The 54,636-nt window shown below is 49.9% G+C and carries 32 protein-coding genes, 1 tRNA gene and 1 pseudogene; 8 read left to right on the forward strand and 26 right to left on the reverse strand.

Features of this window, described 5'->3' with window-relative positions; genetic code table 11:
* Positions 1 to 203 precede the first annotated feature (203 nt).
* The 12 genes from ACQ9LF_RS12180 to ACQ9LF_RS12235 all read right to left on the reverse strand — a co-directional run bounded on the left by ACQ9LF_RS12180 (position 204) and on the right by ACQ9LF_RS12235 (position 13,344).
* Positions 204 to 1,397, reverse strand: coding sequence for a tyrosine-type recombinase/integrase (locus ACQ9LF_RS12180; RefSeq protein WP_462489686.1), 1,194 nt, complete (start codon positions 1,395 to 1,397; stop codon positions 204 to 206).
* A gap of 105 nt (positions 1,398 to 1,502) precedes the next feature.
* Positions 1,503 to 1,575: transfer RNA gene (locus tag ACQ9LF_RS12185), tRNA-Ala, on the reverse strand.
* Positions 1,576 to 1,685: 110 nt separating this feature from the next.
* A complete protein-coding gene (locus tag ACQ9LF_RS12190) occupies positions 1,686 to 2,906 on the reverse strand; it encodes a CCA tRNA nucleotidyltransferase (protein WP_462489687.1) in 1,221 nt (406 codons plus the stop codon).
* 24 nt (positions 2,907 to 2,930) lie between these two features.
* Positions 2,931 to 5,231, reverse strand: a complete 2,301-nt coding sequence (locus tag ACQ9LF_RS12195; RefSeq protein ID WP_462489688.1) for a GH92 family glycosyl hydrolase — start codon at positions 5,229 to 5,231, stop codon at positions 2,931 to 2,933.
* 269 nt (positions 5,232 to 5,500) lie between these two features.
* Positions 5,501 to 6,913, reverse strand: coding sequence for a DUF6055 domain-containing protein (locus tag ACQ9LF_RS12200; RefSeq protein WP_462489689.1), 1,413 nt, complete (start codon positions 6,911 to 6,913; stop codon positions 5,501 to 5,503).
* Positions 6,914 to 6,969: 56 nt separating this feature from the next.
* Positions 6,970 to 7,950, reverse strand: coding sequence for a glycoside hydrolase family 43 protein (locus ACQ9LF_RS12205; RefSeq protein ID WP_462489690.1), 981 nt, complete (start codon positions 7,948 to 7,950; stop codon positions 6,970 to 6,972).
* Positions 7,951 to 8,169: 219 nt separating this feature from the next.
* On the reverse strand, positions 8,170 to 8,772 hold the full coding sequence (locus ACQ9LF_RS12210; RefSeq protein WP_462489691.1) for a Maf family protein: 603 nt from the start codon (positions 8,770 to 8,772) through the stop codon (positions 8,170 to 8,172).
* Between the two features lie 4 nt (positions 8,773 to 8,776).
* Positions 8,777 to 9,895 (reverse strand): hypothetical protein, encoded by a 1,119-nt coding sequence (locus ACQ9LF_RS12215; protein WP_462489692.1) that lies wholly within the window; start codon positions 9,893 to 9,895, stop codon positions 8,777 to 8,779.
* A 282-nt stretch (positions 9,896 to 10,177) separates the two neighbouring features.
* A complete protein-coding gene (locus tag ACQ9LF_RS12220) occupies positions 10,178 to 11,218 on the reverse strand; it encodes a glycoside hydrolase family 43 protein (protein WP_462489693.1) in 1,041 nt (346 codons plus the stop codon).
* Between the two features lie 142 nt (positions 11,219 to 11,360).
* Positions 11,361 to 12,026 carry a class I SAM-dependent methyltransferase gene (locus ACQ9LF_RS12225; protein ID WP_462489694.1) on the reverse strand — a complete coding sequence of 222 codons (666 nt, stop codon included), beginning with the start codon at positions 12,024 to 12,026 and terminating at the stop codon, positions 11,361 to 11,363.
* Between the two features lie 60 nt (positions 12,027 to 12,086).
* Positions 12,087 to 12,656 (reverse strand): AmmeMemoRadiSam system protein A, encoded by a 570-nt coding sequence (amrA, locus tag ACQ9LF_RS12230; protein WP_462489695.1) that lies wholly within the window; start codon positions 12,654 to 12,656, stop codon positions 12,087 to 12,089.
* A 52-nt stretch (positions 12,657 to 12,708) separates the two neighbouring features.
* On the reverse strand, positions 12,709 to 13,344 hold the full coding sequence (locus ACQ9LF_RS12235) for a YqaA family protein (RefSeq protein ID WP_462489696.1): 636 nt from the start codon (positions 13,342 to 13,344) through the stop codon (positions 12,709 to 12,711).
* Between the two features lie 93 nt (positions 13,345 to 13,437).
* On the opposite strand from ACQ9LF_RS12235, the gene ispE reads away from it, so the two are divergent.
* Both ispE and ACQ9LF_RS12245 read left to right on the forward strand, forming a co-directional pair.
* Positions 13,438 to 14,331, forward strand: coding sequence for a 4-(cytidine 5'-diphospho)-2-C-methyl-D-erythritol kinase (gene ispE, locus ACQ9LF_RS12240; protein WP_462489697.1), 894 nt, complete (start codon positions 13,438 to 13,440; stop codon positions 14,329 to 14,331).
* A gap of 19 nt (positions 14,332 to 14,350) precedes the next feature.
* Entirely contained in the window at positions 14,351 to 14,770 is a 420-nt protein-coding gene (locus ACQ9LF_RS12245; protein ID WP_462489698.1) for a septation protein SpoVG family protein, read from the forward strand.
* Between the two features lie 189 nt (positions 14,771 to 14,959).
* Here ACQ9LF_RS12245 and ACQ9LF_RS12250 read toward each other — a convergent pair whose 3' ends face one another.
* Positions 14,960 to 15,256: a hypothetical protein gene (locus ACQ9LF_RS12250; protein WP_462489699.1), complete on the reverse strand. Its 297-nt coding sequence runs from the start codon at positions 15,254 to 15,256 to the stop codon at positions 14,960 to 14,962.
* A 647-nt stretch (positions 15,257 to 15,903) separates the two neighbouring features.
* On the opposite strand from ACQ9LF_RS12250, the gene ACQ9LF_RS12255 reads away from it, so the two are divergent.
* Positions 15,904 to 17,535, forward strand: a complete 1,632-nt coding sequence (locus ACQ9LF_RS12255) for a sigma-70 family RNA polymerase sigma factor (protein ID WP_462489700.1) — start codon at positions 15,904 to 15,906, stop codon at positions 17,533 to 17,535.
* Here the strand turns inward: ACQ9LF_RS12255 and ACQ9LF_RS12260 are convergent.
* The 13 genes from ACQ9LF_RS12260 to ACQ9LF_RS12320 form a co-directional block, all read right to left on the reverse strand.
* Positions 17,525 to 19,876: a glycoside hydrolase family 95 protein gene (locus tag ACQ9LF_RS12260; protein WP_462489701.1), complete on the reverse strand. Its 2,352-nt coding sequence runs from the start codon at positions 19,874 to 19,876 to the stop codon at positions 17,525 to 17,527. The genes ACQ9LF_RS12255 and ACQ9LF_RS12260 overlap by 11 nt on opposite strands.
* A 194-nt stretch (positions 19,877 to 20,070) precedes the next feature.
* A complete protein-coding gene (bioB, locus tag ACQ9LF_RS12265) occupies positions 20,071 to 21,051 on the reverse strand; it encodes a biotin synthase BioB (protein WP_462489702.1) in 981 nt (326 codons plus the stop codon).
* Positions 21,052 to 21,225: 174 nt separating this feature from the next.
* The gene (locus tag ACQ9LF_RS12270) at positions 21,226 to 21,783 is read right to left on the reverse strand and encodes an HYExAFE family protein (protein WP_462489703.1); all 558 of its coding nucleotides are present in this window, start codon (positions 21,781 to 21,783) and stop codon (positions 21,226 to 21,228) included.
* Positions 21,784 to 22,005: 222 nt separating this feature from the next.
* Complete coding sequence (locus ACQ9LF_RS12275; RefSeq protein WP_462489704.1) at positions 22,006 to 22,482, reverse strand: GreA/GreB family elongation factor; 477 nt, start codon at positions 22,480 to 22,482, stop codon at positions 22,006 to 22,008.
* A 21-nt stretch (positions 22,483 to 22,503) separates the two neighbouring features.
* Complete coding sequence (gene rnk, locus ACQ9LF_RS12280) at positions 22,504 to 22,920, reverse strand: nucleoside diphosphate kinase regulator (RefSeq protein ID WP_462489705.1); 417 nt, start codon at positions 22,918 to 22,920, stop codon at positions 22,504 to 22,506.
* A 633-nt stretch (positions 22,921 to 23,553) separates the two neighbouring features.
* A complete protein-coding gene (gene hisS / locus ACQ9LF_RS12285; RefSeq protein WP_462489706.1) occupies positions 23,554 to 24,855 on the reverse strand; it encodes a histidine--tRNA ligase in 1,302 nt (433 codons plus the stop codon).
* Positions 24,856 to 24,859: 4 nt separating this feature from the next.
* Positions 24,860 to 25,312: a YkgJ family cysteine cluster protein gene (locus ACQ9LF_RS12290; RefSeq protein ID WP_462489707.1), complete on the reverse strand. Its 453-nt coding sequence runs from the start codon at positions 25,310 to 25,312 to the stop codon at positions 24,860 to 24,862.
* A 214-nt stretch (positions 25,313 to 25,526) separates the two neighbouring features.
* Entirely contained in the window at positions 25,527 to 27,959 is a 2,433-nt protein-coding gene (locus ACQ9LF_RS12295) for a hypothetical protein (RefSeq protein WP_462489708.1), read from the reverse strand.
* 170 nt (positions 27,960 to 28,129) lie between these two features.
* Positions 28,130 to 28,699: a D-sedoheptulose-7-phosphate isomerase gene (locus ACQ9LF_RS12300; protein WP_462489709.1), complete on the reverse strand. Its 570-nt coding sequence runs from the start codon at positions 28,697 to 28,699 to the stop codon at positions 28,130 to 28,132.
* A gap of 147 nt (positions 28,700 to 28,846) precedes the next feature.
* On the reverse strand, positions 28,847 to 29,668 hold the full coding sequence (locus tag ACQ9LF_RS12305) for a DUF3800 domain-containing protein (protein WP_462489710.1): 822 nt from the start codon (positions 29,666 to 29,668) through the stop codon (positions 28,847 to 28,849).
* A 12-nt stretch (positions 29,669 to 29,680) separates the two neighbouring features.
* Positions 29,681 to 30,952, reverse strand: a complete 1,272-nt coding sequence (locus ACQ9LF_RS12310; protein ID WP_462489711.1) for a DEAD/DEAH box helicase — start codon at positions 30,950 to 30,952, stop codon at positions 29,681 to 29,683.
* 150 nt (positions 30,953 to 31,102) lie between these two features.
* Positions 31,103 to 31,867 (reverse strand): 3-keto-disaccharide hydrolase, encoded by a 765-nt coding sequence (locus ACQ9LF_RS12315; RefSeq protein ID WP_462489712.1) that lies wholly within the window; start codon positions 31,865 to 31,867, stop codon positions 31,103 to 31,105.
* Between the two features lie 91 nt (positions 31,868 to 31,958).
* Positions 31,959 to 32,174: a zinc ribbon domain-containing protein gene (locus ACQ9LF_RS12320; protein ID WP_462489713.1), complete on the reverse strand. Its 216-nt coding sequence runs from the start codon at positions 32,172 to 32,174 to the stop codon at positions 31,959 to 31,961.
* Between the two features lie 809 nt (positions 32,175 to 32,983).
* Here ACQ9LF_RS12320 and ACQ9LF_RS12325 point away from each other — a divergent pair.
* The 5 genes and pseudogenes from ACQ9LF_RS12325 to ACQ9LF_RS12345 all read left to right on the forward strand — a co-directional run.
* Positions 32,984 to 50,215 carry a LamG-like jellyroll fold domain-containing protein gene (locus ACQ9LF_RS12325; protein ID WP_462489714.1) on the forward strand — a complete coding sequence of 5,744 codons (17,232 nt, stop codon included), beginning with the start codon at positions 32,984 to 32,986 and terminating at the stop codon, positions 50,213 to 50,215.
* Positions 50,215 to 51,060 carry a toxin-antitoxin system YwqK family antitoxin gene (locus ACQ9LF_RS12330; RefSeq protein WP_462489715.1) on the forward strand — a complete coding sequence of 282 codons (846 nt, stop codon included), beginning with the start codon at positions 50,215 to 50,217 and terminating at the stop codon, positions 51,058 to 51,060. Before ACQ9LF_RS12325 ends, ACQ9LF_RS12330 begins: the two co-directional genes overlap by 1 nt.
* Before the next feature lie 190 nt (positions 51,061 to 51,250).
* Positions 51,251 to 52,588 (forward strand): RHS repeat domain-containing protein, encoded by a 1,338-nt coding sequence (locus ACQ9LF_RS12335; protein ID WP_462489716.1) that lies wholly within the window; start codon positions 51,251 to 51,253, stop codon positions 52,586 to 52,588.
* Positions 52,589 to 52,629: 41 nt separating this feature from the next.
* Positions 52,630 to 53,181, forward strand: a complete 552-nt coding sequence (locus tag ACQ9LF_RS12340) for a hypothetical protein (RefSeq protein ID WP_462489717.1) — start codon at positions 52,630 to 52,632, stop codon at positions 53,179 to 53,181.
* A gap of 174 nt (positions 53,182 to 53,355) precedes the next feature.
* Positions 53,356 to 54,636: pseudogene (locus ACQ9LF_RS12345) on the forward strand (hypothetical protein); the annotation flags it as partial.

The following is a 54,636-nucleotide window of genomic DNA, read 5'->3' on the forward strand; positions in this document are numbered from 1 at the left end:
GGCCTGCCTTATCATCACCCTCAGGAGGTTATGAAATGGCTTCTAATATTCTGTGAAAATGATTTGCATAAATGACAGAAAAAAAGACCGCCCGTACTTCGCAGAAGGAGGAGGAAGTCGGTGTACTTCCCAGGGCTACTGAAGTTACGGGCGGCAGAAGGAGCTTTTTGTGAATTATATTTGGCTTTGATTTCGTGTCAACTTTATCCATATTTTCTGGCCGCATCAATCGCCCGCCGCAGGTCTTTTTCGGCGTAGATTTCGGTGGTCTGAAGTCGTTTATGGCCTAAAGCAGCTTTGGCGGTTTCGACACCATCCAACGAGGCAATGACTGTTGCGTGAGTATGTCTGATCTGGTGGGGATGCCAGAGGGGGATTTGCCGGGATTCGTATAGCTTTTCCCATTGATCCGGCGATTCCTCCTTACATTTTTGTTTGATGTCCCTGTTTGCCGCATTCAATGCCCGTCTGATGGCTCTGCCGTAGGTGTCCTTGTCATAGCGGGGGCGGTAATTCATCGGCTGTCGACCGCGGTCCAATTGGGCCTTGGCTGGAGTAAAGCAGAAGGCCTGAGGATCTCCGATCAGATATTTGCAGAGCACGGCCTGGGCCTGGGGGCCTAAAGCCACTTTTCTTTCGTAATTGTCAAGGTGTTCCCCTTTGAAAATCAAAGGGGTGTAGACCCAGATATCATTGGTCCTGTCGACGTCCACGGGCCGGATAACACAAAGCTCCGTGGATCGCATTCCGGTCAATCGCTGTAGGCGTACCATATCCGCAACCGTTTGGCTCAGGTAGGGCAGTACAGCTTCGATGTGTGCATCGGCAACGGGTCTGATCTTTTTAGTTTCTCGGGCTTCTGAGCGGCCCCGGTGAAGGCTTTCGACGGTAGCCAGGGACTGATAGAGATGGATCGGAATGAGTTGCTCGCTGGCCCCCCATTTAAACATCCGGACGATCATTCTGATCCGCTGGTTGATCACCCCCCGGGTCCAGTCCTTTTCTTTGATCATCAATGACCGTAAGGCTTTTAATTTCATAGGGCCAAAGTCTTCAATGGGCATGGTTTGATAGTTGGATCGCAGAAACTCTATTGCATACTTGATATTACCGGGTTCTTTGGAATTGTAATATTTTTTGATGTACGAATTATATGCCCGGATCAGATCCGCAATTGTTTTCACCTGAGTCTGTTTGACTTCTGTATTATTGTAAATGTGCTGAGACAATAACTCTTCCGCCAAGGCCTTGGCTATCCCCAAATCTTTTGTCGCATGATTGGAGCCGATGGGCTTTAAAGGGATTGCTTTTCGCTCGGTTTCCCCAGGCAATATTCCCCGCCAGTAATACCGGCCATTATTCAAAAACACCGAACCGATAGACTTTTTTCTAACCATAAATTCCTCCATTTGTCATAAAAGTGTCATAAAATGGATTTAAGGCTATTTAGGTATAAATTGGCTTGTTTTCGTAAATCCTTCTTTTTCAGGGGGTTATATCAATGGAGCCAATGAGATTCGAACTCACGACCTCTTGCATGCCATGCAAGCGCTCTCCCAACTGAGCTATGGCCCCGACAGATTCTGGTTTGTACCATAAAATTTCAGCGATGACAAGAGCTTGTTGACGAAAATTTACAAATTTTTGAGCGTTTCAACGGGCCGGCTGTATTTTTGCTATGTTCTTTATTTGTATGTACTTAGGTTTTTATCGAGCCATTTTTGGACCCATTTTCGGGCCTGTTCTTCGGTGGTAATCTGCTCGGAAAGCTGGGCAATATACATCTCCCGGCTGAGTCGGCCAACCATCGGGCCGGGCAAGGCGCCGAGAGCTATCAGGGCATGCCCATCCAGCAATGGTCTGGGAGCGATGTCTTTTCCCTGGAGGTCCCTGAGCCGCTGTTTGATTCGGGTCAGGCCGGCGCGAGGGGCTTTTTGGGCCTTTTGGATGGCTTTTTCCAGGTCGAATAAATCCTGAAACAACGGTTGGGCTGCCAGCATCTTGAGTTGAGCCAGAGGGATATTGCCGTCGGCCAAGTGCCCCCGATGCTTCAACAGGAAAGCCACCTGTTTGACCAAAGCGCGGCTGGGCTTTAATCGTTCCACCATCTTGAGTGCCTGCTGCACATCAAGGCCGGCGAACAGTGCGGCCAGGGCCAGGGGGGTGTCTGCATTTTTAGGCAGGTAACCCATCACCGATAATCCATATTCAACCTGCTGCGGGGTGAATCCGGGAAACATGTGAGCCATCAGGCCGCTGGTCTGAAGATAAGCCGCTCCCTGTTTTCGGTTGGGATGAGTCAGGATGCCTTCCAGTTCATTGGCGACGCGTTCGGCGCTGATACGGGTAATGCGGTCGGCCAGCTGACCTATTGCATCCCAAGTGGCTGATTCAATGGCAAAATCGAATCGGACAGCAAACCGAATTGCCCGCAGCATCCGCAGGTAATCCTCAGCAAACCGCTCACGGGCCGGGCCGATGGTGCGGAGGATTCGCCGCTGGATGTCCTGCTGGCCGCCGACAAAGTCGTGTATCTGCCGGCTGAGGGGGTCAAAAAACATTCCGTTGATGGTAAAGTCCCGTCGATAGGCATCTTCTTTGGCTGTGGCAAATTCAACCTGATCGGGATGGCGGCCGTCGGCATAGCCGTGTTCGGTGCGAAAGGTGGCAACCTCGACCTGTTTGCCGTCGGTCAGAACCATGATGACTCCGAACTGGGCACCGATGGCCAGGGTTCGTCGGAACAGCCTGATAATCTGCTGCGGCAAGGCATCGGTAACGACGTCATAGTCTTTGGGACGGCGGCCCAGCAGCATATCGCGCACACAGCCTCCGGCGTAAAAGGCCTGAAAGCCTGTTTGTCTGAGCCGTTTGACAATGTGTAATGCAGCAAGACGATTGGACACGGTGGCGATCCTGTAATCCTGTTGCTATTGACTACTCGACAGGCCCGCAGTGCCCCATTGCGTGTTGGGTTGCGGCCCCATGACAAAATGCAGGGTGCCGCCGTTTTTGAGTTCGCTGTAGGGCAGGAAGGGGCTGTTCCAGTCTTTTCCGTTGAGGCGGACGGACTGGATATAGATATTCTGGTCGGACAGATTATCGGCGGTTATGACCAAGGATTTGCCGTTGGAAAGGTGCATCGTGATGTGCTTGATCTGGGGGGCGCCGATGACATAGTAGTCGCTGGCCGGGGCGACCGGATAGAAGCCCATGCAGGTGAACAGATACCAGGCCGACATCTGGCCGCAGTCATCGTTGCCGGTCAGAGAATGAGGTTTGTTGCCATACTGGGTTTTGATGACCGTGTTGAGCAGCTTCTGAGCCTTCCAGGGCTGCCCGGCATACGCATAGAGGTAGATGATATGATGGCTTGGTTCGTTGCCATGCCAGTATTCACCGATGCGGCCAAAGATGTCATCGACTTCTTTGTCCCCGTTTTTGGGAGAATTGAGCACGAAAAGCTGGTCCAGCCGATCGAGGAAGGCTTCTTTGCCGCCCATCAACTGAATCAGTCCCGGCACATCATGCGGTACATACCAGCTATACTGCCAGCTGGTTCCTTCGGTGAAGTCGCCGCCCTGCACAAAGCCCTGGGGATCAAAGGGCGTTCGCCAGTTGCCCTGTGAATCGCGGCCTCGCATAAAGCCGGTTTGGCGGTCATAGATATTTTTATAGTAACCGGCCCGCTTCATAAAATAATGGTAATCGTCCATCTTGCCGAGGGCTTTGGCCATTTGGGCGACGGCATAGTCGTCATAGGCGTATTCGAGGGTTTTGGAGACGGCTTCGTTTTCCTTGTCAAAGGGGACCCAGCCCAGGCGGGCGAAGTCGGCTACGGCATCATAATCGGGATTCATTGCGGTGGTTTTGACGGCATTGTAGGCACGGAGGGGATCAAAGCCCTTGTTGCCTTTCAAAAACGCGTCGGCGATGACGGGGACGGCATGGTAGCCAATCATACACCAGGTCTCATTACTCTGCAGCTCCCAGACCGGCAGCAGGTGATCGACGCTCTGATCATAGTGGGCCAGCATGGAATTGATCATATCTGCATTCCGCCGGGCCTGAATCAGCGCAAACAGCGGATGCGTGGCGCGATAGGTATCCCACAGAGAGAATACGGTATATTTGTCAAAACCGTCGGCGGTATGGATATTATGGTCGAAGCCGCGATATTGGCCATTGACATCCTGCTGGATATTGGGTGTCAGGAAGGCGTGGTACATGGCGGTATAGAAGGTTTCCTTTTCCTGCTGAGTGCCATCGATGCGAATTCGGGCCAGTTCGTTATCCCATTTTTTACAGGTGTCGCTGACGACCTTTTCGAAATCCCAGCCGGGGATTTCCGTATCGAGGTTCTGGAGGGCGTTGGCGGCACTGACGGAAGAGACGGCGACCTTGACCTGAATGACTTCGCCGGCTTTGGTTTTGTATTTGGCCAGAAAACGCAGGTCTGTGCCGGCGGCTTCCCGACGGCTGCGGAACCGGTAATTGGCGTGGCTGTCATAAATGACCGGCTTGCCGCTGCTGTAAATCAGGGCTTCGTCAAATGGTCTGGAATAGCGGGCGGCATAATAGAGGTGTCGTTCCTTGGCCCAGCCGTTGACTATGTGGAAACCGGTAACAGTGGCATTGTCTTCAATCCGCACGTGCGATTGGGCAATCTTCCAGCGTCCGCCGCTGAGGACATGGGCCAGGTCCGTCATTATGGAGGCTTCCTCGCTGGCGGGGAATGTAAAGCGGAGGATACCTGCTCGCACCCCTGCGGTCAGTTCCGTGGTTACGCCGGATTTCTGGAGCTTGACCCGATAGTAGCCGGCTGAGGCATATTCTTCTTCGTGAGAAAAAGGAGATTGATAACCCTGTTCGGGGTGTTCCTTGTCGCCGGAGACCAGCTCCGGTTTGCCCACCTGCGGGATAAACAGGAAATCACCCAGGTCGGGGATGCCGGTGCCAGACAGATGCGTCAGGCTGAACCCCAGGATTGTCGGGTCAGAATATTCATAACCTGATGCCGTCGCCCACAGGACTTTGTCGGTATCCGGGCTGAGCTGGACCATGCCAAAGGGAGCCGATGGCCCAGGGTACACATTTCCTTCGCCCTGGGTTCCAATCAGCGGACGGATATAGCTGGACAAGGGCGCCTGGTCGCCTTTGGACGCCAGGGCATTCCGATGGCAGGATGCTGCCAGTGAAACGAGAATGCATAATGATGTTTGCCATACCATTTGAGATAACACGTTGGTTCTTACTATCATCGGCGTACACTTTCTCCAGGACATTATGATTTATTGCGTATCACAGCAGGTCAATCCAGACCTTTACTACCGGGATACCGAGTTTGTTGATCTGTTCGTTAGTATAATCGGCTTGACCATAAATAAAAGCATAAATTCTGCCAGCCAGGCTGTTGCTGACATCACGGGGTATGACAGAGTCCAATTAGCCTGTTGCGGTATTGTCTATTTAGCTCCCTTTGGACTGCACGATGCTGCTGTTATGGGGCCGAATTCCCCTGGGGCGGAATGGATTGAATGACCGAATCATCCGGTTTCGTTCCGGCTAAGCGAATCTGGTAGGGCCATTGTTCTTCCGCGGAATTTTCGGTTCTGGCTCCCCGGCGGCCCGCGATTGGCCAGTGTTCCGTCGGTGCCCCCATCACCACCAGCCACAAAAAGTCCGTATCTTGCGGCACTTTAAATTCCAAGGTGCCTTCTGAATCCTTGTGCATCTGCCCATAAACCCGGCTGCCGTCCTTCAACGAAGCGACAAAACCATACCGCCAGCCGGCCTTGTCCGTTTTGACCGCATGGTAGCCTTCGGCTCCGGCGATTCCCTTGAATGTCAGGCTCACTGTCGTTCCAGCTGCCGGCACAGTGAGCTTGATGCCGTTGTATCCGTAATTTTGTGGGCATTTTGCAGGTGCAATGCGGTACCAGCCGTCTCCGATATCCTGCAGCGTACAGGTGTGCTGATTGGCATAGGGTTTGGCCACAGCCTCAATCCGTTTCATATCCCAGGTGATAAACCGCCGGCAGGCATCAAACATCTCGTCGTTGAACTGGTCCTGGGTCAGGCCGTTCAGACGCTTATAGGTCATCACCGGATCCTCGCCAGGCTCGGTGGAGCGGCTTAGAATGCCGAAAAATTCCCGGCCGTGTTTATTGGACCAGTATTCCAGCACATACGGCGAATGATACATGTTAATCGGATGCAAAAACGCATAATGGGTTTGTTTGAGGAAATCAACCAGATGATAGTGTTCAAAGGTCATCCATTCCGGATACACCTGCCAGAGCATATACTGAGCCGACATTTCCATGATGGGGCCGCTCGGGCCGCGTCCGCTGTCAATCCGGGAGAGATACTGAAAACAATGCGCCATTTCATGGGCCAGTGCACCATACGGCTTCGTATGGATTCGAACCGCCGGCGTCCACAGCACCCCGATTTTATTATCGATTCCGCCGCCGTAGGCCGTCCCGTCATCGCCGCCGAATACAATCACCAGCATCTTATAGCGATCCGTCAGCGACTGGCCCTTCTGAACCATCTTCAGCTCGTTGACATAATACTCATAAAAGCGTTCGCATTCGGCCAGCGACTCGGTCGGATTAAACCGCTTTTTGAGGTCCGGATTGCTCATGGGGTCATCGCCATATTCCCTGCTCCAGAAAATTGCGATGTTGTCGCTCTGGACCATCCTTTTAAAACTGTATTCACTGTCATTGCTGGCATAGTCGTTATTGTCAGGCACACGGTCTATTTTTTTGGGCAGGTACAGCTCCTTGGCGGCAGCAGGGGCCTGTTGTGATGACTTGTCGTCGGCGATGACCTGTTGTGCAAAAAAGGGCAAAATAATCGATAGTACAGCGACGGTGGATAAGGTTGAAAGACGGGAAAGAATCATTGCAATTCTCCTCTACCCTGGGGCCTAAAGTTCTGTTGTATCACGTGTCTGCCAGCTTATTGATTATAATCATGTTCCAGTAATTGCCTTGCCTGCTGCTGGCTGATGCGAATCACTGTGCCATGGCGATACCCGCCCGGCGGCACGATATCCTTGCGGATCGAGGTCCACGTTTTCATGTCCTGACTTTCGTAGGCACTCGAATAGTTTTGGCAGGCATAGTATAGCCGGATTTTGTCGCCGATCGGCACCGCACAGGGGCCCTCCGCCCAGCCTTCCTGGGGCGCTGTAATCATGTTTGGATCCACCGTATAAGGCCCGTCCCGGTCCGGAGCCTTTGCCATCAAAATCCCCCGTTTGGGTTCTGCCTGCCGGTCGGCCTTGAAAAATACATAGTATTGCTTGTCCTTGCCGCGATACAGATACGAGTCGATCGCCAGACAGTTGGCATTAAATAACAGTGTTGACGGGGAGAACTGTCGGAAATCCCTGGTCACGGTGTAATAAATCCGGGGATTGGCCCGCCCATCAAACAGGCCCAGTGTCTCCGGGAATTTCCCTGTCACCGACGAGGACCAGTGAATCAGCCATTCTTTATGCTCGCTGTCCCAAAACAGCTCCGGCGCCCAGACAAAATCAGTCTTAGGCTCGTTTTCCATGACGGGGATAATACGTTGTGGGCTCCAATGAATCAGGTCTTTGGAGCTGGCATAGCCGATGCCCTTATGGGTTGCACATCCCCAGGCAATCGTCCACACCAGATGATAGGTCCCGGTTTCATCCCGGGCAATGGAAGGATCACGAAAGACCTCGCCGACTGTCGGTTTGAGTACACTGCGGTCCTGATTGACGACCTGCCATTTGAGCCCATCCTGACTGACCGCCAGATGCAGGCCCTCGGTCTGGTCGTGTTCAGAATGGGACGTCATCAAAAACCAGTCCCCGTCAATCGCTGTCGCCTCGCGGGCGGACTGCTGGGCCTGACCCCATTGCCAAAACCCAACCAGAACAACAATACATATCATCCACTGTCTCATTGTACCATTCCTTAAAAAGATTTCCGCTATCATAACTCCGGAGGACTTTGTTTTTCAACAGATTTCTTGCTGCCCCCATCCAGTATGGTGTCCGAGCCGATTTCTGGTGTTTTGTTTTGGACCGCAATGATATCGGAAACTCGACTGGCAACGGCGAATGCAGCGTCTGGCAAGGCTCAAAAGAGGTCGTTGAGGCGGGGAATCCTTTTTTTCAGGGACTTATGCGGTTTGTATGGGGGCTATGCCGTACTGATCCAGCAGGCGGCTGACCCGCTCCATCGGCAGGCCCATTACGTTGGTAAACGACCCCTCGATGCGGTCCACGAATTCGTCTCCCGTCTCCTGGATGCCGTAGGCACCGGCCTTGCCTTCCCACAGCCCACCGGCAATATGCTCCTGAATCTGCTGTTCGGTCAGCTTTCGCGGATAGACAATCGTCGTATCCGCCTGCACGATTTCAATCGCTCTATTCTTCCAGACCAGCGCCAGCCCCGTAATAACCTTGTGCGGCTTGCTGAACAGCATCCGCGTGATCCGTTCCGCATCGGCGGCATCGGCGGGTTTGCCGATAATCTGCCCGTCAAAATCCACCACCGTATCTGACCCCAGCACGGGCATATCCGGAAATCGCCCGGCTACCTGGCGGGCCTTGGCCAACGCCAGCAGTTGACAATGATCTTCAGACGTTACGCCTGTTTTATCATAGGAGTCCTCATCGACATGGGAAGGCTCTACATGAAATACAAACCCTGCCTTTGCCAGCAGTTCCCTCCGCCGTGGTGAAGCCGATGCCAGGATGAATTGAAATGGTTGTTGTGTCATTCCCTTATTTGTTAATCCGTATATTGTACACGATTTCATTGCAGAATTGGCGATACTGGGTCTCAAAGGGAGCCGTATCGCCGGTGATGTAAGTCTGGAAAAGTTGTGTTGAAATCTGTCGATTCCAGGCCGCCGTCAGCGGAACCTCGCGGTTGGCCGCCGCCTCGGCCAGGCCGGCATCGATCTGCCAGCTGCCCCGCAGGCCGCCCAGCAGCAAGGCATGGTACTGGCTGAGTCGCTGGCCATAATTGTATTCCCGCAGAAACCGCACCAGGGCGTAATTTTGTGCATAAAACGTCATAATAGCTGACTCATTCGAACCATATCCGGCCATCGCCTGTCCGGGATTCATCGTAATTAAATCCGCCAGGGCAATGATGTGTTTCTGCTCCAGAGCCTGTTTGAGTGTCCCGAGGCGAAGCAGGTTATCCTGCGGCCGGAATTCAAATACGCCCTGGTCAAACTGGCAGGTTTCAAACAGTGTCGCGACCCCTTCATCCAGCCAACTGGGCAGCCGATAGCGGAAATGCCGCTGGACAAACTGATGCCATCCTTCGTGTCCCAGAATCGAAAAAGTCTGCTTACGCCCGATATTATATGCCACGCATACGCTATTGAGGGCGTAGGCCCCGCGGCGTATCTGCAAATACACTTCTGCATCCCGGCCGGTAAAGGTCTGGGTGAATGCTTCCCATTCAGCTCGCTGGCCGAACAGGTACGTCTCAAATTTTTCCTTGTCGTTGACCGGCTCGGGTAATTGGCTCTGATAGGCCTTATAGGCCGATTCCACAAAGGCCGGCACCTGCCGCAGCATCAGCGGGTCAGCCAGCGTAGTCTTGATGCGATAGTGGTCGGTCTCGATATAAAGCCCATCCTTGTACTCTTGCCATCGTTCCAGCTTGCGTATCCCCGGCACATCCGCCAGATACTCCGACAGCCGCTGGTGATCCCATTGAATCGAAGCAGAGGATTCGGCCGTTGTGGATTGCAGCGACGGCCCGCACCCGGCCAGGCTTATCGCGACGACAATGATCAATACCCTGCCAAGCAGGGCACACATCTGCCGGACAAAGGTGTGGTGGAAACATACAAAACCAAGTGAATTATCTCCTGACGACCCCATGGTGCACAAACACGAGTTCTGCCCGTTTAACCTCTCCAAAGCAGAACTGTGCCTGGTTTTGCAATTTAAAAGGGAAGTTGCCTGTGTCGTCATATATTAAGCCCGTATATCGCTTACGGTAATTGACCAATAGCCACCTTAGGATACCGAGGAAACATCTTATCCAAATTGACACAAAATTACAAGAAAAATAGTAAAAATGGAGATGTTTTGATATTGGATAATATATGTACGAATTCAAGCCTGCCAAAACGCTTCTGTCGGGCTGCGTAAGACAGCGGATTAGGGAATCGGTTGGGCTTGTACCCCTTCATGTGTAATAATCACAGGCTTGATAAGCCCATTTTTGTCAAATTCCATCTTGTCGATACAGGTTACTCGGTGGTTAGGATGGGTTTCGCTCAGCGGACGGCGATGATACACAATATACCAGTTCTCCGTGCCCGGGACGTGAATCACCGAATGATGGCCAGCGCCTTTGCCGACCTGCGGATTTTGCTGGAGGATTTTGCCGATTCGTTTGAACGGCCCCAGGGGTCCATCGGCGATGGCATAGGCCACACAATAATCCGGCCCGCCCCAGCCGCCTTCGGACCACATAAAGTAATATTTCCCATCCTTTTTAAACATGAAGGGACCCTCGACATACCGCTCTGGCGTTATTTCTTTATACAGCGTTCCATCTTCAAACGGGATCAGGGCGGTAAAATCGTCTTTGAGCTTGGCTACATTGCAATGCTGCCAGCCGCCATAATACATATAATAGGTGCCGTCATCATCTTTAAAGATAAACTGGTCAATCGGCTGTGCTCCATTGACAATATCCTGAATCAGCGGTTTGCCCAGCAGGTCGTGATAGGGGCCTTGCGGCTGGTCGGCCACGGAAACGCCAATGCCGCCGACCTCGCCGGGATGGACGTCATTCGCACTGAAAAACAGGTAATATTTGCCGTCTTTTTCGATTACCCCCGGAGCCCACATTGCCCGTTTGGCCCATGTGACCCGTGTATTATCCAGAATCCGCTCGTGTTTGGTCCAGGTTACCAGGTCATTCGACGAGAAGCAGTCAAAAAATATCTGCTTTTCATAGGCATCCGAATAGGTTGGGAATATCCAATATGTCTTGCCATAGATAATTGCCTCCGGGTCCGCATACCAACCCGGGAAAATCGGATTGCCCGACATGGCCGGCTTTTTGGGTGCCGAAGTCGCCGTCTGAGCTGCCAAAACCCGGTACTGGCTGGAGCCGATTGCAAACACTGCGGTTGCAGAGATTACTGCCAGAATACATAACAACGTCGATAAGTCCATTCGAGTTTTCATATCCAGTTCCTCTGATCAAAGGTTTATCTTTTACAACAGTAGCCCGAATCGCACGTTCTGAGCAATGATGTATACAAAAACCTTCTGATCTTCCTTTGATTGTTGATTATCCATTGTATTAAGCTACGGTTCCAACTGAATTTTATTTCCTGAACAATGCGGACAGCACGCCATACCGCCATGTTGGATTGGACTTGTCGTAAGGGACCGCACGGCGGATACTTTCATACATACCGGGGGCGGATTTTTCAAAATGTCGTTCCATCAGCAGAGTAAGGCCGTTCTTGAAGCGGTCCACGATATCCCAGGAAAAAGTGATAGGTTCCGTTGGCGTTGGGTTATGATTGAGATCCGTTAAGAGTAAAAACACCCCCGACGGCCTGACCACGCGAATGATTTCTGTGATAGCCTTGTCAAGGTTGTCAACATGGTCCAGAGAGTTGAAAGAGCAGACCACATCGAAGTAATCCGATGGAAATGGAATGGCCTCCGCAGGCGCGGCCACATAGAGCATCTGGTGGTTGTTGATGCCCAGCTCGCTATAGTATCCTGCCAACGGATCCAGACCGACGCGGGATTGTGCGATGGTTGCCCATTCGAGACTGCCTCGCGGGCCGCAGCCGATATCCAGGATGCGTTTGCCCGCATAGAAATCCAGCGGAAACCCAAAATGCTCGGTATAAAAATACTGATAATGGTTATTGGACAGCGTGCCTTCCTTGGCCTTGCAATTGCGCCAGTAAGTCAACTCAAAACTCCCCTTATTTTGGGGTAAAGCGGCCGATGATACATTATTTACAGTTGCCATTTGAACTGTCTCCTGATCAACAGACGGTCATTATTTCGTGCAAAGCCAAGGTATATTGCCTTATATCTTAATCTGTTCCCATCCGGCCCCGAAAACCTCTGCTGTAAACAGATACACCTCCACCCCCGGCTGTTTCCATGCGTCCCAGTCCAGCCCCGCCTTGTGTGCACAGCAGTAGCCCAGAAACTCCTCTTTCGTCCAGCCTGTTTCGGTTGCCACCTGCGGCAGAAAACATCCGCTGTTGTATCCATTGGTAATAAAGATGCCGTGTTTACCCAGTTCCAGGCTCAGCGGGTCACTGGTTTTGACCATCGGCGACAGGACCGAAATTTCAATATTCAATCGCGGCAGTTCCGCCGGCCGGATGGGATTGTGACGGAATCGCGGGTCGCGTCGTGCCGATGACTCGGCCATCTCCCGCACCATTTCAATCAGCGGCTTATCGCCTTCAAAATTGCCGATGCATCCCCTCAGGTCGTCGCCATTTTTCAGCGTCACAAAACAACCCTGATGAGCCAGCAGGGCCGGATCGCTGGTCTTTTCCGGCAGGGGGGCAGGCCGGTGGTTGACCACGGCCTGGACCGTTTGTTTCGCCGTCCTCAGCAAAACCTGTTTTTGTTCTTGGTTCATAAAAACCTCTTTGTTATTCTACGATATCGATGCACGATACACTCCACACTGTCTAATGCTTCATCCACTTGATCGCCATAAATCCGCCAATCAGCAGAATCATAAACGCCAGGCTCAGCCAATTGAAATACTTTTCGATAAACGGCCGCATCGTTTCGCCTTTCCAGCCAAACAGGCCGGCCACAAGAAAAAATCGTGCCGACCGACTCATTGCCGAGGCAATCACAAAGCCCATAAAATGAATTTTGGCAATCCCGGCCGTAATCGTACACACCTTATAGGGCAGGGGAGTAAAGCCGCAGGTAAACACAATCCAGAAATCATACTCGTCGTACCATTTTTGAAACAGATCAAAATTGGCCTGAGTCATGCCGATTCCGCCCAGATGAGCGAACACCCAGGTTCCAATCTGCTGCCAGAGAAACACGCCGATGCAGTAGCCCAGAATCCCCCCGAATACCGAGGCCATCGAACAGGTCAGTGCAAAGCGGAGCCATTTTTTGGGTGCCCCCAGCGCCAGCGGCATCAGCAGTACATCCGGCGGTACCGGAAAAAAGCTGGACTCGGCAAAGCTGAGTAAAAACAAAGCCCTTTCGCCGTGCGGGGTATTGGCAAAATGAACCACCCAGTTATACAGCCGTCGGTGCCAGTGCCACCAGGCCACCGGCTGGGTTTGTGTTGATTCCATGGAGTCTCCTGAAAATGCTTTTCTTTTGTCCTGAATCATATATAGTATGACTCCATAAGTCAATTGACAGAATACAGATACAGGAAAGAATCTATGGAACAATTTCACTCCACCGCTGCGGGGCTGACCGTGCTGGCCCCCGCCAAAATCAACCTGACGCTGCTGATTGCCGGAAAACGGCCCGATGGCTACCACGAACTCGAATCGGTGATGGCTAAAATTGACTATTACGATCAGGTTGACTTCCAGTGGGGTACATCCCCCGGCATCGAACTGGTCTGCCAGGGGCCATTCTGGGCACCCGATGGCCCGGATAACCTGGTCTGGCGTGCGGCCCGACTCCTGCTGGATAAGGCCCAAAAAGACCTGTCCGTCAAGATTACCCTCACTAAAAATATCCCCGCCGGCACAGGCCTGGGCAGCGGCAGCTCGGATGCGGCGGCAACCCTGCTGGGCCTGAATCGTTTTGCCCAACTGGGGGTGTGTCATTCGGATATTCATGCGATTGCGGCCTCGCTGGGCAGCGATGTGAATTTTTTCCTCGAAGGCCCATTGGCTTTTTGTACCGGCCGGGGCGAAAAAATCTCGCCTATCTCTGTCGATTATCCGTTTGAAGCCCTTTTGATAGTCCCAAATGTAAATACATCTACTAAAAAGGTTTACGGTAATTATGTGCACGATTCCCAGAGGTATTCCCTTTGGGCATCGCAAATAAATGCATATCTTGACCAAAATAGAGTTGATTTTGCAGCAAAAATGTGCGCAAATATGCTTCAGGAAAGCTGTTTCCGATTACACCCGGACCTTGCGGCCATCCATGAACACGCCGAAAGGCTCACCGGCAAAAAAGTTTGTCTCAGCGGCAGCGGAAGTGCGATGTATTGCTTGCTTGACTCTCAGGACAGCACCCTCATCCAACGTTGCTGCGATACTCTGAAAGCCAAATTCAACTGCATAAGCAGGATCGTACACAACAATAGATGGTAAGTTTTACGAGAGGCAGACAATGGAAATCAGCGAAGTCAGAGTCAAGCTCGTAGCCAATCAGGATGACCGGCTAAAGGCCTTCTGCTCGATGACGCTGGACAATGAATTTGTTGTCCGCGACATTAAGATTATTGAAGGTGCCGGGGGACTTTTTGTGGCCATGCCGTCCCGCAAAATGAGCGATCATTGCAGTAAATGCGGCGGTAAAAATCATCTCCGAGCCAAGTTTTGCAACCATTGCGGCGGTAAACTGCCCGAAAATCGTGCCAGGCAGGATATGGATGGGCGTATGAAACTTCATGCCGATATTGCCCATCCCATCAACGCCGGATGCCGCAAGAAAATCCAGGAGACGATTGTCAAGGCCTTCCATGAAGAAGTCGAAAAGTCCAAACTTCCGGGTTATAAGCCTGTGGAAATGGACACGCCCGACGATTAGGCTGCATTGAATTACACATATCCTGGGGGCATAAGAATGGGGAGAATCAGAGTCCGCCCCCAGTTGACATTGTTTGAGTGGGAAAATCTCTTACTAAAAAATAGGTATTTTTCCTTATGGGCATAAAAAAAAAGCTCCAAAAGGGGAGCTTTTTCGAAGTTTCGTTCAGCAAGAGGCTGAAACGACAGATTAGCCTTCGTGCAGCAGTTCTTCCAGAACCCGATCCATCGCCGCATCCAACTGGTCGTCCAGTTCGGCATCTTTCCGAGAGCAGATTCGTCTGCCCTGTTCCACCTTTTCCTGGCGGATTTCAGGGAGAGCAGCAATAATCCCAAGCAGTCTTCCAAGCGGGGTATTATGGATATTGTCCATAATTTTATCCGCGAAGAAATCCTGCGTCGGATTCGGTAGCTCGAATCGTGCCGGGTCGTGCGGGTCGTTCGTGAAACGGTTCTGCATTTGGTTGTCGTTAAACTTTTGGTCCATACCTTCAATAACCTTGTCTGTTTCGGATCCCAGAACAGGCATCCTTCCTTGTTCCGAATCCGGCAATGCCAGAACAACCGGCGATTGCTTCTGGTGGATGTATCCTCTCTATTCCATAAGAGGTCTTGCTATACCAATTTCGGCGTTTTTATTGAGCTTTGATAAGTTCTTTTTATTGTGGGCCATTTTATCGGAGCAGCTAAAAATTAGGACCCACTATATATTGTAGTACTGGTTTTGACTCACTTATTCCCGCAACAGCGTTCACAGTACTGGTATCGACCTTTGGAGGAAAGAAACTTTAATTCTGTGTCGAATTTCTGGTATTTTCATAAGTGATTGTGTGGTAATTCATTAAGGTGTCTCTGAAAAGATATTGGGGGATTTATTGCTATAAATTCTATTTTTATTGCCCTATATTTACGTTAGCGAGAAATTAAACGGGGAAATGGGGGAAATAGAAAAACATACTATATATTGTTTTGTGCCTAAAAAAACTATTCTTGCTGAAAAAGCCAGTTCGTTTTAAACAAAAATATCCGGTGCAGGGTGAAACGCTGTTGGGGGCGTGCATTCCGGAGAAGAAAGACCTTTTTTTGAGGTGGAGGATTGAAATTACCGCCGGTTTTGCCGATAATGAAAGAGTGATGAAAATTCAGTTATCCAATCCGCTTTTACGGGAATTCTTTGAACAGCTTCGCTTTGTGTCCAAAGAGCAGGAACAGAAGGTGCTCGATGCCGCAGAGTCCTTGCTGATGGTCATTGACCCGGACAGGGAATACCCGTATGATTTTGTCGTCTTTCGTCTGTCGGGTGTCCGTCCTCGCAGCGATGATCTGGGTCAGACTATTCCGGGCAGGCAGATTCTTGCTGATCTGCGTGTGTGGCTGACGATGAAGACGGCTTCGATTGCTATCCCGGCCCCGCCTCAGGCGGAGGGTATTTACACCATTGAGCAGCTTGCCGCAGCGTGCTCGGTTTCGACCAAAACAATCCGCCGGTGGCGGCGGCGTGGTCTGGTGGGGCGGATGTATGTTTTTGCTGATGGTAAGAAACGTCTGGGTTTTTCGGCCTCGATGGTGGAGCAGTTTAAGGCGACTCATGGGGCATTGATCCAGCAGGCCCAGCACTTTCGGCAGCTGTCATCGGCCGAGAAAAAAGGGATTGTTGAGGCCTTTCGTGTCCTGGCTGAACAGCATCCCGACAAGACGCGAAACCAGCTGATCGCCCAGCTTGTTTATCAGACAGGGCGTGCCCGAGAAACCATTCGTTATGTTCTTGCCGGGTACGAAAAACGTCATCCCCACCAACCGCTTCCGATCGCCTCTCGCGGCCGATTCGACCGCAAGGAGATGGCTCAGGTTTATAAATTGTATCGGCAGGGTCAGAAAATCAGCGAATTGGCGGCCCGGTTTCAACGGACGCGGGTGGCCATTTATCGGGGGATCACCCGATGCTGGGCCCATGACCTGCTGTCCCGCAAGATCAGTTATATTCCCAGTCTTGAATTTGAATCTGCCCAGGCGGAACAGACGATTCTGGGGCCGCCCCTTGCATTAGCGGCCGATCCGCACAAGGGGGGGCTGGCACGCCCTCAGGAACAGCAGCTTTTCTGCCGGTATAATTATCTGAAATATCTGGCCGAAACTCTGCGCGGCGGGATTAGGCCGGATCATGCCTCTCTGCAAACCCTCAAAAAAATAGACAAGCTTCTGGATGAGGCAGAACAGATTCGCCGCTTTCTGGTGGAGGTGAATATGCCGCTGGTGGCCGGCATTGCCGGCAAGCATCTGGCGACGGGTGCGGCGATGTCGGAACTGCTCAGCGAGGGGGCTGTTTCGATGATGCGGGCGGTGGATAAGTTTGACTATACCCGCGGGTATCGATTCAGTACCTATGCCAGTTGGGTGATTGCCAAGGACTTTGCCCGCAAAATCCCCGCAGAATCCGCCCGGCTGGACCGTATCACCGGCTCGGACTTGTCCGAATTCAGCGATGATGCCCGTTCCGAGCTGCTGGCCCATGCCGGTGTGCTGGAAAAGGCCAGTCAGGACCTGCGTCAGGTTATCGACAATACTCTGGATGAACGTGAACGCTATGTGGTTATGAATCATTTCGCTATCGACAGCGGTGTGATTCGCAAAAAGCCCAAGACGCTCAAACAGATTGGCGACGAACTGGGACTGACCAAAGAACGCGTTCGGCAAATCGAATTACAGGCCCTTCAGAAACTCCGCCACAGCCTCAGTCCCGAGCAGTTTGATCTGCTTACGGGTTAGACCATACGAATCGTTTTCCCCTGGCCGGTGCGATGGACAGGGTTTGATTGCCGTATCGCAGGGTACAGGGATTGCCGAGTTTGGACTCAATCACAGCTTCGGTCAGCTTGCCCTCTTTCCAGGTCAAATCCACGACAAAGCCGCCGCGAGCACAGAGGCCTTTGACTGAACCGGTGGCCCAGGCCTTCGGCAGGGCAGGCAGCAGATCAATCTGTCCGGCATGGCTTTGCAGGAGCATTTCGGCGATACCGGCAGTGCCGCCGAAGTTGCCGTCAATCTGGAACGGCGGATGGTTGTCGAAGAGGTTGGGAAGCGTGGACTTGGCCAGCAGGGCCTTGAGGTTATCGTAAGCCAGGTTGCCCTCTTTGAGACGTGCCCAGAAATTGATAATCCAGGCCCGGCTCCAGCCGGTATGTCCGCCGCCGTTGGCCAGACGGAAATCGATGCTCTTGTGAATGGCGTTGATGATGTCGGGGGTCTGTTCAAAGGTATATTGTCTGCCGGGGTGCAGGCCGAACAAATGCGACATATGACGATGGCCCGGTTCGGCTTCTTTGAATTCCTGCGACCATTCCATCAGTCGTCCATCGGAAGCGATTTTCGGCAGGGCCAGTTTGTCCAGTGCGTGTTTGACTTCCTCGGTAAAGGCGTCTTGGATGCCCAGAATCGCCGCTGCCTGGAGGCAATTGGTGAACGTATCCCAGACAATTTGCTGGCTCATTGCAGCCCCCATATCTACGCTGGCGTCTTTTCCGGTTGCCGGATCAACAAAGCGGTTTTCCGGAGAGGTTGCCGGGCCGGCGACCCATAGGCCGGTTTTGGGATCCGGCCAGAGGTAATCCAGAAAGAATAATGAGGCCTCTTTGAGGATCGGATAAACCCGCTGCCTGAGAAAGGCCTTGTCTTCGGTGAAGCGATAATGCTCCATAAAATGCTGGGTACTCCAGCCGGCACCGAAAGGCCACATTCCCCAGATGGGCTGGCCGGTGGGAATGGTCCAAAACCAGACATCGGTGGTATGGTGGGCGGTAAATCCGCGGGCATGATAGACCCGTTTGGCTGTTTCCTGGCCGGAAGGCACCATGGCTTCAATGAAGTCAAAGAAGGGTTCGTGGCATTCGGACAGGTTGCAGACTTCTGCGGGCCAGTAATTCATCTGGATATTGATATTGATGTGGTAATCCGCATTCCAGGGTGCTTCCATTTTATCATTCCAGATGCCCTGCAGATTGGCGGGCAGATCCCCCGGGCGAGACGAACAGAGCAGCAGATAGCGTCCGAACTGAAAATACAGGGCGGCCAGATCCGGATCGTCTTGGCCTTTTTTAACAGCTTCCAGCCGCAGGTTGGTGGGGAGGGTTTGCTTGTCCTGTCCTCCGAGGTCCAGGCTGACGCGATTGAACAGCCGCTGGTGCTCCTGAATGTGGTCTTTGCGTATCTGGGGATACTTTTTGCTGACCGCCTGAGCGATTTGTTTGTGGCATTTTGCGGCCAGATCCTCGGTCAGCGGCTGAGTGTAGTTTTTCCGGTTGTAGTCGGTCGCTGCGGCCAGATAGAGCACGACAGAGTCGGCCTTCTGCACCTTGAGGCGATTGTTTTCGGCGACGATGGTTCCATTCTTAATCACAGCCTGAAGGCGGGCATGATAAAATGTGCCCAGATGCTGGCCTTTCTGGCTGGCCTGGCCGGACATCACCAGGGTATCGGAGCGGACGGATTTCGTTTCGAAGTCGGCGGGGCGATCCAACTGGATATAGAAAGTCTGCGACCCGGGTGTATCCGCAGACAGCCAGACGACAAGAACCTGGTCGACGGGACTGCTGAAGACTTCGCGGGTAAAGGTGGTCTGTCCCGCCTTGAAGGTGGTGGTGGCAATCGCTGTGTCCAGATTCAGGCTGCGGCGATATTCCGTAACCGGCCCTTCGGGTAAATGAAAGCTTAATTGCAGATCGCCCAGAGGCTGATAGCTGCGGGGGGAGATTTCCGGCACCAGCACTTCGTTTCGAATCACATTATCCGCCTCGGCATACTTCCCCTCAAAACACAATTTCCGGGCCTTGGCCAATCCCTCAAAGGCTCCCTCCCGCGGCTGGGGGACCGGCGGCCCGGCCCACAGGGAATCTTCATTGAGCTGGAGACGCTCCTTTTCAATGCCGCCAAAGACCATGGCGCCAAGCCGGCCGTTGCCGATGGGCAGGGCCTGTACCCATTGTGCCGCGGGGGTGTCATACCATAGGCTCAGTGGGGCACTGGACTGAGGCTCAGTTTCCGACAAACATAGCCCGCAAAGCAGTATAAGAAGGCCCATACCGATGTGAACAATTGATTGAATACGTTTCATGTCCAGTTCTCCTAAACTCGTTTATCTGATAGATACGGATTGTGCCCCAGAAGTAACAGCGAGTAAAGAGAAATTGGGGCAGAAAAGTCAATGACCCTGTCAGGCTGGTACTCTATGCAAACGCGTTCATCTGACATACGTCCCTGATTATTCATCCAGGTAGGATCAGAGGCATATACGGTTTGGGTTATGTCTTATACCGCCTCCAGGCCCAGATCGGTCAGCATCCGCATATCTTCCTCGACAGATCGGCCGGCCGTGGTCAGGTAATTGCCGCTGATGATGCTGGAGCAGCCGGCATAAAAAATCCAGCTTTGCATATCCCGCAGGTTCAGCACCCGTCCGCCGGCTACTTTGAGATTTGTCCGGGGCAGAATAAATCGATATATTGCGATAATCCGCAGAATCTCCCGGGGGCTTAGCGGTGTCTGGTCGCCCATGGGGGTGCCGGGGATCGGATGCAGGAAATTCAGCGGTGCCATATCTGCATTCAGCTGGCGAATTTGCAGGGCCATATCAATCCGGTCGGCCTCCGACTCGCCGATACCGAACAGTCCCCCAGCACAGACGCCCAGTCCGGCCTCCTGTGATGCCTTAATCGTGCGGATGCGGTCGTCGTAGGTATGGGTTGTGACAATCGTACCGTAATGCGTGCGGGATGTCTCCAGGTTATGGTTGTATCGCCGCATTCCTGCCCTGGCCAACCGCAGAAGCTGCTGTTTGTTCAGTATCCCGAAGCCGCCGCAGACATGAATCCCGACTTCCTCGGTAATCCGGGCAATTAATCCTTCCAGCCGGGTGAGCTCTTTTTCGCTGATGGTCCGGCCGCTATAGACAATCCCGTAATGCGGGACGCCTTTGGCTTTGGCCTCGCGGGCACCGGCCAGAATCTCTTCATCGCTGAGCACTTTGGGCTTTTTTTCCAGATATGTATTATATCGCACGGACTGGGCACAAAAGGCACAATCCTGATCGCATCCGCCCAGTCTGCCCGGCACGATTGAGCAAATCTGAATCCGGTTTCCAAAGTACTGTGTGCGGATTTTATTGGCCCAGTAGAGCAAATCATCCATACTGTCGCGGCTTTCCCGGCATAATGTTTCAATATCGTTCCGCACAATATCCTGACCAGCCAAAACCCTGGCCGCAATTGATTCTATTATTTTATTAACCATTCACTTTCATCGATTAAATATCTACTGTTCCTACTTGAAATATCCCGTTTCGTCGCGGCTAAAGAGCTATCAGCCGCCAGCTTCCAGCACTCTCTTTATCACCGCGGCTGCGTAGGGCAACGTTACCCCGTGAGTACACGGGGCATAAAACGGCCCGTGGCCGTCGCGGAATAATCATACCCGTTGGGTATTTATTTCATTAACAACGACATCGCTGTGCCTGTCCATCCAGTTGGTCAGCGGCACAGCTGCACTTCGAAACTGCCGGGCCGGCAGATAGACCGTATTCCAGCGGAGACTTCGCCGCTTCATATTGTTCCGATATCTATCCAGTTCAATCAGCACAAAAACGTACCGCTGACCTTCGAACTCAAACACCGAAAGGCCGTCCGACTCCACATCCACCTGTGTCAGCCGATAGGCAAAAACGAATCCCGCCTGGCAAGTCTGCCGCTGGGCCACCGCCTGACGCCATTCCAGCAGCCCTTCGATATCCTCGCCGGTGACCCAGGTTTGCAGTCCTTTGAGTCCCACCAGGCTCTGGCCGCGAAACAGTCGTCCCTTGACATCGGCCAGCAGCAGGCCGCCCGGCGTACTGACCGCAAAATCAAAGCTTTTGATTTTATGCCGTCGAAACTGACGCCGACGGGATTGATCTACCGCCCGATAGGGCATCTGGTTTTCATTCAGCCACGCCGCAAAAGCCCGTTCATAATCCTGTCCTTCATTCATTGCCTGCCTTGCTCCCGTTTAAAACTGCACTACTGTACCCGGTTTTGCATCAAAGAGCAATCCTGTGCGAAAAATATCGAATCCGCAGTATCTTTACCCGATTGAAATACAATCTAAGAAATTGATAAATAAAGACTTGCAGTGTCGGGGATAGCGGCTTCGTTTCTGTGCCCGGAATAAGAAACCCGGCCGGATAGTCGCTTATGCGGCCGGGTCTGATGGTTACAAATGGAAATCTCCCGCAATTTCCGGCTGATAAATCATTTTCTCAATAACCAGGTTTCTGGACAGGCTCTGTCCGACTGCCCGTCCAAGCAGACTCATCCCCAAGGGTGACAGGACCGATATCTTCCTTTGCTTCCTATCCGCATCCTGCGGGTACACCAGCGTTACAACAAACCGCGTTCCCCGCAGCGAGCGAAGTTGAACCTGGCTGTTCATCGTGACCACCGAATACGGAATCCGCTTGCATGCAAACAGAAATCCGTGTTTGAGAAGCTGCCGTATCCGCCGGGCATGTCGGGCTTCTGTGGTACCAAGCTCTTTAAGCCCTTTGGATAAAATCGCCTGCAGCCGAAAATAATCCGACTCCGACAGCATCCGGTATTCCCGGACTGGCGTCGGAAACACCGTCTTTGTTGCACGTTGAACCGTTTTACGCATCCGCTCAAATAATCCTTGTTGTTTGATCTTGACCATTGCCATCTCCTGACCGTGAAGCTACGCATCGAAATTGCCTGCAGCTTCGGGTTGATACAGAATTTCAGTAATTTCGAGGGTCCGGACGCCTGCCGGTACAGGCCACTGAATCCGGTCACCGACGCGATATCCGAGCAGGGCGACACCCACCGGCGCCAAAATCGATATCTTGTTGTGTTCCAAATCCGCTTGTTCCGGAAACACCAGCTCATAGACGATGGATGTGCCGGTATCGAGGTCCTTGAGACGGACTTTGGAATTCATCGTGACCACATCATCGCCAATGGATTGTTGCGGGATGACTTTGGCCCGGTTGATCTCATTCTGCAGCATGGTTATGCTTTCCATATCCCGGGTCCAGACGTTCTTGAATGCCTGGATCATGGCATCCAGACGGTTATAATCATAATCGCTGATATATATCTGTTTTTGTGTCATACCATTTCCTTTCATTTGTCAGGGTATCGCTTCTATAGGAGTCCATGCACAGTGCGCAGTATCTATGATGAATTGGGTTATTCAGGGTTAGAAGATGGGCCAATGATACGCTCGCTGCAGCAGCTAAGTCTATCAGCTGACAGGTCTTACCATGGCGGCGAATGTTCAACCGCACGAGGCAGACAGAACTGACTATAAGGAAAGTTATGACGGCCGGGCCTGATGGTCGTGAGCTCCGGCGACGGGGCAATCAGGTTTCTGATTAAGTGTGTGAGCATGCGAATCGACATACCATTGTCCTCTTAGAAAAAGCTGTAGAGTAATAAATACATTCCAATAATGGGTGTTATTCTGTCTTTAATATTCATAATTTCCTTTCATCAATAAAAAAGGCCGGTCAGAGCCGGCCTATCTAAACTGTAATTAGAGTATGACCGACTGTTCATCGCAAGAGCAGTAAGGAACGAAACCCTATATTCAAATGTCTTTGAAACCGATTCACAAACACCATCTTATTCAGAATATCTAATTATTATCATTAGCAGTAATTATATATATTTCCTGTTGCTTGTCAAGTATTAAGTGCCTGATGAAGGCGCGATAGCGGCTTAGCGAATAATCATTTTGCCTATATTAACAATTTTGTCCCAGGCTGGACACAAAATCATCGGCATTAATCTGTTCCTGCTGGCCGGATGTCATATCCTTGACGACAAGCTTCTTTTCAGTCACAAATTCCTGTCCTAATATAATCGTACGGGACACATTATAGCCTGAGGCCTGTTTGAGCTGTTTGCCCAGACCGCTGGTTTTGTACGGGAATTCACAACTAAACCCTGCCAGGCGGATTTTGGCGGCCAGTTCCACGGCTTTATCCGCCAGCGTCGGTTCGGCAACTGCAATAAAATAATCCAATTTCTTGGTCGCCAGGGTGTCGTCCTTAAGAATGCCTTTTTCTCGCAGTAATATCTCCAGAACGCAGTCGCCCATGCCCATGCCGACCGCGGTCATCGCCGGGCCGCCAAAGTCCCGCAGCAGGTTATCGTATCGCCCGCCGCCGCAGACCGCCCGCAGATCGCCAACCGCATCATGTACTTCAAAGACCATCCCGGTGTAGTACGCCAGTCCGCGGACAATACTCATATCAAAGCGGCAATACGCCCCGATGCCCATCGTTGTCAGAATGCCGAACAAGCCCTGCAACTCCGACAGGGCGGCTCTGGCATCGTCATTGAGATTCACCAGTCCGGCAATCTCATCGGCACTGTGCAGTTCCATCAGCTTTAAAATGGTATCCGCTGCGGTGGTGTCGGTGACTTCCTTTCGCAGCATTTCGTCGAACGCCTCGGCCGGAATTTTGGATTTTTTATCCAGTATCGGGTATAGTACTGCCAGTTTGTCTTCGGCAATCCCGAGATTTCTGAGCAATGCTGCCAGCAGCTTGCGGCTGGAAATCTTGGCTACGATATCTTTTTCGGTCAGACCCGTTGACCGCAGATAATCCACCGCACAAAAAATCACCTCAGCATCTGCCAGGGTGGATTCCTCGCCGATGATATCGATATTCCACTGGAAAAATTCCCGGAGGCGTCCCTTTTGCGGCCGTTCCGCCCGGCACAGCCGCGGGACAGAAAACCACTTGATCGGACGCGGCAGGGCGTTGACCTGCTGGTTGACCATCCGGGCCAGTGTCGGTGTAATTTCGGGGCGAATTGCCAGTTCTCGTCCGCCGCGATCGGTCAGGTGAAACAACTGCTCGACAATTTCATCGCCGCTTTTGACCTGGTACATCTGGAGATATTCGAATATCGGTCCGTCAAATTCTTCAAAGCCGCTGCGGCGTGAGGCCGCCTTCCATCCATCCACAATAAAATTGCGAACCGCCATTTGTTTGGGGTAAAAATCACGCGTTCCCTTGACTGCAGGAATTTTCATCGTCTCATCTCGTCTTTCGTTTGGATTTGGGTTTGGCCTTTTTTTCTTTTTTGGCATCATATCGCTCGAAAACCTTTGGGCCAAACTTGATTTTCATGTATTCTTCCATCTGTTTGTCGGATGTAAAATGCAACTCATAGCCGTAATCGCCGCTGGTCAGCTCGCAATTATCGGTCTTGTACGTGCGGCAGATTTTCGGACGGTTTTGATAATTTAAACACCGATTATCCGGCCCCAGGTAAATACACGGATTGAGCACATTCAGATACCAGTCGCCGTCTTCGACGAACACCTGTGTCTGGGTATGGCTGAGGTACCAGCGAATATCATCATAGTCGTCCGGATCCTCGGGGGTCTCAATCGGCAGCGCGTAATACCGGCAGCACAGTCCTGTACATTGATGACAGCGAATGCCGGCTTTTTTACCGGCGTTGTCTTTGTTTTTTGGTTTTGCCACAAACGACCTCTCATACCAGGGTAATGATTCTACCCGGCCTGATCCGTTTGGCTTTGAATGCCTGGCTGGCCGGGGTCTTATACGATAAGACAGTAAAAACAAGATATTATATGCTGAAATTCCCTGCAGGTCAACCCGCGGCCTGGCATAGTACATTCCCGGTGTCTGCTGTAGGTGTGCTCCAAAGACAAAAACAGGATGCTGAAAAAGACCATTAGCTGCCTGACCCGCACGCCTGGGCCGGCTCCAGCCCGCAGGAGAGCCACTGGGCCGCAAAGGCCGCGAAATCGGATAATCCCACGATGCAATCCCCGTCAAAATCCATCGTCGGGCGGTTTGTGCAGACCGGGGTAATCGTTCCGTTGCCATTGGGCGACAGGCTTGCCTGGCTGGTTCCGCCAAAGGCCCCCATATTGACGCGTCCTCCATTGGGATTGGGTTCCAGGCCCGCTGTATCTGCCGGGTCTCCGCCGTCAATGCACAGGCTGGTTTGGGTATCCACCGCCCAGGTTTCTGCGTTCGGATCCCACCGTCCCACCGCCGACTTGAGGTGATAATCTCCGTTGTCTGGATCTGCAAACAGCGGATCGACAGCGATATTGCCTGTCCCCGGCACTGAGCCTGAATACATTCCGCTGGTATTGTGCCAAAAGCAGTTATAGGCAATGTGCCCGCCTTGGATTCCATAACCTGCATTGTACGCGACGATATTGTTTTTTATTGCTGCTGTGGATTGAATACCTGTTTTGCCGTTGGCAACCACCGTATTATTGGTTACTGGTCCCGTACAGCCGGTTATGCCATAACCGGTATTTTGTGACAGGATATTATTGGCGATGACCTGCGTAGTACAATTGGACAGCCCATCGCCGGTATTCAGGGTGATGACATTTTCGCGGATGGCCTCGGCGGTCAGCCCCGTGATGCCGGCGGCATTGCGTCCGATGAAATTGCCTTTGACGACGGTCTGTGCATCACCGCCGCCGGATATGCCTGCCAGCCCGTTGTTCATAATCTGGTTATCTTCAATCCGGCCTTTGCATTGATTGAGGCCGTAGCCGGCATGATGCATAATGGCATTACCCAAAATCTGACCGCTGCAGTTTTTTAAGCCTGTGGTGTTAAACGATATCGTATTGTCCCAGATTATCCCGCTGCATCCGCTTAGGGCAATATTGTTCCAGGCCAGCAGATTGGTCTGAATCGTCCCGCTGCAATTGGATAGCCCTATGCCATTCAGCTGAATCAGGTTTTCTTCAATGGTTCCGGCACAGCCTGAAATGCCGATTGCCCCGTACACAATCGTATTGGAGAAAATCAGCGGTGCCGCGGAATATTCCCCTGTGATGCCGTTGTCCAGTGTGATGATTAGATTGCCCCGAATTGTCGGGCTTGCTCCGGAACAGACAATCGCATTTGTTGCGCTGCGTGACAGGTCCAGGTACACCACAGTCGATGGTCCCCATCGCGAATCCACCCAGACACACCGCTGCCCGCTGACTGCCGCACGCTGCTGCATATTGACATCCGTGCAAATCGCTGTTTCCACGCTGGTGGACAGATTTTTGGAATAGATATCGTAATTGCCGTTACGGTAATCCTCCCATACCGCAATAGCCCCGTCTATTGCGGGATTCGATTGTTCGCTGGATAGGGTGCTGACAGCAAACTCCGCTCCTCCGGACCGGCTTTTGGCATACAAATCCGCGTTGCCGTTGCGATAATCCTGCCAGATATAATACTGCTCCGAAATGGCCGGGTTAATCTGGTTATTGGCGGCGTTGCAGACGAGAAAATTGGAACCCAGCTGAACATTTCGCCCATAAATATCATAATTGGATCCCGAGCGGTAATCCTGCCAGATGACAACTACTCCCGAAATGGCGGGATTCAATTGGTCTTTTGCTGCATTGGAGATGATGAATTCTTCCCCGCTGGCCAAAGTCTTGCCATAAATGTCATAGCCTGTCGAAGCTGCTGCCCGGTTGTCCTGCCAGACGACGATCCCATTGCATATCACCGGCCCGGATTCATCCCATGGGCCGTTGCTGACGGCAAACTCTTCCATTGTCGTCAGGTTGAATCCATAGATATCCGCCAGATTCGGGTCATTGCGATAATCCTGCCAGACGACCACGTTGCCCCAGACCGCCGGGCGGTTCTGGACGCCTGGGGCAGTGCAGATGGCAAACTCTTTGCCAGTTGCAAGGTTTAATCCGTAAATATCCACGCCGGTCTGGTCGAGATTGCGTTGATCCGCCCAGACGACCATATTTCCATGAATCTTCGGCATGCCCTGTTCCGACTGGGCGTCTGACAGCGGGTACGACCTGCCCCGTACTGTCAGGCCTTCCAGAACCGAAGACGCTGTTTCGCTGAGGTTGAACGTTACTGTCCCCTCGATAACGGTTGCCGCCGTGACATTAGGATCAGCCGGGTTGGTGCCGGCTACCGTGATGCCTCGGCCGGCGAACCAGAAGTTCTCATGGTACACCCCAGGCCGGATCTCCACCCGGTCCCCGTGCCAGGCCGCGAAAATCGCCTCCTGAATCGAGGTAAAATCTCCTGTGCCGTCGCCGGCCACGGTCCATACCGCCCCATATCCGCATATTCCGGACAGAATAAACAAGATTAATACGCTTTTCATCGCTATCCCGATTCCCACTTGACATTATCCCATTCGTCGTGGTGCAGCTAAAGAGCTTTTAGCCCGCCAGCTCCCAGCATATTCTCTATCCTGGCGGCTGGTAACAGGAGCCCATGAGTACACGCGGCCATTTTCCGAGACGAGGACAATTTGATCAGGCTTATATTATCCTACTTTTCCGCAAAGTGTTCTTCGACCAGATCGCACAGGATATGATAAGCCAGTTGGTGGATTTCCTGCACCGTGGACGTCGGGCCGTTGAGTGCCACACACACATCCGACATCTGTTCCAGCGGTGTATTGCTCTTGCCGGTAAAGGCCAGGATTTTGGCCCCTTTTGCCCTGGCGGTCGTGACGGCGGCGATGACATTCTTTGAAGTGCCGCTGGTCGAAAACGCCCACAGCACATCGCCCGGCGCTGCCATGGCCTCCATCTGTCGGCTGAAGACCTGCTCGAATCCATAATCGTTGCCGACCGATGTCAGAATTGATGTATCTGTTGTCAGGGCCACCGCAGGCAGTCCCCGGCGTTCCCGACGGAAACGTCCCACCAGCTCCGCCGCAATATGCTGGCTGTCGGCCGCCGACCCGCCGTTACCGCAGATATAAATACACCCGCCTTGCTCCAGGCAGTCAATCAGCAGCTGTGCCGCTGCGGGAAGAACCGTTAAGGCAGATGTCTCCAGTTGCAGCAAGACTTCTTTATGTTTTTTGATCTCACTTAGAATTACATTATCCATACTATGTCTATCCAGAAAAGACCGTAAGTTCTGTTTTTTACATTTACTTGACAAATAGCTCAACTCAGTATATACTATTTATTCGAAGTCCGATACAAGCGAACGTCGGCTCCATGCCGTGTGTTTTCCGGGCAAGCCCCTGAAAACCTAGCTTGTTCCGGGCTTTATTTTTTGTACGCTTAAAGGGTTGCGCTCCGAATAATATTCCCCGTAGGCGTTGTTTTGTTTGTCGTCCAAATCAATGATTAATCGAAACTGATGGGCCAGAAGGTTAAAAAAACGGTCTTCGCCTTTTTCGTACAGCCGCTGCAAAGCCCACAGAAAGTAATCGATGACCTGCAATCCGGCAAATTCGTTCGGATACGCCGGCTGAATCTGAACCTTATTATTAACGGATATCCCGTATTTATTCTGAAAATTCCTGCGAGCTTTTTCAATGGCAGTTTGCAGGGCTTCAAGTCGATCGGATTTGCCCCTTCGCGCAAAAACAATAATATTGTCACTGGCTTTATGCAGCAGGTTGCGGAAAAGTCTTTTAATTAAATCATCGTAAACCTGATTATCGGTCAGCTTGATTCCAAACGATGAATACAATCGTTTGGCCTCCTGTGCCAAAGCCATTTTTCGTCGAATGATAACCTGAGCTTTTATGTCCATCCCGCATAGAGCCTTGAATACATCGCGGCGGACCTCGGGAAGATCGTTTTTAGCATGAAAAAAAAGAGCTGTTTTGCCGCTGTTTTTTTGCATGGATGGAACTCCGGCAAAATACGGATCAGACAGCAGGTTGTTACGCAGAGACTCCAATTGCTGACAAACTGATTCCGGATTCTGGATACAGATAGTTCCTATCATAAAATAAGCAGAAACGCCTTCTGTTCCAACAAGACATCGGCCTTTGCGATCAAATAATGTCAAATCGCCGGATTCATCGACATAATAATATTGTTTGCATGCTGGTTCAGTCATTGGGTTGCCAAGCTAATGATTATTGCCTGCTTCCTTGCTGGAACCAGACTGTTCATGAGTTTGGGGATTATGTTTTTTGTGACGTCGACGAAACCGGCCCTTGCTGCCTTGTTGCGGTGCGGATTTGCCTCCTTCACGCCCGCCGTGCTGGGGCTGTCGACCACCATGCTGCAGTTGGGGTTCCTGGCCAATCCAGCGGGGTTCAATTTTGTTTTTACGAAACAGCAGTTTCAGTTTCCCCAGCTCTGACTGCACAATAAAGGTCAGAGCCTTGCCTTCCCGGCCCATGCGGGCGGTGCGTCCGGTGCGGTGGGTGTAGGCTTCCAGCTGCCGCGGGAAGTCGTAGTTGATCACATGCGTTACATGGGAAAAGTCCAGCCCGCGTCCGGCGATATCGGTGGCGACCATAAAGCGTATCTGCATCTGGCGGAATCGTCGGAACAAACTGGTTCGGCGGGATTGTTCCAATCCGCCATGGATGATCTCAACGGACTCCATTCTGGATCGCAGACGGTCGTAGAGTTTATCGGCACTGTTGCGGCTGTTACAGAACAGAATGGCCTGTTTGGGGGCTTCTTGTTCCAGGTACTGAAGTAAAGCATCCAGCCGATGGCCGGGCTTGACTAACATAAAATAGTGTTCCAGGGTGTCAGGGGCGACCTGGTCGAGGTTGAGTTCCACAACCGCAGGATCCTTGAGATAGCGCTGGGCCAGGGCCTTGATTTCCTTGGGCATTGTTGCTGAAAACAGCAAGGTCTGATGCTCATGTACCAGGCATGAAAAGACAAACTCCACATCGGCCAGAAAACCCAGCTTGAGCATCTCGTCGGCCTCATCCAGGACCACCGTTTCCACTTCCGACAGACGCAAAGGGGTGTTATACAGCAGGTCAATCAATCGGCCGGGGGTGGCGACCAGAATCTGGACGCCGTGAGTGAGTTTGCTGGTCTGGGTTTCCATCGAAAAGCCGCCATAGACGGCAAATGGCGCCACCTGGGTATGTTTGGCAATGGCGGCAATCTCGGCGACATACTGCAATGCCAGCTCACGGGTCGGTACCAGAATCAGGGCCTGGACCTCTTTTTTATTCGGGTCCACCCGCTGAATCAGCGGAATTGCACAGGCGGCGGTTTTGCCGGATCCGGTTTCGGCGGTGGCAATCATATCACGCTGGCTCATCACAAGCTTGAAGGTCTGTTCCTGAATCGGGGTCATATCTGTCCAGCCCATTTCGGACAGGGATTTCAAAATATCGGGCTTTAGTCCGAGTTCATCAAAACGCATAAAGGTCTTCCAATCATGTTCCTATAATCCATCAATATTCAGTATCAGGATAGACCAACTCCGCTTATAATGCAAGTCCAATTTGGAGACATAAAAAAAGCCCCCTCGGGTCTGAGGAGGCTTCTGGGTATTCGTGGTGTAAGGGAGTCTTTATTCTTCGGTATTGTCTTTGAGTTCGCGAATCCAGATGTTGCGGAACCGCAGCGGATTGCCGTGGTCCTGCAGGCACAGGGGGCCGGTGGGACCATGAGGTTCGTATCTGGCGCGAATTTTATGGAAGGTTGTTCCTTCGATTTGCCAATGATCCTGAATCAGGACGCCGTTCTGCAGGACCGTGATGGTGGCGGGTTTTTCGACGACATCGCCTTTGAACACCGGAGCATGGAAAATGACATCATAGGTCTGCCATTGGCCCGGCTGGCGGCAGACATTGACCAGCGGAGGTTTCTGGCCATAAATGGCGCCGCACTGGCCGTCGGCATACGTGGGATTATTATAAGAGTCCAGGACTTGCAACTCGTACTTGCCCATCAGGAAGATACCGCTGTTGCCACGGCCCTGGCTGTCACCTTTGACCTCGGCGGGGGTGCAGAATTCGACGTGAAGCTGGCAGGAGCCGAAGGTTTGTTTGGTGCGGATTTCGCCGCCTTTGTTGGTCACTTCCATATAGCCATTCTCGACTTTCCACCTGGCAGGGCCTCCATCGCTGGAGCTTTGCCAGGCTGACAGGTCTTTGCCGTCAAACAGGACGATGGCATCAGAGGGGGGCATGGTGGGGTCCGTGCCGGGGGTAATTACGGGGGGTACTGGACGGGACATGTCGTGAACTTCCCATTTATAGACTTTTTCGGCCGCGCCGGCAACCATCGCAATTGCGGCCAGGATGACTGTCGCTTTCAAAGCCATGCGTTTCATCGTTAACTCCTTAAAAATAATAAAGTTTGTCTTGAGACCAACTTGGTCTTGATAGTTTGACGACTCAACCCGTCGCATAGTAACGGAGATTTTATTGTCCGCCGAATTTTGGGCAGCCGGTGTTGGGGCAGCTTTGGCACCCGCCGGCAGGGCGAGGCGGTTCTTTGACTACGGCCGAGAAGCTGGAGAACTGCTTTTGCATGGGTTTGCTGCAAGTGGGACAGGCAGGGGGTGTGCCGGTGCCGGACTTGACGAGAACTTCTTCTATCTTACCGCAGGATAAACATTTATATTCAAATAGGGGCATTGTTATTTCCTTGTTAATTCACTCGTTTTATTCCAAATCAACAGAATATCGCGTTGGGTGGTTTCCTGCAAGAGCAATTTAGCTGTCAGCGGCCGGCTTTCTGTGTGCAGCAAAGGATTGGGGGGTGTTGAGTGAAAAGTGAGAATTGAGGGAGGCAAACATATGAACATGCGATGGCGGAATTTTGCTTTGGGTTTATGGGCACCCTTGGTGTGCAAGGAGGGTTGTCCGGATACAGCAGGTATGCCAATGACAGATTTGATGGACACAATTCATTTCAATGGGAAATTTCAAATGGGATTGTATGTTTGATTCTGGTCGGCAATGAGTTGGATATGAAATGATTATTCAGGATTGTGGCATCCGTAAAAACACTGAAAATTCCAAAAAAATCAAAAAAATATGATTTTCATATTGCTTTCCTGTTCGCAGCTTATTACAAGTAAAATCAGTTTCGTGGTCGGAACTGCAGGCAGTATGGAAGCCGATAAGGAGATAACAGACATGTTTCGGTGTTGTTTGTCCTCGCAGAAGCACGCATCAAACCCTACAGGGCGTTTGTCATTTCTCTTTATCCCATGTTGAGACATATCCGGCGGATCTGACGGTATCTGCACAGCGGAACTGATTATTCCGTGACGGCCATAGGCCACTTTTGTGCGCGTGTACTCACGGGGGCAGTTACCCTGTGCAGCCGCGGGGATAAGGCTGTTGCTGGAAGCTGGCGGCTGATAGCTCTTTAGTCGCGACGAAACGGGTATTTTTTGCAGGAGCAGTTTCCATTTCAATTTCAGGAAGGATGAACGTTTATGAAGCGAGCTTTTGGTGTTCTGGTCGTGTGTGCGGTATGCAGCGTGTATGGGAATGAACCCTTTTGGCCGGAGGTGGCTATCTCATCGATGCCAGCATCGCCGTCTGTGGGGCAGACGATAACCTTCGACGGCAGAGGGTCTTATGATCCGGATGGGACGATTGTCAGCTATCGCTGGACGCTGCCGGGACAGGCATTTTGCATTTCAGGTATAAACACCTCCGTCGCCAAGTGTAAATTTAATGCTCCGGGAATCTATACGGTAACCCTGACAGTCAAAGATAATGACGGATTATATTTCTCTGAACAGTATCAAATTCCAGTAGCTGCCGCAACGAATACTCTCTGGTATGTCCGGCCGGATGGAAATGATGATAACGATGGCAGTGTGGATTCATCCAGCGGGGCATTCAGGACCATTCAGACGGCCATTGATTCTGCATCAACCGGGGATCAAATCCGTGTGTATGGCGGGATTTATTATGAGCAGCTTCATCTAAAGGGAAAAGATGTCTCTATTTATAGTTATAATCCCGCCAATCCGGGTTTCTGGGAATCGGCAGACAATGCAATTATCGATGCCAATAAACAGGGGACGGCGGTGATGTTTGGCGGCAATGAGCCGAATAGCTGTCAGATTAAGGGGTTAACCATTCGGGGCGGATTTCCGAGGGGGGACAGTCTGGCTGTGCATCTTAGCTTTGATGATCCCGATACGATTCCATTAGACAGTTCTGGGAAAGGACGAAATGGCATAGTGTCAGGGAATCCCATCCGGACAGCAGGATATGATGGTTTGGTCAATGGAGCGATGGAATTCGACGGCAATGATCGGATACAGATTGAAGGGTATAAGGGCGTGGCCGGCAAGCATCCGCGAAGCTGTGCGATGTGGGTGAAGACCTCAACGGTTAATACGGAAATGATGTTATTAACCTGGGGCAAAGAAGCGACAGCGCAGAAGTGGCAGTTGTTTATTAGCAGTTCTAACAAACTTGCCCTAGGCATCTGGGGTGGACGGCTTGAAAGTACCCGGACGATTACGGATGGCAACTGGCATCATGTGGCGGCGGTCTTTGAAGGGAATGGGGTAATCAATGTCCGGGATGTCAAATTGTATATCGATGGCATTCAGGAAACCGCAACATGCTCCAATTATGTGACGACGCCGCCGGATGTCAATACCGAATTGGACGGGAATGTCTATATTGGAGCAAGAACAGGGGAAAATCCCATATATTATACAGGAGTGATGGATGATGTCCGCATCTACAGCAGGGCTTTAAGTGACGCCGAAGTAAAAATAATGTCGCAGGCTCCCGTATCCCTGGTTCATTTAAAACTGGATGGAAACGCATCCGATGCCTCAGGCAATCAGCATTATGGTACTGTGGAAGGCAATCCGAACTGGATTGATTCGGGTCGTATTCATGGTGCCCTGGATTTGGATGGAACAGGAGATTATGTTACGCTGCCTGAGGGGATTCTGAATCCTGCAGCGACGCCATTCAGTGTTTTTGCCTGGGTCAGACCGGAACAGGAAACGCTTGCTACATATCAAGCCATTATTCAGCAGTTTGATGAGGGCACCCATTTAGGCCGAACCCTCCTGTTGCGAACTTCCGATAACAAACTCTCCTCTTCGTTGGGAGGTTCTTCAACAACGACCAGTCAGGCAATATTTACTCAAGCAGGGCAATGGTATCATGTCGGGGCGACTTATGACGGGCAGAAAATTACGCTCTATGTGAATGGACAGGAGGTTATCAGTTCATACAAAACCGCAGAATTCTGTAATGGCGGATGGATTATTGGCAGGCACAAAACGGATACTGCAACCTGTTGGAATGGCGTGATTGATGATCTACAGATTTATAAACGGGTGCTAACGCTTAGTGAAATTCAGCAGATTGCCGGCCATCAGGATCCCCTTGCGCATTGGACCATGGATTCAGTTTCCGGCAATACTGTATTGGACAGCACATCCGAGAATCATACAGGAACATTGAATATGGCAATACCGACATCGATCTGTGCTGCGGGACGAGTTGGTAATGCTATACAGCTCCAGAATAATGAGTATATTCAGATTGAAAACTGGAATGGGATAGCCGGGAGCAGCTCACGGAGTTGTACGGCCTGGATCAAGTTCTCATCAACGACAGGGCTGGATAAGGTCATCGCATCCTGGGGAGCCGAGGCGGATGGCCAGAAATGGATGTTCCGGGTTGGATCCACGAATCGTTTGGAAGTGGGAGCGTGGAATGGGTATATTCGAGGGACGACGGATTTGGGTGATGGTCGATGGCATCATGTTGCTGCAGTCCTGTCCGCAGATAACAACACCACAGTGAGTGATGTGAAATTATATGTCGATGGAGTAATGGAGCTGGCTACATGCTTTAATCCGGATCGTTTGATTAATACGGCGAATACCGAAACGGTTTATATCGGTGCTGTTCAGAATAACAACGTTATGATGAACTATTTCGTGGGCGTACTTGATGACATTCGTATTTATGATCGGCCATTGAGTCAGAAAGAAATCCAGGGTCTAGCCGGTGATATTGGATTAATGGCACATTGGACTTTAGACGAAACTTCCAGCCCTTGTGCAGACAGTTCGGGAAATGCAATTCCCGGAACATGGGGTGGGACTTCCACTTCTTCTATGGATGGGTATTTAGCAGGTGCGATGGAGTTTGATGGAGTATCTGATTATATCTCAACAAACTATAACGGTGTTCTGGGAAATCGAGATCGCACTGTCTCGGCCTGGATTAAGGCTGTGCCGCAGATCTATACGGCCGAAGCACCTATATTAAGAAGCATCGTCAGTTGGGGTGAAGATACTACAGGAGGAACCTGGAATCTGGCTGTCAACTATGTGCAGAATGAAGGCCCCTATGGAACCATCCGTCTGGCAGCCAATTACTCAAAGGTTATCGGTACAACCCGCATCGATGATAATTGCTGGCACCATGTGGCGGCGGTGTTTGCCAATGATGGAACGCCGACGGTCAGTGATATTCAGCTTTATATTGATGGTAAAAGAGAGGTCTTGTCATATAGTGTTGATGCAACATTGAATACGGGAACGGGATTCAATGTGAATATTGGGGCCATGAAATATCAAAGTAATGATCCCGTGTTCTTTTTCAAGGGCAAAATCGATGATGTGCGGATTTATGACCGGGCGTTGTCAGATATTGAACTCCGGCAGATGTATGAAGAATCTCTTGGGGGTGGAATCGCCGGGCATGGTGCGTCAGCCTCGATTCAGCAGTGTATCATTACAAACAATATTTCAGCCGGTAACGGAGGCGGTATCGATTTTCTCTACGGTTTTATTAGTCAGTGTAATATTTTAAACAATCGTGCAGAAGGGGATGGCGGAGGATTATGGGGAGGTCATGGAAGTATTGTTAATTGTAGGATTGCAGGGAACCAGTCTTTACGCGGCGGAGGCATTTTTAATTATTCTACACAGGCAATGATTGACCGATGTATGTTTGAAGCCAATTGTGCAAAACAGACAGGCGGGGCCATATACAATGTGCTGAGCGATCTGGTTTTCAAATCCTGTCTGTTTCGGGGGAATTTGGACCAGGGATTTCTTCCAGTGTTCCCCAACGCATCCCTGTTGTCTGTGTTGCCTGATTGGTCCTGGGAATCCAGCTTTGGAGGCATTGGTCAATACATTGAGCAGGATTTGTCTGTTATGAGTACTAGTTACCCCGGACAAACGGGTGGTACGGAATATCAGATTCGCTGGGGACAGGTTACGAATAATGTGACTGAAAATAAGAGCGGGCTTGGCTTTACGGGATATGCTCCTCCGATGTGTTCAATCACTGTAAATGAGCCGTTTGAAATTGGAAGATTGCGTCATTTCAATAATCCGGTTAATGCTGGATCGCCGCCCAGCCGAGTGGATATTGAAATTAATTTAGCCCTCGAATGCGGCAGTCAGTTTTCACAGTCTTTTACATTTTCGCTTGCCATCAATGAGACTCCCAACACGTCGAACCTTTCCGACCCCGCGGCGAAAAACTGGGCCGACAGAGATTTTATCACATTTCCGGTGTCCTATCCATCCCAGCTTATCGAGATTGAGGGCCGGTTATATACGCTGAAAATTATTGGATTCCAGACAGAACAGGGGCAGTTGGTCAGCCAGTTTGAATCTCCGGAACATGGAACCAATACGGTCTATCTCTGGGCTCAGATTGCACCCCCTCCGGCCGATGGGGCGATTACGAATCTTGCCAGTAATATCTGGGTTGGAAATTGTGTGTTTGTCGGCAATACCAGTTGTTCATACGGAGCTGCTTTGAGTAATTGGGCCTGCGACAATGTGTTTGTGGGCAATAGTACAATCACGGCAAATCATGGCAGGTTGTGCGGAGGAATCTATAACCATGAAAGCAATCTTACTGTTGTTAATAGCATCTTATGGGGAAATACGGATGTGGATGGGCTGTCGGTCAGGGATAAACAGTTTTATAACTCCGGCAAAGGAACAGTCAGTGTGACTTACAGTTGTATTCAGGATGCCAATTCGCTGGATGGGAATGTCTATCCGGGGACAGGCAATATTGACCGTGCACCGCTGTTTCAGTTATCTCCGAGTGATGGCGAAGACGGATGGGGTAGCGGAAATAATGATGCGTATGGGAATTTATATTTGTCAGAGAACTCGCCGTGCATCGATGCAGGGACAAACGCACCAGTTTTGACATATAGTATTTTAACAGATATATTCGGTCATGTTCGTCGCTTTGATTCTCTGACAACAGTTGATACCGGCTCGGGGACGGCACCTATTGTTGATATGGGGGCCTATGAATATGGAAACAATACGGCACCTGTTGCTGTTCAGGATCAGGCTTCGACGTCCGAGGGTGCAGCCGTTGTGATTGATGTTTTGGCCAATGACTATGATGTGGATGGGGATGCAATAAGCATAGATGCAATTTCTGGTCAACCTTCGCATGGCATTGCTGTAATCAGCGGCAATATGGTCGTGTATAGCCCCGTTGCGGGTTATTTTGGATCAGACGTATTTAATTACCGCATTGTCGATGGGGCTTTGGCGTCAAATGATGCAACTGTACACATACAGATTACGTCAAACCATGTTTATGTTGATGCCGGGCCGAATCAGACGATTCAATTGCCCAATAATAGGGTCTATCTGGATGGTGTGATTCAGGGGTTGTCATCGGGCAGCAGTCCTGCGTGGCGAGTGCTGAGTCAGCCGACAGGCGGTGCGGTCAGTTTTGATTCGTCCGTATCGGTGATGCCTGCCGGGCATGATGCGTGGGATTCGTGGGCAAGTTTTTCCCTGCCTGGGATGTATGTGCTGGAACTAGGAGTTGCCGTTGCGGGGCAGGAGTATAAGGATCAGGTGGTTGTCAACGTCCGGCCGGGTGTCATCTCCGGGAACCAGCCGCCTCAGGTGGATGCCTGGGCGATTCCCAGCGAGATTACCTTGCCGCAGGGAACGACTTTAAACTGGACTATTTCTGATGATGGGGTGTCAAGAGGGGAGTTGACGCAGGAGTGGTCGGTGGTGTCAGGACCTCTGGGGGGAGAGGTGACTTTGGGAGTATATTCAATGTGGTCTCGTAGTACTTCAGCGTTATTTAGTTTGGCTGGGACTTACACTCTGAAGCTGATTGTCTCCGATGGAATAGAGCAGACTGTGTCATTGGTTCTAGTGCAAGTAAATCCTGATAGTCAGGCTAATATGCCACCTATTGTTGATGCTGGTCCAAATCGTCAAATATCGCTCATTGCTGGGCAACAGACTCTTACGCTGGATGATCCTGCAATTATGGCTGAAGATGTTGATAACAGCCCTTCTCCATTATTAATTAAGTGGACAATTCTTGGTGAAACAACTGGTATTGGATTTACTTCCAATTCCAGTATACTACATCCAACAGTGACTGTTATAAAGCCAGGTTGTTATGTTTTGCAATTGGAAGCCAATGATGGTTTGGTCACAGTTAAAGACAGTATGCTGATATCAACAAGCAGCGTGTTAGTGAATGCCGGACCAGATGAAGTAATTGTTTTGCCAGATGGCGGACAGGTGACACATAAATTATCGGGATTCTGCCAAAGTGAACCCGCAGGTTTATATACTTCATCCGATTGGCAGATTCTGACTCAGCCACAGAATGGTGAAGTGTTGTTTAGCCCGGCATTGCCGGCGGAAATGGCATGGGATCCCAATGTAACATTTACGGTTCCTGGTGATTATGTTTTCAGGTTGTCGGCAAAAGATGCATCGGGCGTTCAAGTTGGGTCTGATGAGGTGTACATTAAAGTAAAACCCGCCAGCCAGGCGTTTACGACATATTTATATTTATATGCACCGCCTTCGGGGGCCAATCTTGTTTTTTCGAGTTATGAAGAGGGTACTAAACTTGTGTGGCAAAGTGTTGATCCAAACGGGATTATCTCTCAAATGAAGGATGTGTTTCCCTCTGATCCTAACGACCCTAATTTGTTAAGCATTGATGATGCAAATCCGATGGAACAAGGTCGGTACGTTTATGTTGATGCAAAGGATGGTGTGTATAAAGTAACAAGCGGAAACAATAAATTCTCTGTTCTTGCGGGTGATGTTTATGGAGAATCCATCGAGTATAATCTAGGTTATGACCATACTTCAGGTTATTTCGTTATGGGCAAAAATGGTCTTGGTGTTGATACAGAGTTTTATTCTCATATTCACGGTTTCCGGAATCAAGGGCGACGATGGAATATCTTTGCATATCATGAAGATACACATGTTACTGTTCATTATGAATATCTTGATAGTGGGGATGGAATTGTGGGGGAATTCGATCCTATACTAACGATGGAAAAGTATAATCCTGCTACACGAGTCTATGAGAATGCAATAATGGATAATTATGAACTCTCAGCAGGAGAACATGTAGGTCTGGTGCCTTTTGGTAGAACATTTTGGATAGAAGTAAATAAAAAGGACATACTTGTATGGGACATAGATCCGGTCTATATCCATGTTACTGCAGACAAACCTGTCTCTGTGGAAATGTGTAACGATTCCGGATTTTATGTTCCATCATCAGAGGGCCTGTGGACCGGCAAGCATTTTAATGCTTTCATTGATGCATATATGTGGGGCGAAAATTCAACAGGTGTATTGAGCATTACATCGTTTGATGATGAAACTGAGGTGTCAATATATAGAAATGATATCGATACGAATAGGTCACTGTCCTGGAACGGTTTATTAAATGCGGGTTCCAGTTTTCTTTATCCGAAACAGATATTTAAAGATATATTTGAGATAGAAGAAATAGCATATTTGACAATTGAAGCTACAAAACCTGTTGCTGCTACGGTTAGACCTTCACCCACATTCTCGTCCTATGCACATGGTGATTTTGTACCCGATAAAAATGGAACCGGTGCAGGGACCGATCTGATTGGTTATTGTGTTAAGACTTCTCCTGATTATAATACCCATCGATACTTCACAATACTTGCTCATAATGACGATACACAATTCAGTATTTATGACCCTGAAACGTGGGAACCTGTCGATTTCAATATTGATCCAAATGAAAAAACCATTGTTAAGTCTCTTGATGAGGGACGATGTTTTAAAGCACAAGAATATCTCGGCATGGAGGAAAGATACTGGCGAGTGGTAAGCACCAAACCTGTTACGCTTAGCACGGGAGCATCGTGCGCATTTGCCGAATATGCGCCGCTGGTTGGTATCCAGTCTCCCACTCCTGAAATTACAGTGACTGCTAGGACCGGGAAGGGGTATCCAGATCAGACGAATGATCCCAATGTCTATCCAGGCGTGTCAGATTTGGATGAAATTACATATACAATATCTTATTGGAATCCTTCGACAAATCCAACTGTTTATGGACAAAAGATTGTTGATGAGTTGCCGGATCAGATTGATAAAGAGATGGTTATTTATACCGGTATGAATGGCTCTTATGATCCTTTAACCAATACAATAACATGGGACATTGGGACGCTGTTGCCTGGCCAGGGAGAAGGCGATCCTATGGAAGTAACAGTTACAGTTCGTGTAATACGAAGCCCGAACAATTCTAATAAAATTGTCAATCGGGCACGAATTGAAAACGTGGATAGTTACAAGTCAACCTTGCCGGTATTTGTCCAGGTGAGTAAAGATGGATATCCGGGGATCGGTGATGTTATATATGTGAATGCTCGAGCTAAAGGGCTGAACAATGGCTCATCATGGAAGGATGCCTATTGTGATTTGCAAACAGCTCTTCAGATTGCCTCGAAGGCAGAGGCGTCCCAAATATGGGTTGCAGCCGGAATTTATTCCCCTGGCAGTCAAAACGAGTCAACATTTCAAATGCTTGACGGTGTTGATCTGTATGGAGGATTTCGTGGCACCGAAGATAGTGTTTCAGAACGAAATATCAAAGACATAAATACTCAAACAGTATTAACTGGTTTGCGATGCAACTGGGTAATTGTGAAGACCGCAAATGCGAGACTGGATGGTTTTACAATACGTGAATGGAGGGATTCCGGCATTCACTGTGTAACTGATGGTTCCATTATAACAAATTGTGTTATTGACAATTTAAACAAAGAATACAATGATCTTGGAATGACTAATGGTATTTATTGCGAAAAAAGCAATGCTGTCATTTGCAATAATATCATCCGTGGAAATCAGATAGGAATATATCTCAGTCAGATATATAGTGCTCAGATATTTAATAATATTATTGTAGAAAATGATATTGGGATTGTATTAGACCGTTTGAACGGACAGCCAATTATTAGAAATAACACAATTGCGAACAATAATATTACACCTATTCAAGAATATAATTATGCATCATATATCGAACCAATAGAGGTATCCAGTTGTATTGTTTGGGGTAAGGGGGATTATGATTTCGATGTTTTGAGGGATGTGCATAAAGATGTATTATTTAATAGTTGTTGTATGCCGGATCCGAATACCGTGGATTGGAGTGTTATAGATCCTAATTTTCCTGAGCCTGACAGCAGGTCTCATTCTGTATTTGAAAACTATTATTTGTTTTGCGACAAAACAATAAGGGTATCCGATCCTAATTATATTTGTGTTGCCGACGGAAGCCGATACAGGGTTGGAGAAAAGATTGAAATTGGAAATGATGATGTCCTGCGTACTATTACTGGAATAGGGGGGGGAGTTGACTGTGATATCTTGTTATTTAATCCTGTTTACTTGCAAGGTATTGATTGTGGAGTGACTGTTTATAAGTGGGGTGCTGATACAATAAACGCTGTTGAGAATTACCATATCAAGGTAAGTTCAAGGTGCATCAATGCAGGAACGCCCGCATTTATTCCAGATTTACATGAGGTTGATATTGACGGACAAAGTCGGTTGATGGGGCCTTGTATCGATATTGGTGCTGATGAATATCCAGTCATTACTGCAGGCCGTTATCCTGTGCAAATTCTGCAAAGGAATGGCAGCGTTGATTTGATTTTGGATAAATCACGAGATTATTTAAGCGGGAGCAGGTTGCTATGGTCTCTTGTAAGTGGGCCTGAAAATATTTCTTTTGCTGACTCAACATTACCAACTGATTTATGGCCTGTTGTCAGATTTAGCAGACCAGGTGTTTATGTTCTTAAATTTGAAGTATTTGGTGCAAATAATGAATCTATGGGTTATGATATTGCGAAAATAGAGGTATATCTTGATGTCAATGCCGGTGAAGACCAGGAGATATGCTCTCAAAATGTGTCATGGGAAGGGGCTTTGGCGGGTACAATTGCCGGAGGAATTGCAGATCATATAACATGGAAACAATTATCGGGTCCTGGTAAATCGGTAATTGAGTCACCTGATAATTTACAAACAGCAGTATCTATTTCGTTGCCAGGTTATTATTGTTATCGTTTATCAGCTTTTTCAGCAGATGATCTCTTAATTGGAGTTGATGACATCGTCATCACTGCATATCCATCTAATTTGTATGCCGAAGCTGGATCAGATATAGTGACTAAGCTGGCTGTATCCGGCAGCGCACAAATAGCTTTGGATGAAGCCTGGTCTGTTGTTAGTGCTGGAGGTGTAATTGTATCAGAGCAATGGACCGTGCTGAATAGTAATGAATCCGTTGAATTTGATGTAAATTCAGCTGGTGTGGTAATAGCTACCTTTACCGAGGCAGGAGTTTATATATTAGCATATACCGTATTTGAAGAAGGTGGCCATAAAGAAACTGATACACTGACTGTATATGTTTATCCGTATAATACCTCCTTGTCTATTAGCGCGGGACCAGATATTGAATGTGTGCTCAATGATATTTCTATAGAAATAACTCCGCAAAAGGCTTTTGTTTATCCTGTTGAAGGGGTTAGTGTTCAATGGTATGACCCGAGTGGTACGCCGATAGCGGGGGCGACGGCTGTTAATTCAACTTTGACATTTACCCAACCGGGTGTTTATCGCTACACATTAAAGGCCACTCGCGGGCAGGAAACGGCGGAGGATACGGTTCAAATTACGGTTCATCCGCAACCGGTCGATTCGTTGCTGATTCGGACGGGGCATTATGGACCGGTTCTGGCAGGGCGGGCGTTTACCCTGGAAGACGCTTATGTCTGGTATAGCCAGAATACGCCGCTGAGTATCGAGTGGTCTTCAGATGATGAACAACATGTCATATTTTACCCATCAATAGATGAAGGCAAAACGTCGTATGTTCTGCGGCCTACAGTTCTTTTTGAGGCGGGGCTGGCCAAATCCTATGAGCTGACTGTCAAGGTGACTCAGGGGGGCACTTTGCTCGGTTCGGCCAGTGTGACCATTCAGGCTGTAACGGGGGATGAGCCAGGACTGGATTCGGATACTACGCCTCCGGTTCTTGCTCTGACGCCGGGGCTTTTGGAGGATGCAAATAAGCTTATGCCCATGCCTGAATCCACTGCTGTTATCAAGGCGGGAACGATTGCCCTTGATATTTATGCCCTTGATGCCGGTTCAAGGCTCAAATCCGTCAAAATCGAGGATACCTGCAATAGCATTACGACTCTGGTGAAGGATTTCGACTTTTCGAATACGGACCCTGAATATCCCTCGCAAATGCAAGTTACATGGTATCTTGAGATTCTGAAATTAGTCACAGGATCGCACTCTGTCAAGGTGACTGCAATAGATCGGGCAAACAATATCACCGAGCAGACGGTTACTTTTACAGTGGGCCGGGATGTGGCGAATCAGACGAGCAAGCCGTTTGCATGGATTTCCAATCTGGATTCTACGCAGATTGACATCGGCAAGCTGGGAAATCAGGAGGTTCTGCCGGAGATTACGGATGGTTTATACGACATTGAAGGTTTGGCTTGTCATACACATTCCAATCAACGTGTCGAGTTTAAGTTTGAGCTGTATGATGAGGCGGCGGTTAGCTATGTCCTTGAGAGCTGGGCGGCACTGGACGGTCATAATCCGCCATATCCGGATTATTATGTTCAGAATCTTCGGGTTGAAAATCCTGATTTAACGAGATCAAGTGAGGATCAAAGTTATTATGTTGGTCCTGTGGGGCATTGGAATGATGCGGCGAGTCTTGGATATGAGGCCGGATCCTTTGGTCAATTGGACTTGACCGGTATCGAGAACGGGAGGTATTGTCTGCTTTTGACGGTTCGTTCGAGGCCGGACGAGAATACCGCGTATGCCTATTCTTATGTTTATAAGATGATTAAGCTGAACAGTCCGCTCAAGATTGGCAATCTCAAATTTTCGCAGGAAGATGTGGCGATTGATGTGGGCGGAGTCCCGCTGCGTGTGGTGCGGACCTATAACAGCTTCCAGAAAGATCAGAACAGCGAATTTGGTTATGGCTGGAGTTATTCCATTGCCAATCTGGATATTCAGCTTAATGAAACCCGCCAGCCGATGCGCGTTTTTATGAGCAGTTCGACGATGTCGGTCCGTGTAGGGGATAATTTTGACCGGGATGTCACATTGACGCTGCCGGATGGCAGGCGGACGACATTCTCATTTGGGCTGGAGTTGAAAAAGCCGGAGCTTTACAACGGCCAGGTGCAGTACTATGTGGCAAAGTATACCTCGCCTGACGGGGTGTCTGCACGGCTGGAGACGCTCAATGAAGAACGGCTGACGCTGCTGAATACCTGGGCAAACCAAAAGACAGCAAGTTATGTCAGCGGCTCGGGCAATTACTCTGATCCGGGATTCTATGAATTTGAAGGTTATCGTCTGATTATGGAGGATGGAACATCTTATGTGTTCAGACGGTCGAATGTCGGAGATGATTTTGTTGAGTATGGGAATACGGTGGCCTATGTTGAGCCCAGGGGGCCGCTGTATTTGTCTGAGATTGACCTGCCGACAGGGGAACGGATTGATTTGAATGTCGATTTAACCACAGGGCGGATTGGGCAGAATGATTCAGCTGGTGTGGAGCATATTGATTTACTCGGTACTCCGACCAAGGCGATTAAGATTGGCTATGATTCCCAGGGGCGCATTGTGGAAGTCTGGGGGCCTAAAGAACAGGGCGGGGTGTTGCCGACGGTGAAATATGAGTATGACACCGCGGGTAATTTATGGAAAGCATCCAAGCTGGTCCAGCCCAATACTGATCCGGATTCACGGTATGAAACGCAGACTTACAGCTATGCGGATGATACCCATATTCCATCGGACCATTATGTGACTGCGATTATCGATCCGCGGGGTTTGCAGCCGATTCGGTATGAATATGATGCGGCCGGCCGCCTGATTGCCACCGTGGATGCCAAAGGCAATCGTATTGCGATTACCCATAACGTCAGCAGCCGGCAGGAGATCGTTACGGATCGTGCCGGCAATCCCACCATTTATGAATATGACAAGCGGGGGAATGTGCTGTCGGTGACCGATTCGGCTGCGAAAGTGACGCGATACACCTACGATTCTGAAAATCGCTTTGGGCCGGACCGTCAGCTTTCGGTGACGACTCGGGTTCCGAATCCGGATGATCCGCTGCAGCTTGTGGATGCGGTAACGCTTTATGAGTACACGTATTATGATAATGATTCGGATGCGCCGGAATATGGACGGTTGAAAACACAGACGGTTATTGACCCGGCGAAGAATCTTTCAGAAACCGAATATGACACGAATGGTAATGTTATCCGTGTCACACAAAAGAAATGGGATGAAAGCACAAGTGCTTATGTGGAAGTGTTGACCACGCGGACTGCATATATCCGAACCGACGACACATCCGGGCTCGAGAATCTGCCGTACTTTACGGGCATAACGACCGGAGAGGGTGCAGCTATGGTATGGCATTCCATCAGCCTGACCCGTTATGACGACCGGGGCAGGATTTTACAGTCGGTGCAGGTCAAGATGGATAATTCGACTGTGGAGCAATTACTGAATTCAGACAAGACTCCAAAGTTGTACAGCGAATTATTCAATAGCTGGAGTGCTAATGCCAGTAACAGCAGTGTTACCACGTACACCTATTTTGAATATGCCACGGATTCAGGCTACTCGCCGGATCAGCCGTATTCGGTAACCGGGCCGGATGGGCAGACACAGTATTTCTGGTACGATGCCGACAATCATCAGCTTGCCAGTTGGACATTTTGGGACGATACTGCGACTGGTGCCAATCCCGATAAGCGGATACTGACTTATAACCAGCCGGATGTCCAGGGTCGGACCATCGCGACCTATCGTGTCGTTCAGGATTTGACGGCCGCAGGGACGCCGATGGATGTTGCCGTATTGCTGGGGCATCTCAATGAGCAGCAGGCAGGTGTGGAAGTGGTTGCTTTATCATATTCCGATTATAACTCCATCGGGAAGGTCAATACCAGCATCGATGAAAACGGGATTCTGACGCAGTATCATTATGATGAAACGGGCAATCTCGCAGAGACGCTGGTCTATGCCTCAATTGCAGCGTATCAGACCCATTACACCCATTACCTGACTACCGGGGATACGACGGGGATTTTGACCATCTCCCGCACCCTTTATGATACGGAAGGCCGGGCGATTGTCGCTGTCGGGCCGTATGATCCTGCCGATACCGAGCATTCGCCGGTCGGGACGGAGACGGTCTATGATGCCCTTGGCCGGGTGGAACAGACCCGGCGGTGGGCGGATGTGGATATTCTGTTTGATTATGTGATGAAATCCGGCAAGCTGCTGTATGTCACGCTGGCCCAGGATCGTGTCGCGGGCGGTGCGTGGACGAGCATGCCGGGGCAGACGCAGCTTGCCTGGACCAGCGGCGGCAAGGTGCCGGTAATTATGGCGAATCTGGCATGGTGGCAGGCCGGGCCGTTGTCTTACAGTCGGACGGAATACGATGCGGCGGGGCGGGTGTGGAAGTCCTACAGCCTTAATGAATCCCATGCGGAAATTTGTACAGCGGAATACCGCTATGATATCGCCGGCAGACAGATTCGGACGATTACGCTGCCCAATGATACCACGGGCAAGCGGTCCGAGACGGTGACTGTGTATGATGGTACCCGTCGGCTGTCCGTTACCGACGGTCTGGGGCATACAACCTCGTTTGTTTATGATGCCCTCGGCCGGGTGATCACGACCATCCATCCAGCCTCACTGGTCGAAGGCTCCGGGACGACACCTGTGGAGACCTATTCCCACGTCGGCTATGACAGCCTGGGACGGAAGTGGTGGGAATCGGCTCAGACGCGGCAGGAAGATCCTGATCATGTTGACCTGACGACGGAAACCAGTGACTGGAAACTGCGGCGGAAGGTGTTTGGGTACGATGCGGCGGGACGGTTGACTTCGGTGACGCTGCCCGGGGTACAGGATCCGGAAAACAATAATACCTGGACTGCGCCGGTCTATTCCTATATTTATGATGATTACGGCAATCAGGCGGGTGTTGTTGATCCGAAGGGGCGGGTGACGGTGTCGCTATACGACCATCTGAATCGTCTGGTTCGCACGTATCAGCCGTTTAGCTATACAGGAGACTTGACGGCGGCGGCAATTTATGCAGCGGCGGTGGCGGCGAATGTCCCGTATGAAGCAACCAGCTATGATGAGCATGATCGAGTACTGACGCAGACGGATTACGAGGGGCACTATACGGTCTTTACGTATGATGTTTTTGGCCGGGTAGAATATGAGCGGCATTATGTCAATCTTGCCGCCTATAACGCCGGGCTGCCATCCTGCAATGCCAATCCGCAGATTTATACGATCTATGATACGCTGGGACGCAAGCGGTTTGTCACGGTACAGTCGTTTGACGGCTCCGGCCAGGCAGTTGATACTGCCCGGCAGTGGGGTTACAGCTATGATGATGAAGGCCGGATCAAACAGATTACCTCACCGCAGGGGACGATTACATACGGCTATAGTGATATTACCGGCCGCAAGACCCTGACCTGCAAGGATTTGACCGATTTTGTGACGCGGTATGGGTATGATGAGCTGGGTCGGCTGGATGCAGTGCAAGTGATGATGCGCGGCGGGGTGGATGTCCGCAGTGAAGGCCAGACCCGCTATGGCTACGATCTGGTGGGTAATCTGGACTGGGTGCAATTGCCCAATGGAAACTATACCCAATATAGTTATGACTCCCAGAATCGCCTGCGGGACCAGATTACGTATCAGAACGGTTTTGGTTCGACGATATTAAGCCATTACACCTACAGTGTTTATACGGACGGGCAGCGTAAAACCAGTACTGAAAATATCTGGAATCCGGCAACATCAAGTTATGATACAACAGCCCTCGTTTGGGATTATGATGCATTAAACCGGCTTCTGTCGGAATCACGTAATAGTATTACAACGGAACAGTATGTATATGACTTAGCAGGTAATCGCCTGCAAAAGACGACAGGCAGCAGCACTACCTACTATTTCTATAATGCACAGAATCAGCTTGAAAAAGAATCCTTGCAATCGGATGGAAGTACCCCTACAATTCAGTATGAATATGATGCCAATGGTTCTTTGACAAAGAAATATCTTGGCCTCGACAAATTGACAGCGCCGCTGGATATATTGGCATATGACCTGCAGGGACGTTTAGCCGTGTACCAGCCGCATACAGGGCAGGCGGCGGCCTATACCTATAATCCGGATGGCATACGTACCGGTAAGACTGTGGGCACTATAGCGACTGTGTATCTGGTTGACCCCATGAATCCAACGGGTTATGAACAGGTATTGCAATCCGATGATGGAGAAGATGAGGTTTATTATGTACTGGGTCTTGATGTCATCGGGCAGGTGCAGGACAGCGGAAACAGGGCTTATTACCTCTATGATGGGCATGGTTCGGTAAGGCAGCAATCGGATTCTTTGGGTGATGTCGGATCAGACTATGACTATGATGCGTACGGGAATGCCTTGAATTTCGTACCGGCTGATGGATTGTACTACACGGGTGAAATGTACGATGCAACCGCGGGCCAGTATTATCTGCGGGCGCGGTACTATGAACCGGAAAATGGGCGATTTAATGCGATGGATTCCTGGGATGGTAATCAGGAAGAACCGATAAGCCTGCACAAGTATCTTTACTGCCATGACGATCCGGTGAATAATATTGACCCAACTGGATTATTTACACAAGAGTTTGGTTATCTTGCTGAGGTTGCAATTCAGCAGGTATATGCTATTGACCATCCGTTAGATGAAGGTCATATCTCATATGGAAGCTGGACGAGATTGGGTTCGAGTCGAGAAAGAGCATTTAGAATGAAACCAGATATAATGAATCATAATCAAAAAACATGGCTGGAAATTAAACCATTATCGGTAAGCGGAGTCGCCAAAGCAGGGATACAATATAAGGTATATGATGCGTTCTTTAATATTTTTAGATATAAACCTGATGCGTCATGGACGCCCTCAAACCATTTTACTACAGCTGGTCAGGTTGAGATATTCTTTTTCAATGCAGGAGGAATAGTATTCTATACAGATATGACGGATAATCTGGAAGACCTTGCAGCCTTATCATCTTTGGAAGCAGTAAAAAGTTTTATGTGTACACCAGCTGGCCGAAAGCTGGTGACGCAAACTATAACCGGAATAACGAGTCGAATACCAGCATTGGTTAAAGCCAGAAATACAATTGACAGGGAAAGGCTAAAAACTCATCTTCAAGTCGCATCATTAATGATGTTGATAGGAGGTATATAGTGGACAAAGTGATGGTAGAAAGGGATTATTATCCAAATGGAAAAATACGGTTCGAAGGATATTTTAAAAATGGAATTCCTCATGGATTCAACCGTGTTTGGTATGAGAATGGAGTACTTGCTAGGGAATATATATATAAGGAAGGTGTTCCGGATGGAATTTCAAGACATTGGGATGAAAAAGGTAATCTTCTTGTAGAGAATAATATTATAAATGGTACGGGAATAGAAAAAGTCTGGAATCCAGAAACAAAATCGTGGTCTGAATTTAGCTGGGTTAATGGTGAGTGTACGGGAAGATTCCGTGCTTACTGGGCGGATGGTACTGTTATAGGTGATGTATATTGGATTCGGAATAAACAGGTTTCCAAGAAAAAATATATTGAGATGTGTCAGACTGATGATAGTTTGCCTAAATATGAAGACTTGAAGGCCGAGAAGAAGAACGCCAAAAAACAGAATACGGCCCAGGATCAAGGATTTACTTATGTCGCAAATGATAGTTATTACGAGAAACTATTCTCGGAAAATACGATGGTTGAGGCATTATCATGGCTGAATGAGCCTAATGTTCCAAAAAGGACTCTCGGGGAATGTGCAAGGTCGGAAGATTCTATTGAATTAGTCAAAGATTTTTATGCTCTTGGTGCTGTTAAAGTATGGACATTTGATATTGATGGGGCGCCGGACGAAGAACAAAATTCCGGTAAACTGGTAATCGAACTTCCGAACAATCCCAAAAAGAGAGCGAAGATTCTTAAAAAGTGCGGTGAAATAGCAGAAGAAATGGGATTTGATGCGGAAACCGATATGGGGCAAAAGTATGTTCTTGTCATGCTGGATTGATTGACAAGCATTCTTGATTATTTATCAGAATCGTTATTGGCTCGACGGTATTAAGCCATTGTGCCTAGAAGCCATTTCATAACCTCCTGGGGGGCATGGTAAGACAGGCAATGTCAAGACCTATACGGCGACCGAGGATGGGCAGCCGTCAATTACGACGAATTATCTCTATAATGATCAGGATCAGTTGTTGACGGAAACCAGTCCGGCCGGTACGATAAGTTATGGTTATGATGCCAACGGCTCTTTGACAAGTAAAACGACCTCCGGCGGGACGGAGGGTTACAGCTATGACCTGCAGGGACGGCTAAGGGCTTATACGCCAGTGACGGGGCCGTCGGTTTTGTATGCCTATGACCCGGACGGCCAGCGTATTGGCAAGACGGCGGTGACAGGGATTACCGAATATGTGGTGGACCCGTATAATCCGACGGGCTACAGCCAGGTTCTGGCGGAAACGACGGGGATGACCACAACGTGTTATATTCATGGTTCCGATGTGATCGGCCAGTCGGTGGTCGGGGCCAGTCCGCAGTATTTCCTGTATGACGGGCACGGCTCAGTGCGGCAGTTGACGATGAGTACGGGGTTGCTGGTTGGCGGGCAGGACTTCTGGTACGATGCGTGGGGGAATGAACTGACGTCGAATACGCCGTTGACGAGCTATCTTTACTGCGGTGAGCAGCGGGATGGTGAGACGGGGTTGTATTACCTGCGGGCGCGAATGTATGATCCGCAAACCGGCCGCTTTACCAGCCGGGATCCCTTTGTCGGCAACGGCACCGACCCGCAGAGCCTGCATAAGTATCTATACTGCCATGCGAACCCGGTGAATGGGGTGGATCCGAGTGGGATGTTTACCTTGAGTGAAATTCAGCTTAATATCGGGACCATTGCAAATCTAAGTACCCGAGTTTTGAACGTAGCTCAAAAAGGATTCAAGATCAAGAATGCAATAGAGCAGGCTTCAGATATATTACGGTTTATCCGCGGCATAGACCGCTTTATTGAAGGGGTGGCAACTGCACAAAGCGGAGCGGGTTTTGGTCAAGCTGTAATCTCAGGGATCAAAACGGCTTTTGATATGCAGGAGTTTAATTTGTCAGAATTTATGCCGGGGATGAATCAGATGTTCAGTACTATCGGCAATCAATGGAATGATATAAGCCGGAGGATGCTCAACAAGATTCCAGAGATATCCGGTCAGGTGGCAACCGATCCAAGGTTGTTGCAAATCGTAGCATCTCATGCCTTGACTGGAAAACAAGTGGGATTAGTCTTTAATTTGCCTTCGCCACCTCCTCCGATGGTTTGGACAGGGATACCACCAATATCAATTAAAATTGGAAAATCAGAAATTGTATTCAGATCGGCACCAGCAACAGGGAGAATATTTGGAATTGAGGCAAAATGTGGTAAAAACCACTGGCAAAATATACTAAGATTTGATTATATTGATTTCGAACATGGCAGGGTAATAGGGCCACACTATCATATTGGTGAGAGGGCTGATCATTATGAATTTTGAGAAAGTAAAGAAAAGCTTATCAGTATTTAGAGGATGATGTTATGGAGAAGTCAAACAAAGATTATGAAGTGCGGTGCATTGATAAATGGTATGCTGGCTCTATGTCGCCTGAAATATTTAAGCGGCTAAGAGATCTGCCACATATAGTATTCCCTAAATCTTCAAGTTCTATAAAAAAAATATCCAATCTAACAGGAAGCAAGCTTGGTATATGGCCAATCTCGCCTAAATATGATGATAGTGGAAAAGATTTATTAAGCCACGATATCGAACAAAAATTTGATGTATGGTCTAACAGCTATAATCAGGAAGAGCTGCTTCTTTCTTGTGATGGGGAAGGATATTTTGGTTTTTATGGAAATATTTGGATTATTATAGACAGTACTATTGGAGAAGAAATCCTGTCAAAGATATTTTTGAAAGATGTTGAAGCTGGTACAATAGACATCTTAGAAAAGCAAATTGAATCTGCAATTTGCGCAATTGATTTAATAAAATGGTTCATGGTGCCGGACAATGCTGATGCGGATTATTTGTTATTTGTCTGTTCAGAAAAGCATCGTGATTGGATAGAACAACTTAAAAAGATGTAAAGCATCATTTTCAACCGAATTGATGATCCGACGACGCCGGGGGCGGATTCGATCTGGGTTTATCCGCGGTATGAATACGCGTATGATGCCTATGGCAATCAGACCGTCATCCGGGAGAATCTCTATCAGCTTAAGCGTTCGTGGGAGTCAGCTTTCGATCCAGCCACTGACATTGTGTCGACCTACTCCCGCCAGACTGTGTTAGGGTACGACGGCCTGCATCGGCAGATTTCGCGGACGGTTCCGGGCTGCGGCACGGAATACAAGGGCTATGACAGCCACAACCGGCTGCTGTGGGAGATGGACTTCAAGGAGCAGGTGACGGGATATGCCTATGACGCCCTCGGCCGTCTGGAATACAAGCGGTATTATGCGGCCGATGCGACACCGGGCGATTTTCAGAACACTAATTACCCATCGACTCCGGCCGAAGTGCTGCACTATACCTACGACAATCTCGGGCGGAAATTGACCGAAACGGTGACGGATTATACCGGCACGCCGACGGTAACGTACGATGCTAGTTATAGTTATGACGATGAAGGCAATGTGACGGAAATTGTCACGCCGCAGGGGACGGTCCATTATGATTATTCCCTGACGACCGGCCGGAAGAGCTTTACCCGCAAGGGCAGTGAGCTTGCGACGGAGTATGGATATGATGAGCTGGGTCGGCTCAAGACCACGCGGGCGATGGTTCGCAACGGGCAGCTATTAAGCCCGACGGAATTAACGACGTATGATTATGATCTGGTGGGCAATCGCAAGTCTGCAACCCTGCCCAATGGGGTCTATACGGAATACAGCTATAACAGCCTGAACCGGCTGACGGAGCTGGTGCATTACCAGACGACAGGCAAGACCACCGTGGTGGGGTCTTATTCCTATCAGCTTAATGCGGCGGGGATGCGAAAGGGGGCAGGTGAATTCCTGGCTTATCCTTCCGGCAGTCAGTCGCCGGTGGTTGAATATGATTATGACGGTTTGAATCGTCTGGTTGGTGAAAGCAATAAGCATAACGGGACGACGGGATTTGAGGCCGGATATGTGTATGATCTGGTCGGTAATCGGCTGGGGCGGACGGTGATTGCTCCCAATGACACGCTGGATACCACTTATGATTATTATCCCGGGACCGACCGGCTGTATCATGAATATCAGGCCGGGCCTGTGGCGGCGATTCCTTTGGGTCAGAATGAGACGGTCTATGCCTATTACACGCCATCCGGCGGGCTGAGCTATCAGATGCCGGGGGAGACAAAGCGGATTGGGGCGTTGAGGGCGTTTCTGTATGGGGTGCCTTCGGTCTGGGGGACGATTCTGCTGGTGTCGCTGCTGGTTTGCCTGCCGGTGGCGGGGTTATGGCCGGTACTGGTAAGGATTCTGAGGGGGCAGGAGGGCGGTCCGCGTCCGAGCCTGAGCCTTTATCACCGGTGCCTGTGTGTGCTGCTGGCG

The organism is Anaeroglomus insulsum (assembly GCF_050689095.1).
In the GTDB taxonomy this organism is placed as follows: Bacteria; Planctomycetota; Phycisphaerae; order Sedimentisphaerales; family Anaerohalosphaeraceae; genus Anaeroglomus; species Anaeroglomus insulsum.

Excerpts from the sequence above, each read along its gene's own strand:
- ACQ9LF_RS12245 (WP_462489698.1), top strand. The coding sequence starts at position 14,351 with ATGGAAATCAGCGAAGTCAGAGTCAAGCTCGTAGCCAATCAGGATGAC.
- ACQ9LF_RS12215 (WP_462489692.1), bottom strand. The coding sequence starts at position 9,895 with ATGGGGTCGTCAGGAGATAATTCACTTGGTTTTGTATGTTTCCACCAC.
- ACQ9LF_RS12235 (WP_462489696.1), bottom strand. The coding sequence starts at position 13,344 with ATGGAATCAACACAAACCCAGCCGGTGGCCTGGTGGCACTGGCACCGA.
- ACQ9LF_RS12205 (WP_462489690.1), bottom strand. The coding sequence starts at position 7,950 with ATGAGACAGTGGATGATATGTATTGTTGTTCTGGTTGGGTTTTGGCAA.
- ACQ9LF_RS12340 (WP_462489717.1), top strand. The coding sequence starts at position 52,630 with ATGGAGAAGTCAAACAAAGATTATGAAGTGCGGTGCATTGATAAATGG.
- ACQ9LF_RS12295 (WP_462489708.1), bottom strand. The coding sequence starts at position 27,959 with ATGAAAAGCGTATTAATCTTGTTTATTCTGTCCGGAATATGCGGATAT.
- rnk (WP_462489705.1), bottom strand. The coding sequence starts at position 22,920 with ATGACACAAAAACAGATATATATCAGCGATTATGATTATAACCGTCTG.
- ACQ9LF_RS12210 (WP_462489691.1), bottom strand. The coding sequence starts at position 8,772 with ATGACACAACAACCATTTCAATTCATCCTGGCATCGGCTTCACCACGG.
- ACQ9LF_RS12325 (WP_462489714.1), top strand. The coding sequence starts at position 32,984 with ATGAAGCGAGCTTTTGGTGTTCTGGTCGTGTGTGCGGTATGCAGCGTG.
- hisS (WP_462489706.1), bottom strand. The coding sequence starts at position 24,855 with ATGAAAATTCCTGCAGTCAAGGGAACGCGTGATTTTTACCCCAAACAA.
- ACQ9LF_RS12250 (WP_462489699.1), bottom strand. The coding sequence starts at position 15,256 with ATGGACCAAAAGTTTAACGACAACCAAATGCAGAACCGTTTCACGAAC.
- bioB (WP_462489702.1), bottom strand. The coding sequence starts at position 21,051 with ATGGTTAATAAAATAATAGAATCAATTGCGGCCAGGGTTTTGGCTGGT.
- ACQ9LF_RS12300 (WP_462489709.1), bottom strand. The coding sequence starts at position 28,699 with ATGGATAATGTAATTCTAAGTGAGATCAAAAAACATAAAGAAGTCTTG.
- ACQ9LF_RS12320 (WP_462489713.1), bottom strand. The coding sequence starts at position 32,174 with ATGCCCCTATTTGAATATAAATGTTTATCCTGCGGTAAGATAGAAGAA.
- ACQ9LF_RS12260 (WP_462489701.1), bottom strand. The coding sequence starts at position 19,876 with ATGAAACGTATTCAATCAATTGTTCACATCGGTATGGGCCTTCTTATA.
- ACQ9LF_RS12180 (WP_462489686.1), bottom strand. The coding sequence starts at position 1,397 with ATGGTTAGAAAAAAGTCTATCGGTTCGGTGTTTTTGAATAATGGCCGG.
- ACQ9LF_RS12305 (WP_462489710.1), bottom strand. The coding sequence starts at position 29,668 with ATGACTGAACCAGCATGCAAACAATATTATTATGTCGATGAATCCGGC.
- ACQ9LF_RS12225 (WP_462489694.1), bottom strand. The coding sequence starts at position 12,026 with ATGGCAACTGTAAATAATGTATCATCGGCCGCTTTACCCCAAAATAAG.
- ACQ9LF_RS12275 (WP_462489704.1), bottom strand. The coding sequence starts at position 22,482 with ATGGTCAAGATCAAACAACAAGGATTATTTGAGCGGATGCGTAAAACG.
- ACQ9LF_RS12220 (WP_462489693.1), bottom strand. The coding sequence starts at position 11,218 with ATGAAAACTCGAATGGACTTATCGACGTTGTTATGTATTCTGGCAGTA.
- ACQ9LF_RS12270 (WP_462489703.1), bottom strand. The coding sequence starts at position 21,783 with ATGAATGAAGGACAGGATTATGAACGGGCTTTTGCGGCGTGGCTGAAT.
- ACQ9LF_RS12315 (WP_462489712.1), bottom strand. The coding sequence starts at position 31,867 with ATGAAACGCATGGCTTTGAAAGCGACAGTCATCCTGGCCGCAATTGCG.
- amrA (WP_462489695.1), bottom strand. The coding sequence starts at position 12,656 with ATGAACCAAGAACAAAAACAGGTTTTGCTGAGGACGGCGAAACAAACG.
- ACQ9LF_RS12200 (WP_462489689.1), bottom strand. The coding sequence starts at position 6,913 with ATGATTCTTTCCCGTCTTTCAACCTTATCCACCGTCGCTGTACTATCG.
- ACQ9LF_RS12310 (WP_462489711.1), bottom strand. The coding sequence starts at position 30,952 with ATGCGTTTTGATGAACTCGGACTAAAGCCCGATATTTTGAAATCCCTG.
- ispE (WP_462489697.1), top strand. The coding sequence starts at position 13,438 with ATGGAACAATTTCACTCCACCGCTGCGGGGCTGACCGTGCTGGCCCCC.
- ACQ9LF_RS12195 (WP_462489688.1), bottom strand. The coding sequence starts at position 5,231 with ATGGTATGGCAAACATCATTATGCATTCTCGTTTCACTGGCAGCATCC.
- ACQ9LF_RS12255 (WP_462489700.1), top strand. The coding sequence starts at position 15,904 with ATGAAAATTCAGTTATCCAATCCGCTTTTACGGGAATTCTTTGAACAG.